The sequence below is a fragment of the Streptomyces sp. NBC_00414 genome, from assembly GCF_036038375.1.
Classification (GTDB): domain Bacteria; phylum Actinomycetota; class Actinomycetes; order Streptomycetales; family Streptomycetaceae; genus Streptomyces.
Genome location: NZ_CP107935.1, coordinates 10,149,609 through 10,206,917 on the forward strand (window position 1 = coordinate 10,149,609; position 57,309 = coordinate 10,206,917).

General features: G+C 68.7%; 49 protein-coding genes and 4 pseudogenes (2 of these 53 running past the window's edge). 32 read left to right on the top strand and 21 right to left on the bottom strand.

What is annotated here, in order from left to right; genetic code table 11:
• From OHS59_RS43440 to OHS59_RS43490, 11 genes are all read left to right on the top strand, one after another.
• Window positions 1–250 carry the end of a S9 family peptidase gene (locus OHS59_RS43440; protein WP_328498856.1) on the top strand. 1,826 nt of this gene lie to the left of the window's left edge, so only the last 250 of its 2,076 coding nucleotides appear in the window; its start codon lies off the left edge, out of view; the stop codon is at window positions 248–250.
• A gap of 176 nt (window positions 251–426) precedes the next feature.
• Window positions 427–1,980, top strand: a complete 1,554-nt coding sequence (locus OHS59_RS43445; RefSeq protein ID WP_328498857.1) for an ABC transporter substrate-binding protein — start codon at window positions 427–429, stop codon at window positions 1,978–1,980.
• A gap of 40 nt (window positions 1,981–2,020) precedes the next feature.
• Window positions 2,021–2,959, top strand: a complete 939-nt coding sequence (locus OHS59_RS43450) for an ABC transporter permease (protein ID WP_328498858.1) — start codon at window positions 2,021–2,023, stop codon at window positions 2,957–2,959.
• Complete coding sequence (locus OHS59_RS43455) at window positions 2,956–3,843, top strand: ABC transporter permease (protein WP_328498859.1); 888 nt, start codon at window positions 2,956–2,958, stop codon at window positions 3,841–3,843. Before OHS59_RS43450 ends, OHS59_RS43455 begins: the two co-directional genes overlap by 4 nt.
• A complete protein-coding gene (locus tag OHS59_RS43460; protein WP_328498860.1) occupies window positions 3,840–4,826 on the top strand; it encodes an ABC transporter ATP-binding protein in 987 nt (328 codons plus the stop codon). The genes OHS59_RS43455 and OHS59_RS43460 overlap by 4 nt, the downstream gene beginning before the upstream one ends.
• Entirely contained in the window at window positions 4,823–5,800 is a 978-nt protein-coding gene (locus tag OHS59_RS43465) for an ABC transporter ATP-binding protein (protein WP_328498861.1), read from the top strand. Before OHS59_RS43460 ends, OHS59_RS43465 begins: the two co-directional genes overlap by 4 nt.
• Before the next feature lie 56 nt (window positions 5,801–5,856).
• Window positions 5,857–7,008 carry an acyl-CoA dehydrogenase family protein gene (locus tag OHS59_RS43470; protein ID WP_328498862.1) on the top strand — a complete coding sequence of 384 codons (1,152 nt, stop codon included), beginning with the start codon at window positions 5,857–5,859 and terminating at the stop codon, window positions 7,006–7,008.
• A 109-nt stretch (window positions 7,009–7,117) separates the two neighbouring features.
• On the top strand, window positions 7,118–8,332 hold the full coding sequence (locus OHS59_RS43475) for a thiamine pyrophosphate-dependent dehydrogenase E1 component subunit alpha (protein WP_328498863.1): 1,215 nt from the start codon (window positions 7,118–7,120) through the stop codon (window positions 8,330–8,332).
• Complete coding sequence (locus OHS59_RS43480) at window positions 8,329–9,300, top strand: alpha-ketoacid dehydrogenase subunit beta (protein WP_328498864.1); 972 nt, start codon at window positions 8,329–8,331, stop codon at window positions 9,298–9,300. Before OHS59_RS43475 ends, OHS59_RS43480 begins: the two co-directional genes overlap by 4 nt.
• 39 nt (window positions 9,301–9,339) lie before the next feature.
• Window positions 9,340–10,680: a dihydrolipoamide acetyltransferase family protein gene (locus tag OHS59_RS43485; protein ID WP_328498865.1), complete on the top strand. Its 1,341-nt coding sequence runs from the start codon at window positions 9,340–9,342 to the stop codon at window positions 10,678–10,680.
• 472 nt (window positions 10,681–11,152) lie between these two features.
• Entirely contained in the window at window positions 11,153–12,589 is a 1,437-nt protein-coding gene (locus tag OHS59_RS43490; RefSeq protein ID WP_328498866.1) for a lamin tail domain-containing protein, read from the top strand.
• 96 nt (window positions 12,590–12,685) lie between these two features.
• On the opposite strand, the gene OHS59_RS43495 is transcribed toward OHS59_RS43490, so the two are convergent.
• The 3 genes from OHS59_RS43495 to OHS59_RS43505 all read right to left on the bottom strand — a co-directional run bounded on the left by OHS59_RS43495 (window position 12,686) and on the right by OHS59_RS43505 (window position 15,463).
• The gene (locus tag OHS59_RS43495) at window positions 12,686–13,768 is read right to left on the bottom strand and encodes an alkene reductase (RefSeq protein ID WP_328498867.1); all 1,083 of its coding nucleotides are present in this window, start codon (window positions 13,766–13,768) and stop codon (window positions 12,686–12,688) included.
• Between the two features lie 64 nt (window positions 13,769–13,832).
• The gene (locus OHS59_RS43500) at window positions 13,833–14,435 is read right to left on the bottom strand and encodes an NADPH-dependent F420 reductase (protein WP_328498868.1); all 603 of its coding nucleotides are present in this window, start codon (window positions 14,433–14,435) and stop codon (window positions 13,833–13,835) included.
• A 20-nt stretch (window positions 14,436–14,455) separates the two neighbouring features.
• Window positions 14,456–15,463: a zinc-binding dehydrogenase gene (locus tag OHS59_RS43505; protein WP_328498869.1), complete on the bottom strand. Its 1,008-nt coding sequence runs from the start codon at window positions 15,461–15,463 to the stop codon at window positions 14,456–14,458.
• 107 nt (window positions 15,464–15,570) lie between these two features.
• Here OHS59_RS43505 and OHS59_RS43510 point away from each other — a divergent pair, with 107 nt between their 5' ends.
• Window positions 15,571–16,179 carry a TetR/AcrR family transcriptional regulator gene (locus OHS59_RS43510; protein ID WP_328498870.1) on the top strand — a complete coding sequence of 203 codons (609 nt, stop codon included), beginning with the start codon at window positions 15,571–15,573 and terminating at the stop codon, window positions 16,177–16,179.
• 312 nt (window positions 16,180–16,491) lie between these two features.
• Here OHS59_RS43510 and OHS59_RS43515 read toward each other — a convergent pair whose 3' ends face one another.
• The 4 genes and pseudogenes from OHS59_RS43515 to OHS59_RS43530 all read right to left on the bottom strand — a co-directional run.
• A complete protein-coding gene (locus OHS59_RS43515; protein ID WP_328498871.1) occupies window positions 16,492–16,686 on the bottom strand; it encodes a hypothetical protein in 195 nt (64 codons plus the stop codon).
• Window positions 16,687–16,815: 129 nt separating this feature from the next.
• Window positions 16,816–17,442: a hypothetical protein gene (locus tag OHS59_RS43520; protein ID WP_328498872.1), complete on the bottom strand. Its 627-nt coding sequence runs from the start codon at window positions 17,440–17,442 to the stop codon at window positions 16,816–16,818.
• A gap of 262 nt (window positions 17,443–17,704) precedes the next feature.
• Window positions 17,705–17,860 carry a hypothetical protein gene (locus OHS59_RS43525; protein WP_328498873.1) on the bottom strand — a complete coding sequence of 52 codons (156 nt, stop codon included), beginning with the start codon at window positions 17,858–17,860 and terminating at the stop codon, window positions 17,705–17,707.
• A gap of 83 nt (window positions 17,861–17,943) precedes the next feature.
• Window positions 17,944–18,253, bottom strand: a pseudogene (locus OHS59_RS43530) (helix-turn-helix domain-containing protein); the annotation flags it as partial.
• Between the two features lie 247 nt (window positions 18,254–18,500).
• Here OHS59_RS43530 and OHS59_RS43535 point away from each other — a divergent pair.
• Window positions 18,501–19,112, top strand: coding sequence for a class I SAM-dependent methyltransferase (locus tag OHS59_RS43535; protein WP_328498874.1), 612 nt, complete (start codon window positions 18,501–18,503; stop codon window positions 19,110–19,112).
• 175 nt (window positions 19,113–19,287) lie between these two features.
• On the opposite strand, the gene OHS59_RS43540 is transcribed toward OHS59_RS43535, so the two are convergent.
• From OHS59_RS43540 to OHS59_RS43560, 5 genes are all read right to left on the bottom strand, one after another.
• Entirely contained in the window at window positions 19,288–20,253 is a 966-nt protein-coding gene (locus OHS59_RS43540; protein ID WP_328498875.1) for a DUF4331 family protein, read from the bottom strand.
• 356 nt (window positions 20,254–20,609) lie between these two features.
• The gene (locus tag OHS59_RS43545) at window positions 20,610–21,272 is read right to left on the bottom strand and encodes a hypothetical protein (RefSeq protein WP_328499578.1); all 663 of its coding nucleotides are present in this window, start codon (window positions 21,270–21,272) and stop codon (window positions 20,610–20,612) included.
• Window positions 21,273–21,447: 175 nt separating this feature from the next.
• Entirely contained in the window at window positions 21,448–22,410 is a 963-nt protein-coding gene (locus tag OHS59_RS43550) for an ADP-ribosylglycohydrolase family protein (protein ID WP_328498876.1), read from the bottom strand.
• A 333-nt stretch (window positions 22,411–22,743) separates the two neighbouring features.
• A complete protein-coding gene (locus OHS59_RS43555; protein ID WP_328498877.1) occupies window positions 22,744–23,862 on the bottom strand; it encodes a fatty acid desaturase family protein in 1,119 nt (372 codons plus the stop codon).
• Window positions 23,863–23,869: 7 nt separating this feature from the next.
• Window positions 23,870–24,925, bottom strand: coding sequence for a ferredoxin reductase (locus OHS59_RS43560; protein ID WP_328498878.1), 1,056 nt, complete (start codon window positions 24,923–24,925; stop codon window positions 23,870–23,872).
• Window positions 24,926–25,012: 87 nt separating this feature from the next.
• On the opposite strand from OHS59_RS43560, the gene OHS59_RS43565 reads away from it, so the two are divergent.
• Both OHS59_RS43565 and OHS59_RS43570 read left to right on the top strand, forming a co-directional pair.
• Entirely contained in the window at window positions 25,013–26,152 is a 1,140-nt protein-coding gene (locus OHS59_RS43565) for a PucR family transcriptional regulator (RefSeq protein WP_328498879.1), read from the top strand.
• Between the two features lie 200 nt (window positions 26,153–26,352).
• On the top strand, window positions 26,353–26,691 hold the full coding sequence (locus OHS59_RS43570) for a thioredoxin family protein (protein ID WP_328498880.1): 339 nt from the start codon (window positions 26,353–26,355) through the stop codon (window positions 26,689–26,691).
• A 125-nt stretch (window positions 26,692–26,816) separates the two neighbouring features.
• Here OHS59_RS43570 and OHS59_RS43575 read toward each other — a convergent pair whose 3' ends face one another.
• Window positions 26,817–27,137, bottom strand: coding sequence for a DUF6191 domain-containing protein (locus tag OHS59_RS43575; RefSeq protein WP_328498881.1), 321 nt, complete (start codon window positions 27,135–27,137; stop codon window positions 26,817–26,819).
• A gap of 247 nt (window positions 27,138–27,384) precedes the next feature.
• Between OHS59_RS43575 and OHS59_RS43580 the strand changes: the two are divergent.
• Window positions 27,385–27,696, top strand: a pseudogene (locus OHS59_RS43580) (TetR/AcrR family transcriptional regulator); the annotation flags it as partial.
• 360 nt (window positions 27,697–28,056) lie between these two features.
• On the opposite strand, the gene OHS59_RS43585 reads toward OHS59_RS43580, so the two are convergent.
• Together OHS59_RS43585 and OHS59_RS43590 are read right to left on the bottom strand one after the other, a co-directional pair.
• The gene (locus OHS59_RS43585; RefSeq protein WP_328498882.1) at window positions 28,057–31,206 is read right to left on the bottom strand and encodes a discoidin domain-containing protein; all 3,150 of its coding nucleotides are present in this window, start codon (window positions 31,204–31,206) and stop codon (window positions 28,057–28,059) included.
• A gap of 110 nt (window positions 31,207–31,316) precedes the next feature.
• A complete protein-coding gene (locus tag OHS59_RS43590) occupies window positions 31,317–32,279 on the bottom strand; it encodes a LysR family transcriptional regulator (protein ID WP_328498883.1) in 963 nt (320 codons plus the stop codon).
• A gap of 264 nt (window positions 32,280–32,543) precedes the next feature.
• Here OHS59_RS43590 and OHS59_RS43595 point away from each other — a divergent pair, with 264 nt between their 5' ends.
• The 3 genes from OHS59_RS43595 (at window position 32,544) to OHS59_RS43605 (ending at window position 34,922) form a co-directional block, all read left to right on the top strand.
• A complete protein-coding gene (locus OHS59_RS43595; protein WP_328498884.1) occupies window positions 32,544–33,185 on the top strand; it encodes an MSMEG_1061 family FMN-dependent PPOX-type flavoprotein in 642 nt (213 codons plus the stop codon).
• A 14-nt stretch (window positions 33,186–33,199) separates the two neighbouring features.
• Entirely contained in the window at window positions 33,200–34,108 is a 909-nt protein-coding gene (locus OHS59_RS43600) for a PDR/VanB family oxidoreductase (protein WP_328499579.1), read from the top strand.
• Window positions 34,109–34,319: 211 nt separating this feature from the next.
• Complete coding sequence (locus OHS59_RS43605) at window positions 34,320–34,922, top strand: DedA family protein (RefSeq protein ID WP_328498885.1); 603 nt, start codon at window positions 34,320–34,322, stop codon at window positions 34,920–34,922.
• A 224-nt stretch (window positions 34,923–35,146) separates the two neighbouring features.
• On the opposite strand, the gene OHS59_RS43610 is transcribed toward OHS59_RS43605, so the two are convergent.
• Both OHS59_RS43610 and OHS59_RS43615 read right to left on the bottom strand, forming a co-directional pair.
• Entirely contained in the window at window positions 35,147–37,510 is a 2,364-nt protein-coding gene (locus OHS59_RS43610) for a ricin-type beta-trefoil lectin domain protein (RefSeq protein WP_443061684.1), read from the bottom strand.
• Between the two features lie 243 nt (window positions 37,511–37,753).
• Window positions 37,754–38,035 carry a hypothetical protein gene (locus OHS59_RS43615; RefSeq protein WP_328498886.1) on the bottom strand — a complete coding sequence of 94 codons (282 nt, stop codon included), beginning with the start codon at window positions 38,033–38,035 and terminating at the stop codon, window positions 37,754–37,756.
• A gap of 370 nt (window positions 38,036–38,405) precedes the next feature.
• Here OHS59_RS43615 and OHS59_RS43620 point away from each other — a divergent pair, with 370 nt between their 5' ends.
• From OHS59_RS43620 to OHS59_RS44675, 4 genes and pseudogenes are all read left to right on the top strand, one after another.
• Entirely contained in the window at window positions 38,406–38,798 is a 393-nt protein-coding gene (locus tag OHS59_RS43620) for a contact-dependent growth inhibition system immunity protein (RefSeq protein ID WP_328498887.1), read from the top strand.
• An 824-nt stretch (window positions 38,799–39,622) separates the two neighbouring features.
• Window positions 39,623–40,165 carry an EF-Tu/IF-2/RF-3 family GTPase gene (locus OHS59_RS43625; RefSeq protein WP_328498888.1) on the top strand — a complete coding sequence of 181 codons (543 nt, stop codon included), beginning with the start codon at window positions 39,623–39,625 and terminating at the stop codon, window positions 40,163–40,165.
• Between the two features lie 159 nt (window positions 40,166–40,324).
• Window positions 40,325–40,593 (top strand): annotated as a pseudogene (locus OHS59_RS44670) (transposase); the annotation flags it as partial.
• Window positions 40,567–40,923 carry a zinc-binding dehydrogenase gene (locus tag OHS59_RS44675; RefSeq protein WP_443061685.1) on the top strand — a complete coding sequence of 119 codons (357 nt, stop codon included), beginning with the start codon at window positions 40,567–40,569 and terminating at the stop codon, window positions 40,921–40,923. The pseudogene OHS59_RS44670 and the gene OHS59_RS44675, both read left to right, overlap by 27 nt.
• Window positions 40,924–41,201: 278 nt before the next feature.
• Here OHS59_RS44675 and OHS59_RS43640 read toward each other — a convergent pair whose 3' ends face one another.
• Window positions 41,202–41,996 (bottom strand): SDR family oxidoreductase, encoded by a 795-nt coding sequence (locus tag OHS59_RS43640; protein WP_328499581.1) that lies wholly within the window; start codon window positions 41,994–41,996, stop codon window positions 41,202–41,204.
• A gap of 1,507 nt (window positions 41,997–43,503) precedes the next feature.
• Here OHS59_RS43640 and OHS59_RS43645 point away from each other — a divergent pair.
• From OHS59_RS43645 to OHS59_RS43660, 4 genes and pseudogenes are all read left to right on the top strand, one after another.
• On the top strand, window positions 43,504–45,981 hold the full coding sequence (locus OHS59_RS43645; protein ID WP_328498889.1) for a WD40 repeat domain-containing protein: 2,478 nt from the start codon (window positions 43,504–43,506) through the stop codon (window positions 45,979–45,981).
• Window positions 45,982–46,517: 536 nt separating this feature from the next.
• Window positions 46,518–46,703 (top strand): annotated as a pseudogene (locus OHS59_RS43650) (transposase); the annotation flags it as partial.
• A 313-nt stretch (window positions 46,704–47,016) separates the two neighbouring features.
• A complete protein-coding gene (locus OHS59_RS43655; RefSeq protein WP_328498890.1) occupies window positions 47,017–47,934 on the top strand; it encodes a MerR family transcriptional regulator in 918 nt (305 codons plus the stop codon).
• 221 nt (window positions 47,935–48,155) lie between these two features.
• Window positions 48,156–48,818 carry a formylglycine-generating enzyme family protein gene (locus tag OHS59_RS43660; protein WP_328498891.1) on the top strand — a complete coding sequence of 221 codons (663 nt, stop codon included), beginning with the start codon at window positions 48,156–48,158 and terminating at the stop codon, window positions 48,816–48,818.
• A 283-nt stretch (window positions 48,819–49,101) separates the two neighbouring features.
• Here OHS59_RS43660 and OHS59_RS43665 read toward each other — a convergent pair whose 3' ends face one another.
• Window positions 49,102–49,317 carry a hypothetical protein gene (locus tag OHS59_RS43665; protein WP_328498892.1) on the bottom strand — a complete coding sequence of 72 codons (216 nt, stop codon included), beginning with the start codon at window positions 49,315–49,317 and terminating at the stop codon, window positions 49,102–49,104.
• Window positions 49,318–50,276: 959 nt separating this feature from the next.
• On the opposite strand from OHS59_RS43665, the gene OHS59_RS43670 reads away from it, so the two are divergent.
• Window positions 50,277–50,666 (top strand): hypothetical protein, encoded by a 390-nt coding sequence (locus tag OHS59_RS43670; protein ID WP_328498893.1) that lies wholly within the window; start codon window positions 50,277–50,279, stop codon window positions 50,664–50,666.
• An 83-nt stretch (window positions 50,667–50,749) separates the two neighbouring features.
• Window positions 50,750–53,212 (top strand): FxSxx-COOH system tetratricopeptide repeat protein, encoded by a 2,463-nt coding sequence (gene fxsT, locus OHS59_RS43675; RefSeq protein WP_328498894.1) that lies wholly within the window; start codon window positions 50,750–50,752, stop codon window positions 53,210–53,212.
• 411 nt (window positions 53,213–53,623) lie between these two features.
• On the opposite strand, the gene OHS59_RS43680 is transcribed toward fxsT, so the two are convergent.
• Entirely contained in the window at window positions 53,624–54,775 is a 1,152-nt protein-coding gene (locus OHS59_RS43680) for a serine hydrolase domain-containing protein (protein ID WP_328498895.1), read from the bottom strand.
• Between the two features lie 55 nt (window positions 54,776–54,830).
• Here OHS59_RS43680 and OHS59_RS43685 point away from each other — a divergent pair, with 55 nt between their 5' ends.
• On the top strand, window positions 54,831–55,199 hold the full coding sequence (locus OHS59_RS43685) for a MerR family transcriptional regulator (RefSeq protein ID WP_328498896.1): 369 nt from the start codon (window positions 54,831–54,833) through the stop codon (window positions 55,197–55,199).
• Window positions 55,200–55,403: 204 nt separating this feature from the next.
• Here the strand turns inward: OHS59_RS43685 and OHS59_RS43690 are convergent, their stop codons facing one another.
• Window positions 55,404–56,354, bottom strand: a complete 951-nt coding sequence (locus tag OHS59_RS43690) for an NAD(P)-dependent alcohol dehydrogenase (protein WP_328498897.1) — start codon at window positions 56,352–56,354, stop codon at window positions 55,404–55,406.
• Window positions 56,355–56,483: 129 nt separating this feature from the next.
• Here OHS59_RS43690 and OHS59_RS43695 point away from each other — a divergent pair, with 129 nt between their 5' ends.
• Window positions 56,484–56,678 carry a hypothetical protein gene (locus OHS59_RS43695; RefSeq protein WP_328498898.1) on the top strand — a complete coding sequence of 65 codons (195 nt, stop codon included), beginning with the start codon at window positions 56,484–56,486 and terminating at the stop codon, window positions 56,676–56,678.
• Window positions 56,675–57,309: the 5' portion of a helix-turn-helix transcriptional regulator gene (locus OHS59_RS43700; RefSeq protein WP_328498899.1), read on the top strand. It continues 73 nt past the right edge of the window; only the first 635 of its 708 coding nucleotides appear in the window; it begins with the start codon at window positions 56,675–56,677; its stop codon lies off the right edge, out of view. Before OHS59_RS43695 ends, OHS59_RS43700 begins: the two co-directional genes overlap by 4 nt.

Here is a 57,309-nt window from a genome sequence, read left to right on the forward strand (position 1 = left end):
GACGCCGACCCTGTTGATCCAGGGGGAGGCCGACCACCGGTGCCCGCCCGAGCAGGGCAAGCAGTTCTACTCGGTGCTGCGCCGCGCCGGGTGCGTCGCCGAGATGCTGATGCTGCCGGACGCGTCCCACGAAGGGTCGGTCTCGGGGCCCGTGCCGTCACGCCGGGCGCAGAACGAGGCGCTGGTCGACTGGATGATGCGGCATGTGCAGGGGCGTGATCCGGCCCCGCAGGACGTCACGAGCCGATGACGTTCCGGTCCGGCAGCCTCGGCTGACCCGGCAAAGTCGCAGGTCGAGCGGTTCCCATCTGCCCGGAGGCCCCGTAGGCGGCAGCTGCTTTTTCCAGCCACCTAGACGGGTGACGGAACCCGGCGTAGATTGAGAATGTCACTTGGTAGATAACTTACGAAACTGCGAGGGAAGTTATGCGCAAGTCGACAGCCGGGACCACGGCGTGCGGAACGGCGCTGATGGCCACCGCGCTCCTCCTCAGCGGATGCAGCTCCGGCAGCACGAACTCGTCCGCGTCCGGAACCGCCTCTTCGCCGGCGAAACGCGGCGGCTCGCTCTCGATGTCGCTCAGCAGCGCGATCGACACCTGGAACCCCCAGAAAGCGCTGGCGACCCAGAGCTACCGGGTGTTCCCCCAGGTCTACGCCTCGCTCCTGCGTTCCACCCCCGACGGCAAGACCCTCCAGCCGGCCCTGGCCTCGTCCTACAAGGCGGACGCCAAGGCCAAGACGCTGAAGTTCACGCTGAACCCGGACGCGAAGTTCAGCGACGGCAGACCCGTCACGTCCGCGGACGTCAAGTTCTCGGAAGGCCTGTGGAGCAAGGGCGAGCTGTACGGCAGCTACTTCTCCTCCATCAAGTCCGTCGACACGCCGTCCCCGACAACCGTCGTCTTCCACCTCTCCGAGCCGGACGAGACGCTCCCCGCCGTCCTGTCGACCGCCAACGCCGCGATCTTCCCCGACAAGTACGGCGGCCGGAGCGCCGCCGCGTACTGGAAGAAGCCCGTCGGGGCAGGGCCGTTCGTGATCAGCAACGAGACCGTGGGGCGGTCCATCGCCCTGACCCGCAACCCGCACTACTACCGCTCCGGCCTGCCCTACCTCGACAAGGTCGACTACAAGGTCGTCGCCGACGGGGGCCAGCAACTCCTGCAGTTCCAGAGCGGTTCCCTCGACGTCGTCAACGGCGTGGAACTCGAAGCGGCAGCCCAGTACCCCAAGGACAACATCGTCGGCGCACCGTCCACCGGCGTCAGCGTCCTCACCATGAACACGAAGTCCGGGCCCCTCGCGGACGTCCGCCTCAGGAAGGCGATCTCACTCGCCATCGACTACCGCAAGCTCGTCAGCGGCGGATACGTCGGCGAGGCGAGCATGGCCACGTCACTGCTGCCGCAGCAGGTCCCCGGTGTCACCAAGTGCCCCAGGTGCACCTGGTCCACGACGGATCCGGCGGCCGCGAAGAAGCTCGTCGACGCATCCGACTACGACGGCCGGACCATAGAGCTGATCGTGCCCAGCGACGGAGGCCCCGGAAAACTCGCGGCACAGGCACTGGCCCCGATGCTCGCCAAGGCAGGCATCAAGGCCACCGTCAACCCGCTGCCGACCAGCTCCCTGATCGACGATCTGAGCAAGGGTTCCTTCCAGCTCGGCATGGTCACCTACAGCGCGCTCGCCCCCACCCCGATCGACCCCCTCGGCTTCCTCGGGGCGACCGGCGTCGTGTTCTCCCAGTCCGACCCCGGGCCGGCGAACAAGGCACTGGCAGCGGTCCACGCGGCGAGCAGCCGGTCCGAAGTGAGCGCCGCGGTCCAGGACTTCGAAGCGACAGCCAACGCGAGTCATGCCGTGCTTCCGCTGGCCGTGCCCAACGCGCTCGACGCGGTGGCCGACCGGGTGCAGGGCTTCGTCGCGGCGCCGTACCAGGCGTACTGCGCGGATGAGTTGAACATCAGGAGCTGACAAGCGTGTCCGGCACTCTCCAAGGAAGGGAGGGAGTTTCGTGGTAGCGGTGAGAACGGTCCTCGCCCGGCTGCTCCAGCTGGTCCTCGTCCTGCTCGCGGTCACGCTGGTCGTGTTCGTGCTGACCCAGATCGCGCCCGGCGACGCGGCCAGACTGCGCCTCGGACCACGAGCCTCGGCCCAAGCGGTGAGCGAACTGCGCCACCAACTGGGCCTCGACCGCAGCCTGCCGCACCAGTACCTGGCGTATGTCAACAGGGTGCTGCACGGCGACTTCGGGACGTCGATCGACGGACAGAGTGTCAGCGGCATCATCGGCCAGCGCATCGGCGACACACTGTGGCTCCTTCTCGGCACCCTGGTGCTCGCGGTCACGACCTCACTCGTGCTCGCCTGGACCGCCGCCTGGTTCCGGGACCGCCCCGTCGACCACGCGATCAGGCTGGGCGTGCTCCTGGCCCTGTTCCTGCCGGCGTTCTGGGTCGGCTTCCTGCTCATCAGACTGGTGGCCATCCCCACCGGGTGGTTCCCCGTCGCGGACCTGGGGGCGAGCCCGGCGGAACTCCTGAGGTCGCTGGTCCTGCCCTCCGTGACCGGCGCGATCATCCTCACGCCCGTCCTGGTGCGGAGCCTGCGGTCGAGCCTGATCGACGTGCTCGACTCCGAGTACATCGCGGTCGCCCGGTCGCTCGGTGTGGGCGGCAGCACCCTGATCGTCCGACACGTGCTGCGCAACGCCCTCGGCCCGGTCCTCACCCTTCTCGCCCTCAACGTCGGCTACCTCTTCTTCGGAGTCGTCATCCTGGAAGCCACCTTCAACATCGCCGGCCTGGGCAGCGCACTGGTCGAGGCGTCCGCCAAACGCGACGTCTACACCGTGCAGGGCATCACGCTGCTGTTCGCCACGGGGGTCGTGCTGGCCAACATCCTCGGCGAGACCGTCGTCTCGCTGCTCGATCCGAGGACGGTGCGCACATGATCGACGTGCCCAGCATCAAGGACACCGCGCCGCACACCGAACCGTCGCGACGGCAGCGTCGGCGCGGGGACGGCAAGATGGCCGTCGGGGCGGTCATCGTGGGCCTGTTCGTCCTCGCCGCCGTCTTCGCACCCCTGATCACCGGCGGACACCCCGCCGAACAGGACCTGCTGAACCGGCTCGCCCCACCCTCGCGGGCCCACATCCTCGGCACCGACCAGCTCGGCCGCGACGAATGGACACGGCTGGTCTACGCGATCCGGATCGACCTGCGCGTGGCGCTGCTCGGCTCCCTCATCCCCGCGGTCCTGGGCAGCCTGATCGGCATCGCCGCGGGCCTCGGCAGCAAGTGGCTGGACACGGCGATCATGCGGACCTCCGACATCGTCGTCTCACTCCCGCTGTTCATCTTCTTCATCGCGCTGGTCGGCCTGCTCGGCCCCGGCACCGGATTCCTGTTCCTCGGCCCCGGCGAGCTGCCGCTCATCATCGGCTTCACCGTCATCTCCTGGGTCGTGTACGCACGGCTGTTGCGCAGCGAAGTGCGCAGGGTGCGCTCCATGGACTACATCCGCGCCGCACGCCTGGGCGGCCTGCCCCGCCGACGGGTGATCGCCTGGCACATCGTGCCGAACGCCATCGGCCAGAGCATCGTGTACTTCTTCGTCGACGTCGGGCTGGCCGTCGTCGCGATCTCGACCCTGTCCTTCCTGGGCGTCGGCATCCCCATCGGAACCCCGGAGTGGGGCTCGATGATCCAGTCCGGCCGCAGCGTCATCCAGACCAACTGGTGGCTGATCGCGGCACCCGGAGCGGCGATCGCCCTGATCGGAATGGGCCTGGCCCTGATCGGGGACGGCCTGGACGATCGGATCAAGTCATGACGCGTACAGAACGCGTGATCGAGATCGACAACCTGTCGATCGCCGCGGCGCAGGGCGGAGTCACCCTGGTGGACGATGTGTCTCTGCACGTCGACACCGGGGAATGCCTCGGGATCGTGGGCGAGTCCGGATCAGGCAAGAGCCTCACGCTGCGTTCCGTGCTGGGCCTGCTGCCGCCCACGCTGAAGCAGACCCGTGGGACCACGCGGTTCCAACGGCGGGAGGGAGAGGGGCTGCGGTCCGTGCAGCCGCGTGAGCTGCGTGGGCACGGAGTCTCGATGATCTTCCAGGAGCCGATGAGTTCGCTGAACCCGACCATGCGCATCGGTGATCTGGTCGCCGCCGGCCCCCGGGCTCTCGGCATGTCCCGCCGGACCGCGGCGGAGCGGGCCCTGCGACTGCTGGCCGAGGTCGGCGTGCCGCATCCGGAGCAACGGGCCCGCGCATGGCCGCACCAGCTCTCCGGAGGCCTGCGCCAACGCGTGATGATCGCGATGGCGCTGTCGGTGGAACCCTCGCTCCTCCTCTGCGACGAACCGACGACCGCGCTGGACACCACGGTCCAGGACCAGATCCTGACCCTCGTCGAGCGGCTGCGGACCGAACGTGGACTGGCACTGGTCTTCGTCAGCCACGACCTCTCGGTCATCTCCCGCATCGCCGATCGCACCGCCGTGATGTACGCGGGCCGCATCGTCGAACAGGGGCCCACGCACGACCTGGTCGACGACCCGAGTCATCCCTACACACAAGCGCTGATCGACTCGATGCCCCAACTGCACGGCCCGCCGACCCGGTTGAGGACCATCAGCGGATCCCCGCCCACCGCCGGCCTGCTGCCTCCCGGCTGTCGCTTCGCTCCCCGCTGCCCCTTCGCCGCGGACGTGTGCCTGCACGGGGACCCACCGCTGCTGGCCATCGGTCCGCACCGGGCCACAGCGTGCGTACGGCAGCCGGTCCCGAACGCTGGAGAACAGTCATGAGCGCCCTCGTCGAACTGGACGACATCTCCGTCCACTTCAAGGTCAGGACCCGTCGGTCCGTGGCGCCCCTGACACTGAGGGCCGTCGACGGTGTGAGTCTCGCCGTCGAACGCTCCCAGTGTCTCGGCGTGGTCGGCGAGTCCGGATGCGGCAAGTCGACCCTGGCCGGCGTACTGGTCGGCCTGACGGCCCCGACCACCGGACGGGTCCGCTACGACGGCCAGGACGTCGGGATCCGCAGACCGAAGGAGCTGTGCCGACGGATCCAGATGGTCTTCCAGGATCCGGTCGCGTCACTCAATCCCCGCCGACGGGTCCGTTCCGTACTGGCCGAGCTCATCGACTGCCACGACCTCGTCCCGGACGCGGGGATGACCTCCGCGCTGAACTCGCTCATGGAGATGGTGAACCTGCCCACGCGCGTCCTGGACGCGCGACCGCGCGAACTGTCCGGGGGACAGCGTCAGCGCGTCGCCATCGCACGGGCCCTGGCGGTCCGGCCCGACGTGCTGGTCGCGGACGAGGCGGTGTCCGCCCTGGACGTGTCCGCCCAGGCCACCGTGGTCAACCTGCTGGCCGATCTGCGCGCCGAACTCGGGTTGACGATCGTCTTCATCTCCCACGACCTCGGCATCATCAGAACGCTCTGCGACCGGGTCGCGGTGATGTACGCGGGCCGGGTGGTGGAGGAGGGGACGGCGGAGGCGATCTTCTCCGGGGCCCAGCACCCCTACACGCGGGCTCTGTTGAGGGCCGCTCCCGACCTGCGGCGACGCGGCGACGCGTCGCGTCCGCCGGCACTGGAGGGCGAACCGTCCGGCGCCCCCGACATCATCACGGGCTGTCCCTTCCAGCCCAGGTGCCCGGAAGCCGAGGCCGCCTGCGCGAAGGCCCCGCCGCCCTACATCCACGACGGATCGCACCGCACCGCCTGCATCCACGCCTCGTCGGGACACCAGGCCGTCACCCCGTAACCGCTGCCCACCGGCCACCTGGCTCCGGCATGTGCAAGTCACCGAAAGGCATCACCGTGAGCGTCGAGCGTGAACTGCCGTCCGATGAGGCCCATGAGCTGATTCGGCTCACCGCCGAGATCGCCGACAAGGAACTCGCCCCACGCGTGGCCGAGTTCGAAGAGGCCGAGCGCTTCCCCCGTGAGGTCTTCACACTGCTGGGGTCGGCGGGGCTGCTCACCTTGCCGTTCCCCGAGGAGTTCGGCGGAGGAGCGCAGCCCTATTGCGTCTATCTCCAGGTCCTGGAAGAGATCGCCATCCGGTGGGCGGCCGTGGCTGTGGGCATGAGCGTGCACGCCCTGTCCTGTCATCCGGTGAACACGTTCGGCACCGAGCGGCAGAAGGCCGAACTCCTCCCCGACCTGCTCAGCGGTGCCCTGCTCGGTGCCTACGCCTTGTCCGAGGCGCATGCCGGGTCGGACCCGTCCGCGATGCGGGCCTCGGCCACCAGCACTCCGGACGGCTGGCGCGCCCGGGGGAGCAAGGCATGGATCACCCACGCGGGACAGGCCGATTACTACACCACCTTCCTGCGGACGGACGCCGACCGCAGACACGGTGTCTCCTGCTTCCACGTCCCCGCCCGCACCCCCGGCCTCTCGGCGGCCGCACCCGAACGCAAGATGGGCCTGTGCAGCTCGACGACGGCCACGATGAACTTCGATGACGCCCTGATCCCCACGGACCGTCTCATCGGGCGGCCCGGCCAGGGTCTGTCCATCGCACTGTCGGCACTCGACGCCGGGCGCCTCGGTATCGCCGCCGTCGCCACCGGCATCGCGCAGGCGAGCCTGGACCACGCGGTGGCCTACGCGAAGGAACGCGAGGCCTTCGGGCGGCAGATCATCGACCACCAAGGAGTCGGCTTCCTGCTGGCCGACATGGCCGCCGCGACCGCGTCGGCCCGCGCCACCTACCTGTCGGCTGCCCGCCGCAAGGACGCGGGACTGGGCTACAGCCAAGAGGCCAGCGTGGCGAAACTCATCGCCTCGGACACCGCCATGTCGGTGTCCACCGACGCCGTCCAGATCCTCGGCGGCGCCGGATACGTCCGCGACCACCCGGTCGAGCGGTACATGCGCGAGGCCAAGGTCACGCAGATCTTCGAAGGCACCAACCAGATCCAGCGCCTGCTCATCAGCCGCGAACTCGCCCGCTCCGGGCACTGACGCAGCGCCGGTCCACCGCAGGTCTGTCCTGCCGCCCATGGTTCGCCACTGGTCGGCTGGTCCGCCAAAGGTCCTTGGCCGTCCGGCCGACACCCCGAAGGAGTTCGGAATGCCCCGCACGTCCGCGAAGACGAAGGACCGACACGACCCGATCCAGTTGCTGACTCCGCAGGGCGAGGCCGTCACCGACGCCCGGCTGCCGTTCGACCCCTCCGGCGCCGACCTTCCCGCCCTGTACCGGGACATGGTGCTGGCCCGCCGCCTCGACACCGAGGCCATCGCCCTCCAACGACAGGGCGAACTGGGGCTGTGGCCCTCCCTCTTCGGGCAGGAGGCGGCACAGATCGGTGCCGCACGCGCACTGAGGCCCGCAGACATGGTCTTCCCCACCTATCGCGAGCACGGTGTGGCATGGTGCCGCGGACTCGACCCGGCGTCCCTCCTCGGCCTCTTCCGGGGCACCACCCTGGGCGGATGGGATCCGAGGGACGTCAACTTCAACCTGTACACGTTGGTGATCGGGGCCCAGACCCTGCACGCCGTCGGCTACGCGATGGGGATCGTCCGCGACACGGGCAGGATCACCGGCACTGACAGGGGCCGCGACACCGGCAGTGACTTCGCGGACCCGGCCGTCGAGCACCCTGTTGACCCAGCCGACCCCACCGACCCCACCGATCCCGCCGTCCTCGCTTTCCTCGGCGACGGTGCCTTGAGCGAGGGCGAGACCAATGAGGCGTTCATCTGGGCGACGACCCAGTCGCTGCCCGTGGTCTTCTTCTGCCAGAACAACCAGTGGGCGATCTCGGCCCCGTACAGCGTGCAGAGCACCGTGCCCGTCGCCCAGCGCGCCGCCGGCTTCGGACTGCCCGGCATCCGGGTCGACGGCAACGACGTCCTGGCCTGCCTAGCGGCCACCCGCAGCGCACTCCACACGGCCCGTACGGGCGGTGGCCCCACGCTGATCGAGGCGTTCACCTACCGCCGCAACGCCCACACCACCGCGGACGACGCCTCTCGCTACCGGGAGACGGCGGAGGAGAAGGAATGGGCGGCCAAGGACCCCATATCCCGGGTGCGCGACCACCTCGTGAACACCGGCGCCGCCGACCCCGCGTACTTCGCCGGGATCGAGGCCGAGGCGCAGACGTTCGCGGAGGGTCTGCGCTCCCGCTGCCGGGCGCTGCCCGAGCCCGATCCGGCCCTGCCGTTCGAGCACACCTACGCCGAGATGACCCCCGAACTCCGTCGCCAGCTGGCAGAACACCGTGCCTACCTCACCTCGCTGCGGGAGATGTCCGACCTGAGCGGAGAGCGCGCATGACCACGACGACCCTGGCCAAGGCGATCAACGACGGGCTCCGGCACGCTCTCTCGACCGATCCGTCGGTCCTGCTGCTCGGTGAGGACATCGGCCGCCTCGGCGGTGTCTTCCGCGTCACCGACGGACTCTGTGCCGACTTCGGCCCCGCACGGGTCGTGGACACCCCACTGGGCGAAGCCGGGATCGTCGGTACGGCAGTAGGTCTGGCGATGCGCGGTTACCGCCCGGTGTGCGAGATCCAGTTCGATGGATTCGTCTACCCGGCCGTCAACCAGATCATCAGCCAGCTGGCCAAGTACAGACACCGCTCGGGCGGACGGATCGCCATGCCGGTGGTCATCCGCATCCCCTACGGCGGCGGCATCGGTTCCATCGAGCACCACTCGGAGTCCCCGGAGGCCTACTTCGCGCACACTCCGGGTCTCAAGGTCGTCACCTGTGCCACACCCGGCGACGCCTTCACCATGATCGGTCAGGCCGTCTCCAGCGACGACCCGGTCATCTTCCTGGAACCCAAGCGGCGGTACTGGACCAAGGGCGAGCTGAACGGTGCACCACCGCTCGACCTGCACCGGGCCCGTACCGTCCGCACCGGCTCGGACCTCACCCTGGTCGCTTACGGGCCCCTGGTGGCACCGGCGTTGGAGGCGGCCCGGATCGCGGAGGAGGAGGGGCGCAGCGTCGAGGTCATCGACCTGAGGAGCCTTGCACCACTGGACACGGACACGGTCATGGCATCCGTGCTGCGCACCGGCCGGCTCGTCGTCACCCACGAGGCCTCACGTACGCACGGCATCGGTGCCGAGATCACCGCCCGGGTCCAGGAAGAGGCGTTCTACGCGCTGGAGGCCCCTGTCCTGCGGGTGACCGGATACGACACGCCGTACCCGCCGAGCCGTCTTGAGGAGGACTGGCTGCCGGGCGTGGACCGCATGTTGGACGCGGTGGACCGGAGCCTCGCCCACTGAAAAGCGCGCCGCGCATCACCATCGAAAGGCAGGACAGCCATGCCCACCACCGAAGACTTCTGCCTGCCCGACGTCGGGGAAGGCCTCACGGAGGCCGACATCCTGCAGTGGACCGTGGCCCCGGGCGACACGGTCGAGGTGAATCAGATCATCGTCGAGATCGAGACCGCCAAAGCCGCCGTCGAACTGCCTTCCCCGTATGCGGGCACGGTCGCCGCACTGCACGCCGCCGAGAGTGACACCGTGCCGGTCGGTGCTCCACTGATCACCATCGACGTCGGTACCCAGGACGAGCGTGATCCGGCGTCGACATCAGCCGCCTCGGACCCGGTGGAACAGCAAGGACGCACAGCGCTCCTCGTCGGATACGGTCCCCGGGTCACCGGCGCGGCCCGTCGGCGTACCGCTCGCCCTCCGGCGTCCACCGGGACTCCCGTAGCTGTGCGGAGCCGGCCGCGGGCCAGGTCCCTCACCACTCCGGCGGCACCTTCGGCCCGTCCGTCGGCCAAGCCTCCGGTACGCAAACTGGCCAAGGACCTCGGCGTCGACCTCAGTACGGTGGTGCCCACCGGCCCGCACGGCACTGTCAGACGGGAGGACGTTCATCTTGCCGCCGGGTCGCCGACGACACCTCCGGGTGCGACACGCTCCCTGAGCGCAGAGGTCAACTCGCGTGGGGAGACCCGGATTCCGATCCGCGGGGTACGCAAGCACATGGCCGCCGCGATGGTGGCTTCGGCCTTCACCGCCCCGCACGTCACCGAGTTCGTCACCGTGGACGTCACCGAGACGATGAGACTGCGCGAGACGCTCGGAGCCCGGCGTGAGTTCGCCGGTGTACGGATCTCGCCGATGCTCCTCGTGGCGAAGGCTCTTCTGCTGGCTCTGCGCAGAACCCCGGAACTGAACTCCCGCTGGGACGAGACCAGTCAGGAGATCGTGCTCAAGCAGTACATCAACCTCGGCGTAGCCGCCGCGACAGACCGGGGCCTGGTGGTACCCAACATCAAGGACGCCGATCTGCTCTCCCTGCACGAACTGGCCGGTGCCATCACACAGTTGGCGCAAACGGCGCGTGAGGGGCGTACGGAGCCACGCGACCTGACCGGCGGCACGGTCACGCTCACCAACGTCGGCGTGTTCGGCGTGGACACCGGTACGCCCATCCTCAACCCGGGAGAGGCCGCCATCCTCGCGATGGGCGCCGTGCGGCGCGCCCCGTGGGTTGTCCAGGACAAGGCGGGAGAACGAATCGAGCCGCGTTGGACGACCCAGCTCGCCCTGTCCTTCGACCACCGACTCGCCGACGGTCAGCAGGGTTCGCGCCTGCTCGCCGACATAGCGGACATGCTGCGCGAGCCAGGGCTTGCCATGCTGTGACTGCGGTGGTGTTCGCCCTCAGGACGAGCACCGCGTCCGGGCGATCCCGGCTTTGTCGGTGTGTGACGACTGGGCCGTGAATCGTGGACCACGACGTGTGCGCGCTGATCGAATCAGTAACCGGCAGTTGTTCCGCCGCCAGGTCGTGAGGTCCGGCTGCACGGGACTGATCGGACAGAGGCTGGTCACCTGTCGCCGCGAGTCACAGCCGCGTACCCGGTCGGAGAAGAGCGGCCCCGGCAGGAGGCCGCCTGTCCTGAGTGACCCTGCGCGCGGGTGCCGGGGCCGGGGGCGCCGGCCGTCAGATCGCGGTCCGGGTCGTCGGGAGGCGCGCTCGTGAAGCGCCGCCGAGGGGCACGGTGATCACGGTGTGTCTGCCGTTCACGCGTTGTCCTCCCGGTGTGAGGGAGCTGTTGGGGCTGGGCCGGGACGATCGGGCCGCCCTTCCCATGACCATGTCAGGACGGAATCCGTGAACAGATCGATCGCCCGCGGTGGGCGTCGCGTTCTTGCCCGTTTCCTTGTCGCCGGCCCGCTGCTGGCCGCCTGCGCGCTGGGCGGTGTGCCGGTGGCGCACGCCGCCGTCGCCGACGACATCCGTATCAACGAGGTGGCGACCACCGGCGACGTCGACGACTCCATCGAGCTGTTCAACAAGGGCACCGCCACGATCGACGTCTCGGGCTGGATCCTCAAGGACGACGACACGAGCCACTCCTACAAGATCGCCTCGGGGACCACTCTGGCGGCGGGCGGGTATCGGACGTTCGACGTCCACGGCAAGTTCGGCCTGGGCTCCGACGACGAGGCCCGCCTCTACCTCGCCGACGGCAAGACCCTGGTGGACAGCTTCTCCTGGAGCACGCACTCCGACCCGTCCTGGTCGCGCTGCCCGGACGGCACCGGTGACTTCGAGCAGGCGGCGACGGTGACCCTGGGCGGCCCGAACAGTTGCGGGACCTCCGGGGGCGGTGGCGGGGGTTCGACCGATCCGGTGGTGTGGCCGGGCGGCAGCAGCGTGGCGACCGCGGATGCCTCCAACGTGTTCGGCCAGGATCTGAGCGGCCTCTACCAGGAGGGCGACGTGCTGTGGGGCGCGCAGAACAGCGGAAAGCTGTGGCGCCTGGTGCGTGACGGCTCCGCCGGCTGGAAACCGGACACGAGCAGCGGTTGGTCCTCCGGCAAGTCCCTGCGCTTCACCGGTGGTTCGGGCGCTCCTGACAGCGAGGGCGTCACTCTGACCGGCTCCGGATCGGCCGGCGGGGCGTTCGTCGCCAGTGAGCGCGACGGCGACGCCTCCGGCACCAGCCGCCTGTCGGTATTGAAGTACGACGTCACCACGTCCGGCTCGTCACTGACCGCTTCCAAGGAGTGGAACCTCACCTCGGATCTGCCCACCACAGGTTCCAACCTGGGCCTCGAGGGGATCACCTGGGTCCCGGACACCTACCTCACCGGGGCCGCCTTCAAGGACGCCTCCACCGGGGCGGCCTACGACCCGGCCCGCTACAGCGCCCACAGCGGTGGCGTGTTCTTCGTCGGCGTCGAAGGAACCGGGATGATCTACGGATACGTCCTCACCGACTCAGGCGGCCACACCCGCGTCGCCTCCTTCAGCAGCGGCATGGCCGGGGTGATGGAACTGCAGTGGGAACCCCAGGCCACGCGCCTGTGGGCGGTGTGCGACGACACCTGCGACGGCCGGCACCGCACTCTGAAGATGGACACCACCGGCGTGTTCACCACCACCGCCGTCTACAACCGCCCCACCGGCATGTCCAACTACAACAACGAGGGCTTCTCCCTCGCCGGCTCCAGCGAGTGCGTGGCCGGCTCCAAGCCCGTCTACTGGGCCGACGACGCCAATGACGGCGGCCACGCCCTGCGCAAGGGCACCATCACCTGCTGACTTCTTGCCTGTCGCGTGTGGGCGGGGTCTGACCGGGAGCTCTGGACCCTACGGTCCGGAGCTCCCGCGTTCTGCGGCAACACCGCGCAGAGTCCGCTACTTCGTGAAGACGGGGTAGTCCGTGTAGCCCTCGGTGAGACCGGCGTAGTGGGTGTCCTGGTCGCTGTCGGCCAGCGGGTGGCCCTGTGCGAAGCGCTCGACCAGGTCGGGATTGGCTATGAAGGGGGCGCCGAATGAGACCGCGTCGACGACGCCGTGGTCGAGGATCTCGTTGCCGAGGGACTGGGTGAAGCCGAGGTTGGCGACGATGGTGCCCTGGTAGTGGGCGCGGTAGCGGGAGAAGAGAGCGATGCGCTCCTCGATGGTGCCAGGGGCGCCCAGGAGGTGCAGGTAGGCCAGGTCGCTGTCGTTGAGCTTCTTGAACAGCTGGTCGTAGTCGGCGAGTGTCTCCTCGTCCGCGGTGAACGCGGTTCCGCTGGTCCAGCCCGGGGACATTTTCACGCCGATGCGGTCGCTGCCCCACACGTCGCTGACGGCGTCGACGATGTCGAGGAGCAGCTTGGCCCGCTTCTCGCTGCTGCCGCCGTAGGCGTCGGTGCGCTGGTTGAGACGGGGGTTGAGGAACTGCGGGATCAAGTGGGACACCTGGGCGTGGAGTTCCACGCCGTCGAAGCCGGCGCGGCGGGCGTTCTCGGCCGCACGGCGGTAGTCGGCGATGGTGTCGGCGATCTCGGCGGTGGTGTAGGCGCGCGGGGTGAGGGTGTCCTTGGGGCCGGAGGGGGTGAAGGACTTCTCGCCGGGGTTGACGGCCGAGGGCCCGGCGGGCAGGCGGCCTCCGAGGTGGTCGGGGTGGGAGGCCGCGCCGACGTGGCCGAGCTGGGAGACGATCCGCCCGCCCGCCTCGTGGACGGCTTCGGTGACCTTCGCCCAGCCGGCGGTCTGCGTGTCGGTGTAGATGCCGGGGACGTTGATGAAGCCGATCGCGTCGGGGCTGACCCAGGTGCCCTCGGTGACGATCAGCCCGGCGCCGGCGCGCTGTGCGTAATAGGTCGCGTGCAGGTCGGTGGGGGCCAGCTCGGCGTTCTGGGCGCGGGCGCGGGTCATGGGGGCCATGACGACGCGGTTGCGCAGTTCCAGCGCGCCGAGGCGGACGGGCTGCAGCAGGGGCTGGATGGTCATGAGTGACTTCCTTGTACCGAGGCGCGGATGAGGGGGAGTAACGAGGAGCGGCCGAGGGCCTGGCTCAGTCCTGTTTGAGGACGTGGAGGGCCGAGAGCGGGCCGCCGAGTTGCATGAGGCGTCCGCCCTCGCGCAAGGAGCCGAGATCGACGGGGGCGAACCCGAAGTCCGCGGTGAGGTCCTTGACGGTCGTCTTCGCGTCGGCGTCGTCACCGGCCAGGAACAGCACCTGACGTCCGGCCCGGTGGCGCGGGTCGGCGGCGATGTACTGGCCGTAGAGGGTGTTGAACGCCTTGACGACGCGGGCTCCGGGCAGCAGTGAGGCGACGTGTTCGCTGCCGGTCAGTTCGCCCAGGTCGGCGATCTTCGGGTGCGGGGGAGGGGAGGTGAACTGGTTGGTGGCGTCGATGACGATGCGTCCGTCGAAGTGCGGCAGGCCGGCTGTCGCGTCCGGAATCTGGGGCCAGCCGACCGCGAGGAGTACGAGTTCCGCCGCGGCGGCCTCCTCCGGGGTGCCGGCGTGGGCGAGCGGTCCGAGCTCTTCGGCGAGCCCGGCCAGGGAGGCGGGACCGCGGCTGTTGCTGAGTACGACCTGGTGGCCGTGGGCCACGGCGTGGCGGGCGATGGCCTGGGCGACGGTTCCGGCGCCGAGGGTTCCGATCTTCATGGCGGTGTCCTTCGAGGGGTTCAGGATGCGGGGCTGGTGAGCAGGACGGTGCCGCTCTTGCCGGGGCGGCGGACATGGTCGACGGCCTTCGCGAAGTCGGCGAGGTCGTAGCAGGCTGCGACCTCGAAGAGTTCCGGGGCGGTCGCGGCCAGCCGGGCGGCGAAGGCGACGTCCTCGGCCCGTTCCTCGGGCGTGCGGGTCATCCACCGGCCGATGGACACGCCCCGCACGGTCAGGGCCCGCGGTGTCAGCGCCAGCGACTCCAACGGCGTACTGCCGGAACCGAGCTGCCCGTAGGTGATCAGCGTGCCGCCGTCGTCGAGCAGCCCGGCCAGCTCACCGGTCAGGGATCCGCCCACCGCGTCCAGTACGACCTGGGCACCCCGGCCGCCGGTCGCGTCCCGGACCTGGGTGCGCCAGTCCGCGTCGGCCGTCGAGATGGTCGGCAGTCCGGGGAAGCGCTGCCGCAATATCTGTGCTCCCGCGGCACTGCGTACCAGGTTGACCAGCGGGATGTCGTGCCGGAGCGCCGCGGCGCCGACCAGTCTTCCCACCGACGAACCGGCGGCCGTCTGCACCACCGGGCCTGCCTGGCCGTGCTGGGCGTCCTCGACCGCCCGCAGCAAAGTGAGCAGGGTGATCGGGTTGACCAGCATCAGGGCCGCGGTTTCGTCGCTGACGCCCTCGGGCACCGGCACCACCAGATCTGCCGGTGCCGTGACGAGTTCGCTCCACGCGGCCGGCACCGGGAAGAACGCCACCCGCTGACCGGGGCGCAGAGCTTGCACGCCCTCGCCGACGGACTCGACGACGCCCATGCCCTTCAGGCCGGGAATCCGCGGCATGGCGAACGGCTGTTGCGGCGCTCCCGGAAAGCCCTGCACTCCCGCCAGGTCGCCCGGGTGAACGGGCCGGGACAGCACCCGCACCCGCACCTGCCCGGTGGGTGGCGCGGTAGGGGGCGGCTGCTCGCTCAGGCGTAGTAGCTCCCCGGCTTCTCCGTGCTGGTCGTAGGTGATGGCGCGCATGACGCTCCCGTTCCCTGGGGTATTGATGATGCCCATCATTGAAACTCTTGTTATGATGAGAGGCGTCATCGAAAAGGTCAAGTCGAGCACGACGCGAGAGGACGGCAATGCCGCGGATCACCAAGGAGGACAAGGCCCGCAACCGGCAGAACATCCTTGACGCGGCGGGCCGCATGTTTCGCTCGCAGGGCATCGACGCGGTCGGTATCGCCGAGCTGATGAAGGAAGCCGGACTCACCCACGGCGGCTTCTACAACCACTTCGCCTCCAAGAACGACCTGGTCGTGGAGGTGTGCGGGGCCTCCTTCGCCGCCTCGCTCGGGAGCCTGGCCCAAACGGTGGAGGACGGTCCGGACCAGGGCGGCTCTCCGCTGGAGCGGGTCGTGGCCGGTTATCTGTCCACCGCACACCGTGACGCCCCGGACGGCGGCTGCCCTTCCGCCTCCCTGGTCACCGACGCCGGACGGCACGACGAAGCTGTGCAGAGCGCGTACGCCGAAGGGGTCGAGGGCTATCTCACCGGCTTCGCCGCCGAGTTCCTGCGCGAGGCCGAGGAGAAGGGGTACGAACTCGACCCGGGCGAGGCCCGTCACAGAGCCATGCGCCTGCTCAGCGAAATGGTCGGCGCGATGATGCTCGCCCGGGCCGTACGCCACGTCGAGCCCGAGCTCTCCGACGAGATCCTGCAGACCGGCCGCGGCCACGCCCTCGACTGACGCGACTCGGAAGCCGCCCTTGAACCCCAGGTGACATCAGGCTTGTGTCTTGTTGGTGAGGTCCGCGGCGGGCGTTCGAGTCCCGGTGACACCTGCGAGAGTCCGGGTGACACCTGCGAATGTCAGCCAGGCCCCGCACTGTCGCGCGAGGAACTGCCCGGTGTGCTTGCCCGCCCCGAGGAGTGGCAGTACTCGGACGATTTCGAGTGGCTGGGCAGGATCACTCTGGTCCTTGCCGAGGGCTTTCGGTAGGCCGGCTGAGTGTCTGTCTGGCCAGAGGGGCCGACCCCGTAGGCCAGGGGGAGAACCAGGTCACCACCTTGCGCGCAGCACGCCGTCACTGTCGGGGAGAGCAGCGTGGAACAGTGGGTGGCGGTCGTCGAGGGCCAAGGGCAGGGAGCAGGCCGCCCTCGCGCCTGCCACCACAGTGGTGAGTTGTTGGTGGTGGGTCCCGTCGACGGTCACGTGGCGGATCGTTCCGTTCGGCGCCTCCCAGACGAAGTCCACGGATTCGTCCTCGGGCAGCGCGGCAAGGACCGCGTCGACGTCAGGGGTGAGGTCGGGCCAGACGGTCAGGAGCGCGCGTGGGCCGAGCCCGGCGCGTACGGCATCGAGGTTGTTCTCGGTGAGGCGGTGTCAGCGGGTGGCGTTGCGGAGGTAGGTCTCCTCCAGGAGGAGCGTCCGCGGTGCTGCCAGTTCTGCGCGTGCTCGGTCCCAGAACTCCTCGTCCGCAGCCTCTGTCACCTCTGGTTCCTCAAGGTCCGCGGCGTACGGCGAGGCCGTGATCGGTTCCGCGAACAGGCCGAGCTCGCGGGTGCGGGCGACGGCTGCCTCACAGGGCTGGTCGCTGCCGACGTACACGTACTGATCCCACCCGACGTGCACGGTGAACGTGTCCCGCTGCTCCAGCCGGCACCAGGCGCCCTGGTCGCGGAGCATGGCCCGCACCAGTTCCAGCGCGACCGGGACCGAGACCTCGGCACCGTCGTGGTAGCCGGTGAGGCCGGGCGGGAACAGTCCGGCGAGGCCATGTCCGTCAACCGGCGCCTCCAGGCCGAAGTTGACGAAGCCGGTGACCGCGGGTTCGCGGATCTCCAGCCGGTCAATACCCGATGCCTGCGCGAAGGCGGCGATCGCCTCCAAATAGGCCGCCTCGACCGGCCCGTGGTCGCTCACCGTGTCCTCAGCGCCGTTGTAGTGCCCGCGCTCGTCGCGGTCGGCGGGGTCGTACTTGGTTATCCGGTGGGCGAAGGACGGTGGCACGCTGCTCCCTGGACTGTCGGAAGGAGACGTCAGCGTAGTTCGTGCCGACCGCCTGCCGGGTGCCGACCGCGACCTCCACAGTCAGCCCACTCGGCGGGAGCGCGTACTCCTGTCGGCCGCTGTCACCACGGCCCGGCGCCAGGGTCTTCGAGCTGGTCGTCGAGGGTGGCGCCCGTAGGAAGTCGGCCTCGGGGGCAGGTTGCTACGGGCGCCGCTCGGTGAGAGGGACCGGGCCTGGACCTGGTGCCGGGGTTTCGGGCTGTCACCCGGCCCGGAGCCGCACCTGCTCGTTGTCGTCCTGCGTTTCGATGACGTGGACGCAGCGGTCGGGGGCGGCCGTCATGTAGCGGCGCCAGAGAGGGGCGAAGGGACCGGCGAGGATCCAGCGGCGGCCGGGCAGCGGCTTGGGTGCTGTCACCTCGCGCGACCGCCAGATCTCCGCGAACTCGGGACTGGCGTCGAGCAGGGCCGCGACGATCTCACCGGCCTTCCCCGTGGGTTCGGCCTTGCGTGATCGTCTCGTGCGATCCGTTGGGGCGCGGGGACTCCGCCGAGGATGAAGAGGTGGTCGCGCTCGTTCAGGTTGAGCCGCATCGCGCGGGCGAGTGCGGCGAGCATTCGCTCCGACGGTGCCGGGCCACGCTGCTGCTCGATCCGGCTGTAGTAGTCGGCCGACATGCCGGCCAGTGACGCCACCTCCTCGCGCCGCAGGCCGCCGGTGCGGCGACGCTGCCCGCGAGGAAGTCCGACGTCCCGGCTGCAGCGCCTCACGACGCGCGCGAAGAAAATCTGCGAGTAACGCCCGGTCCATCGTCCGGCCTCCCCTGCCCTGTTCGACAAGCCAATCCTGGCGCGAACCGACGATCGGATGAAGGTCGACTTCAACCGGGGACAAGTTGTCCCTGGCATGGGCGTCGGCACGCCGCGGCCTCGTGGTGCGGCTCGGGGTGGGCCTCGTGGTCCAGGACGACCGGTGATTGGGCCGTGTGCCTGCCGCCCGTCGCGGGCCGCTCACGGCGTCGCGGGGTGGGGCGGTTCAGCCACCTATAGTCGATCTCATGAGTCGTTGGCGGGACATGGCCGGTGGAGTGTCCGGGAGCGAGTATGCGGCCCGGTTCGAGGCATTGGCTCGGAGCGGGAAGAACATGCACGGGGAGGCGGCGTTCTGCGCTGCTCTGGTGCCCGCGCCGGCCCGTGTGCTCGACGCGGGCTGCGGCACCGGGAGGGTCATGATCCGATTGGCCGAGCTCGGGTACGACTGCGTCGGGGTCGACCTGGATTCCTCGATGCTGGATGTGGCGCGGGCGCAGGCGCCTGGGCTGCCCTGGTTCGAGGCCGATCTCGCGGAGTTCGATCCGGCCCGGCTCGGTGTCGCTGCGGACTTCGACCTCGTGGTCGCCGCCGGTAACGTCCTGCCGCTGCTGGCTCCCGGGACGGAGGCCACGGTGGTCGACCGTTTGGCCGCGGCCCTGGGTCCGGGCGGACTGCTGGTCGCGGGCTTCGGGCTGGACGCGGCCCACCTGCCCGTGCCGCCCACCACGACGCTGCCGGAGTACGACGCCTGCTGTGCCGCAGCGGGCCTCGCGCTCGTCGACCGCTTCGCCACCTGGGACGGCTCACCCTACGACGGCGGCGGTTACGCGGTCAGCGTCCACCGCCTCGATGCGTGACCTCTGTTCGTTCAGTCAATCGCGTGAGGGCGGCTTCGGCGCCCGAGATCACCGCGCTGGACATCAGCTGGACATCAACGGCGCCTGCCTGTCCGCCCCCAGGGAGCATCTGCCGCTCGGGCGGCTGGAACCCTCTCACAGTGAAGCCCACCGCAGGGGCCCAGCCTTGTTGGTGTCAGTCACGTTCGTGCGGATCGCCCAGGAAGGGGAAGTCGGTGCGAAGGTCGGTGTGGGGTCCCAGCCCGTCGTGGGGTACAGCGCCGTTGCTCAGCTGGGCGATCCCCATGTTGATGACATCGTCGGTGAGATGGCGGCCGTTGGGGAATCCTTCGGCGCTGGTGTAGTCGTACGTCAGAAGGTCGGGGAGCAGGCTTGCCGCGAGTGCGGTCGCCCGATCCTTGGGGTGGCCCGCCTGTTCGAAGACGTGTGTGAACTTGTCGAGGAAGCCTTCGCGGTCATGTGACGGCTCCTGCTGGTGCCACACTCGCTTGTCGTCGTCGCTCTGGTTGAAGTTGGCGTCGACCCCGGGCCGCCCCGCCCGGTCACCCTGGACAAGTCGGCCCTCGTGCGGAACCAGGACCCTGGCCCAGACACCCACCAGCGGGTTCGGGCCGAGCGCGCTGTTGGGGACTTCCAGCACGATGCCGAACACGTTCTTGTCGGTGAAGAAGTCCTTGCCGGTCCACTGGAATTTGTCGCTCGCGCCGACTGGATCGGCGAAGAACGGGTCGCTGCGGAGCCCCGCGAAGAACCTGAAGTCCCCGGCCGCGGTGATCTGCGGCTCGGAGCCGAAGGTCACCGGCGCGTCGAGAAGGACCGTGTCCCCTGCGCCGAGGTCGGCCGCGGCTTCCCGGCCGGTCGCCAGTTGCAAGCTTGCGGTCTGCGCGTTGTCCCGCACCGGTGAGAAGCGTATGCGGAAGGCGATGTCGGTGACCGCGTCGGCGTCGGTGTCCACGCCGAGTTCGTAGACCGACTCGTGGTCGACGGCGTCGTCGGTGATCGGCGAGGCCGGATTGACGTTGAGCACCAGGATCGTCCTGCTCGCGTCACCTGCCTTCTGGAATACGTAGAGGTCGGTGATGTGGCTCCTGGGATCCAGGCTCGTGGGGCTGATGCCCAGGCCAGAGACGTGGTGCGCCATGTCGTGACTCCCATCGGGCGGCTGTGCGGACCAGGTTCCGTGCCGGGCAGCGGAGAATCGGCAGTTCGTCGCGGCAGGCGCTGGGCCCCGGAGCTGCCCTCCGACCCGGAACGAACACCCTTACTGGCTCACTCACTTGAAGGTCTTTGCGACTCTCATGGCTTGAGGACCGTCGAGAGCAACAATCTGCCCGTCGGCGGCGGCTGCATATCCGTCATCCGGCGTATTCGCGATGCCGGGCGGACGCCGCGAGGAGCGGATGTCTACGGCCTGACCGGGCCCACCGCTGCACGAGACGCCTTCCGCCACCGAACGTCACGGATCCCGAGGGGCGTCGTGCACGCGCGCCCGGTGAGTCAGGAAGCTGGTCGCTCTGTGAGCTCCAGGTCCAGTTCGAGCTCCAGGTCCAGGTCCAGTGCCCTGGCCAAGGCAGCCGTGACGGCGGCGGCGTGTGTCGGCAGGTGTTGTTCGGCCCAGGTTCCGGCGAGATCCAGGAAGTCCCGCAGATCCGCCTGGGCGCCGGTGACGAGCGTGCGCACCTCGTCCACCGGCAGTTCGATCACCGGGCTGCCGTCCTCGGCGTAGGCGTCGAGAGTCAGCCGGATGGTGTCGCCGACACGTTCGGCCGTTGATGACGGGTCGTGGCCGAAGCCGGCGTAGCCGGTGCCGTCGAGCACCTCCAGCCAGTCCCGCCAGGACTCCAGGCCGTTGCAGCAGCCCGGCTCGACGAAGACCGTGTCGGTGGCGTCGTCGGTCACCCGGAAGCCAGCGGCGGCGATCAGGTCGGGCATGGTGAGCAGCCCGTGCAGGAACGCGCCCAGCGGGTCGGCCGGGCACGGCCCGTGCTCCTCCTCCGGCTCGAAGTCGTTGCACTCGGCGATCCGCATGACCGCCGTGCCGACCTCCGCCGGAGTCAGCGTCCCGTCCAACACGAGGTAGCCGTACGGCTCGTGCTCGCCGACCGGCCATAGTGCGAAATCGTCGTCAGCGAAGATCTCCAGAACGGGCTGCATCACCATCACACAGGGATGATGTCGGACCCGCTGCCGCACCGCCACGGGCTTTGGCCGCGGCATCGGGCTCGGGGGCCCCTACCCGGGGAGACTCGCGGTCCGCTCCGGGCAGGTGGAGCCGACGTAGCGCATGGCGGTCTGTCCGGTGCTGCCGAGAGCCTCATGAACTTGAACGGGTCGACTACGAGACCCGCTCGCAGAATCCGGGAGGTGGCCCCTGTGCGAGGCGGTGAGCGAGGCGGACCAGGTCTGTCTGACGCAGGACCCGTCCGTCGAAGCCTGGGAGGGGGACGTGGAGTGGCTCGGTCCAGTGGGCGGGGATGGCGTCCAGCCCGTACAAGGCCCCCGCGAGGCCTCCGGTCACGGCGGCGACGGTGTCCGTGTCGCCGCCGAGGTCGATGGCCGCGCGTATCGCGTCTTCGAAGCTGGTGGTGGTGCGCAGGGCCCAGACGGCGGAGCCCAGGCAGGGCCAGACGGCACCGTTGAGCTCGGTCGCCTGACCGGGATGCCAGTCGGGCGCGAGGACGGTGGCGTAACGGCCGCGGTGGTCGGGGTGGACGAGAGCCAGGATGTCAGGGAACACGGTGAGGGGGTCGGTGTCCTCGAACGTGACGCGGATGAGTTCGTGGAAGATCGCGGTGCCTTCCCAGGCTGCCCGGTCCCCGTGGGTGAGGGCGGCGATGTGGCGGGCCGCGTCCATGGTGGCTTGTCGGCCGGCGGCCGCGAAGTGGACGGCGGAGGTCGATGCCCGCATCAGGGAGCCGTTTCCCGCTGCTCGCTGGTTGACCTGGAAATGGACCGCGGCGGCGAGGTCCCAGGGCATGCCGTTGGTCAGGACGTCCTCGGTCTGCAGGCCGATGTCCTTGGGCTCTGACGCCGCCCACCGCTGGAAGCGGGCGAAGACGTCCGGCAGATCCGGTCCGCCCCGCTCCAGCAGGGACTCCGCGACCAGGACGGCCATCTGCGTGTCGTCGGTCGCCTCGCCGGGGTCCCAGCCACCGCCGCCGCACATCTCACCCCCGGCACCCGGTGCGGGGAACCGTGCGGAGAACGCTCCTTGGGGACCGAACTCGAAGGGGCCGCCGAGGGCGTCACCCACCGCTGAGCCGACGATCACACCGGCGGCCCGCTGAATCCGCTTCATTCACGCAGGCTATCTGCGCCGCGCCGACGGCCGCGCGGGCCTATCTCCTCCACCAGTTCCCCGACCCGTCGGTGGTGAGCCATCAGTTCCCCGAACCGTCGGCGGTGAGCGCGGCTTGCTCACGGAGGTGCGCCGCCTGCCGCAGCGCGACAACCGTCCCGCTTCGGCTCCTCCGCCCGTCCCGGCAGCGGCGCAGCCGGACACCGGGCTGCCCGGATCCCGTGTCGTACGGTCTGATGCCGCGGCCGCCCACCGTCCGCAACGGATCTCACCGAACCCGCCGGTGCCGCTGGTACGGCCGAGACATCTGAAATCTGAAACCAGTACCGGGAATCAGGCCGCGACAAGCTCCTGCTCACGGTCCGGCGTCTTGACCTTGGGCTTCTTGTTCGGCAGCGAGAGCCGGAAGACCTTGTGCCACGCGGAGAACACCTGCTTGGGCAGCGGCCCGGTGACGTACTCCAGCTCGTACTTCTCGAACAGCGCGCGCACCTTCACCGCGACCTCGGCGTACCGGTTGCTCGGCAGGTCCGGGAACAGGTGGTGCTCGATCTGGTGCGAGAGATTGCCGGTCATGAAGTGCATGGCCTGGCTGCCGCTGATGTTCGCCGAGCCCATCATCTGGCGCAGGTACCACTGGCCGCGCGTCTCGTTCTTGATTGACCGGCGCTCGAAGACCTGCACTCCCTCGGGGAAGTGCCCGCACATGATCACCGAGTGGGTCCAGATGTTGCGGACCAGGTTCGCGGTGAACGTGGCGGCGAGCGTGGGCAGGAACGACGGGCCCGACAGCAGCGGGTGGATCACGTAGTCCTTGAGCACCTGCTTGCGGATCTTGCGGCCCACGGCCCTGGCCCGGGCGCGGAACTCCGGGTTCTTGCGGCGGCGCTTGTTCAGGTTCTTGCCGAGCTCCAGGTCGTACGCCGCGATGCCGTACTCGAAGAAGCAGGCGTTGATGAAGTTCCACAGCGGCTGGCCGAGGTGGAAGGGGTGCCACCTCTGGTCCTCGTCGACGCGCATGATGCCGTAGCCGAGGTCGTTGTCCTTGCCGATCACGTTGGTGTACGTGTGGTGCAGCTCGTTGTGCGAGTGCTTCCACTGCTCGGACGGCGAGACGTGATCCCACTCCCAGGTGGTGGAGTGGATCTTCGGGTCTCGCATCCAGTCCCACTGGCCGTGCAGGATGTTGTGGCCGATCTCCATGTTGTCCATGATCTTCGCCACGGACAGACCGGCGGTGCCGATCAGCCACGCGGGCGGGAAGATCGAGAACAACAGCACGCCCCTGCTGACCAGTTCGAGCTTGCGCTGCGCCGAGATGACCTTACGGATGTAGGCGGCGTCTTTCTCGCCGCGGCTCGCGATCACCTCGTCGCGGATCGCGTCCAGCTCGCGGCCGAGCTCCTCGATCTGCTCCGCGGTCAGATGGGCGGTGGGGTCGGTGGCGGTCAAGGTGCTCCTACCGTTCGATGTCGCAGGGGCCCGCCGCGGCGGACACGCAGGTCTGGATGAGGACGCCCGGCTCGGCCTCGGTGATCTCGCCGGTGCGCAGGTCGCGGACGGCGCCCGCCTTGAGGGGGGTGACGCAGCCGAAGCAGATGCCCATACGGCACCCGGAGGGCATGAGAACGCCGGCCTCCTCGCCGACGTCCAGCAACGGCGTGGCACCGTCCGCGTCGACGGATTTGCCGGTGGCGCTGAACGTGACCTCGCCGCCGTCGCCGGTGACGACGATGGAAGGGCGGAAGCGTTCGGTGTGCAGGCGCTCTTGTACGCCGTGCCCGGCCCAGTGCTCTTCGGCGGTGTCGAGCAGGCCCGCGGGCCCGCAGGCCCAGGTCTCGCGCTCGGCCCAGTCGGGCACGAGTTCGTCGAGACGGGCGATGTCGAGCATGCCGTCCGTGGCGGTGTGCACCTCGGTGAGCCGCAGCTTCTTGTCCGCGACCAGGTCGTGCAGTTCGTTGCGGAAGATCACGTCCTGCGGCTGTGGCGCGCAGTGGACCATGACGACGTCGTCGAACTCGGAGTCACGCAGCATGCCCATCACGGGCGTGATGCCGCTGCCGGCCGTCAGGTAGAGCACCTTGGCGGGCTTGGCCCGCGGCAGCACGAAGTCACCGGTCGGCTGGTCGAGCTGGATCAGCGTGCCCGGTTTCGCCCTGCGGACCAGGTGGTTGCTGACCTTGCCGTCCGGGATCGCCTTCACGGTGATCGTGACGCGCCCGTCCTGGCGGTCGGTCGGCGAGGTGAGGGAGTAGGCACGCCACAGGCGCACCCCGTCCACGTCGACCCCGATCCGCACGTACTGGCCGGCTGTGTGGCCGCGCCAGCCCCGTCCCGGTCTGATCACGATGGTCGCGGCGTCAGCCGTCTCGGGGTGCACGGCCTCGATGCGCCCACGCAGGTCGGCGCCCGCACGCAGCGGGCTGACCAGGTCGAGGTAGTCCGACGGCAGCAACGGCGTCGTGACCATCTCCAGCATTTTCCACGCCCTGGTGCGGAGGGCTGTACTCGTCATGACTCCAGCTTGCTGTGCCTCAAGGGGTAAAGTCCTGACCGCAGGACGTAAATCTGGTCGGCTGAATTGTTCGCAGGGAACAGAAACGTGAGTCATGCAATCCGGAGGGCCGGCGAACTGGCCCTGGACGAGACGACGGTCACCGCACTGCGGGCCGCGCTGAAGGGCACCGCCGACGAGGTCGTCCAGGCGATCATCGACGAGGTCCCTCCCTACGCCAACGCGCTTTCGGGCCGCATGGGCGCCACCATCCGCCGAGCCGTCCGCACCGCCCTGGGGCACTACCTGGACCTCGCGAGCGGGAACGCCACGGGCGGCGACGGTGGTGACGCAGCCTACGAGCTGGGCCGCGGCGAGGTGCGCGACGGCCGTTCGATGGACGCCCTGCTCAGCGCCTACCGCGTCGGCGCCCGAGTGGCCTGGCGTGGCCTGGCGGCGGGTGCCGTACCCGCAGGGCTGCCCGCCGCGGAGGTCGCCAAGTTCGCCGAGCTGACCTTCGCCTACATCGACGAGCTCTCCGCCGCGAGCGCCGCGGGCCACGCCGACGAACTGGCCGCCCGGGGCAGGGACCACGAGCGCCACCTGGAACACCTGGCCCGCGACCTCCTCGCCGGCGCGAGCCCGGACGTGCTGCTGGCCTCCGTTCAGCGGGCCGGGTGGCAGCCTCCGGTCGCACTGACCGCGGTCCTGCTGCCTGCCGACCAGGCCCGGCCCGCCTACCGCACGCTCGACCCGGGCACTCTCGTCCTCGATGATCTGCCGGATTCCACCGGTGTGCTGCTCGTCCCCGATGCCGACCGGTCACATCTCCTGCGGCTGCTGACCGACCGCACCGCCGTGGTCGGCCCGGCCCGGCCATGGACGCGTGCGTCCGCCTCGTACGCCCGAGCCGTACGCGCGCGCTCCCTCTCCTGCGACATTCGCGACACCGAGGACCACCTGCCCGAGCTGGTGCTGAGCGCCGACGTGGACGCGTTCGCAGACCTGCGTGCCCGGGCCCTCGCCCCGTTGCGGACCTTGCCTGTCGCGACCGCACGGCGGCTGGAGGAGACGTTGCGGGCGTGGCTGTTGCATCAGGGCAGGCGGGACGAGGTGGCGGCGGCGTTGTTCGTCCATCCCCAGACGGTCCGGTACCGGATGTCGCAGCTGCGGGAGCTGTTTCCGGATCTCGCATCGCCGGACCGGGTGCTTGAACTGACGCTGGCGGTCGGTCCGCGGGCCGGCTGACGCGTACTTCGACCGTCCACGACCGCGCACATGACGGCATACACGACCGCGTTCGCGAGCGGTCCGGGAATCGTGCCCCGTTCCCGGTGCCGTCAGTCGGCTCATGCGGCCCGGGGAAGAGCGGTACCGGCTGGCCGGCCTGGCCCACCGCGGGAGGGATGATGAGGACGGAACGACGGAGCGTGAGGTCAGGAGTTTGCATGGCGCAGCGGGTTCACCGACCCAACGAGGACGCGGAGTTCGATTTCATCCTCGGGATGAGTGGGGTCCCGGTCCTCGCGTACTTCATCGGGACATGGCCCAAGGCGATCGAGCCCTGCCGGGTGATGGACCTCGTCGTGGGTGGCATCGCCGACGACTACACGGGCCGCCTGACGGCCGTCCGCGCCGACATCACGCGTTGTCCGGCCGCGACCGGGCGATACGGGGTCACCGCGGCCCCGTCCTACGTCCTGCTGAAGGAGGGAGAGGCGGTGGCGCACGGCACGGGGCCTATGACCATCACCGAGGTACGGGAGTTCCTGGACGGGCACCTCTGAGCGGTCGCCGCGCCCACCGCCGCCGGGTTGAGCACGTCGCGGAGCCAGGGGGAATCCATCCGATCCGACGAGGTCGCGGAAGCCTGCCGCGAGCACGGGATCTCCGGCGGAGGTCGACGCTCGCTCTACCGGCCAGAGGGAGGCATACGGACGATCGCCGTTCCGCCCTCCAGATCGACCATGGTCCGGTTCGGCGGTGCTCCGTCTTCTTCGTCGTCGCTCAGAATGAGCGCTGACCGGCGCTCCTTCAGTTCGCTCTGCTTGCCCGGCGAGAAGCTCGCGTGAAGCTGCTCGAAGCCGGTTGCCGAGATCTGTCCCTGTCTGGCGCTGTTCCGCCAGGGCAGTAGCCCAGCTCGGCCTGCGCGCAGCAGCAGCTGGTCGAGGAAGGCCAGGGCGGTCAGCACGATGACCAGCCCGGGCAGGGTCATGAAGGCGACGAATCCCATGCCCCCACTATCCAGGGCAGGGCGCGGATTTACGCGCTGTCTTCGGAGCAGGAACCAGCTGTTCGCGCCTGTTCCGGGGCCCGGTCGGGCGAGGCCAGTGGCGCCCGTCAGCCGGAGCGCGGGGGATGGGAGCGCGGCCGATGAGGAGTTGGCGGCGTGGGCTGTGGGTGGGTGCGGCGCCGGCCACCGGTGCCCTGACGGTGGCGGCTGTGCGAGACGGGAGTCTGGCAGGCACGGGCCCCTTCTCCCGGAGATGATGCAGATCGTGCGCCAGCGCGGTCTCGGCTACCTGCACGCGGACAACGGCCTGACCACCCGCGGCCTGCGCGACCTCGAACAGGGCATCGCCTCCGGCCGCTTCACCGCACTTGACCCCGCAGTGGCCCTCTCCGCCGTGGGCGGCACACTCCTGTCACTGGTGGAGCTGCGCTTCGACCGTCCCGACCTCGACGGGGACGAAGCGGCCTCGAACCTGGCGGAAATGGTTCTGCGCATGCTGGGCCTGACGCCGGACGAAGCGCGCGAGGTGGCCCGGCGACCTCTGCCCGGTCGCTGCTGACACGACTGAGCGCTACCGGGAGGCCGTCGCCCGTCAGCTGGACGACCTCGCCGGCCACATCGCCCCCCCCGTCGCCGCCCGCCTCAACCGTCGGGGCCGTGGCACCCGGGTGGAGATCCACCCGGGTGCCAGTCCCAGATCGACCGGCCCCGCCGGCGCGCGGTGGAGTTCCGGACCGTGGACGTCCGCCGCCGGTGCCGCACAGGTCGGATGCCGCGCTGCCAGAACAGGCGGCCGTACTTCCCGTGGCCGTTGGCCACGGGAACGGATTCGTGCTCGGGATCCCCTACGGTCAGCGTGCGTGGATATTGCAGTCAAGAATCCAGATGGCGATCGTCAAGCACGGTGCCGGGAAAGCCTTCAACGCAGCGAGAGTTCAACGAGGCGCGCGCCCGCGCTCGCTCCGGATTCGGTGACTACGGCGACGTAGCGCGCGTCGGTGTCCGTGCTCAGATACCGGCTTCGCCCCGTCCCGGCCAGCCGCCCGACCGGCGTGTACGTCAGCCCGTCGGTGCTGACCTCTGCTCGGACCCCGGGTACCCGCCCTCTCGTCCACTGCGTGCGGACGCTGCGAATCCGTTGCGTTGCGCCGAGGTCGACGACCATCCGACCGTCAGGGCCGGGAGTCCATGCCGTGCCCGGATCACCGTCCACGGCCGCGGAGGGGTCCGACATGCCCGGCGGCAGAGGCGATGTCGGGAAGACGGTGCGCCCCAGAGCGAGATCGCTGAGCGGATAGGCGGGCGTGTCCCGCAGCGTGCAGGTGGTGACCCGTCCCGAGCGCACCACGACCACCGCGCCGGCGTTCAGGCCGACGACCTGTAGGCGGCAGGACGGCCCGCTGAGCCGGACCGTGGAGGCGTCGACGACCTCCGCGCGCAGACCCTCGGGCAGACGACCGCCGGACAGCGGGCGCAGCGACAGCCGCGGCGCGAGAACCGAGGCCGAGGCCGCGGCGAGTGCGGCCTCGTAGGTGCTGCCGGACGCGCTCACCGTCTGCCGACCTTCGAACAACGTCAGGCGCGACCGGGACTGCGGGATCGCGACGTGCGTGGTGATCGCCCGGCCGGAGAGGTTGAACAGGCTGAGGTGGCCGTCCGTGAGAGCGGCACGTACGGCACCGTCCGTGGCGTGCGGGGCGGCACGGCCGGCCAGTTCACGCAGGGCGGCGGGGGAGGCGTCGGGCAATCCCTCGACCAGCAGGGGTGCGGCCGGTCCGTCCGCCAGAACGACGGTGTCGCCGTACACGGCGAGTTGGTGTTTCGAGTCCCGGACCACGAGTCCCGCACGGCCGTCGACGTCGAGCCAGCCACCTCGGCTCGACACGTCGGGGACCGGCCAGGACACCAGGTCCGTCCACTCCATGCCGTCCATGGACCCTTGCAGAACGTAGGCGCGCCCCGCGGCGGCCTCCCAGCGCAGACTCACCCGGTCCACGGAGTGTGATCCGCCCAGGTCGACGGAGAGCCAACTGTCCGCGCGAGGACGCTCTGCCCGCGAGACGGCCCATCGGGTCGTCACGTTCCCGTCCACCGCCAGGGCCGGCTCCTTGCCGGGGTCGAACGACGACGCGGTGGCCGTCGCGCCCCGGGCGAGGTCGGTGCCCGCCGCCCCGTCGCGTGCCTCGAACGCGAACAGCGAGTACCCGTACGCCGGATCGGGCCGGACCCCGCTCATGCGCAGGTGTCGTACCTCGGTCCGTGTGAACGTGAGGTCGTCCACGCGCGGGGAGGGCACCGGCGGGCGGGCGTCCTGCGCCGTGACCTTGGCGCTGCCCTCCTCGAAGCGGTATGTGCGGGAGCCCGACAGCCCGGCGACGCCGGGCATGGTGAGGTTGTGCAACTCCAGGTGACCCTCGCCGGCGGCGACGCCCGTGGTCGCGTAGACGACGGCGCCGGAGGGCAGAGTGGTCCACCCGGCGTACTCCGCGCCCAACCGCAGCACGGTCGCGCTGCCGTCGAACCCGTCGCGGACCCGGCTGTACGTGTGCACTCGGCGGCTTTCGACCTTGCCCGATACGGCCGGGAGGAACATCGGGGTGGCTCCGCTGATCTTGAACAGCCAGTCGTCGTGTGCCGGTTGCCAGGCGAACTTCACGAAGCCCGGCTTGGAGACGGCGCCGGCCCAGGCTCCGGACGACTGGTGGGAGACCAGACCCGGCCCGGCTCCGAAGTCGGTGACCCCGGAAGCCTGCGCGAACAACTCGGCCTCGGACAGCGGGCGGACCATGCGCCCCTGCTTGGCCGCCCACACGTGCAGGAGGTAGCTGATGGCCAACTCGGCCCTGGCTTCCGGCTCGTACTTCGGTTCGCCCGAGAACTTCGCCAGCCGGTACTCCGGAGGGTAGGCCTGGTACGCCTCCAGTCGCGAGGCCAACGAGCGCTCCGCGCGGGCCGCGGCCCGGTCGCCCCCGACCTGGGCGAGAAAGGCGAGCGGGATGACGTCTCGCCCGTAGAGGTGCTCGCGGTCCGCCACCATGGGCATCAGCGGTTCTCCGGCGTCGCTCATCACGCCGAGGAGGGTGCGCCACAGGAGGTCGGCGTTCGGCTGCCGGGTGAGTACCTGCGGCATCGGGCGCTCGGCGGCGATGAAGTGCGCGGCGTTGCGTCCCGACGTACGCCACAGCTCCTGCTGGTAGTGCGGGCCGAAGGATCCGTGGTTCTCGACGATGAACGTGTCGTACAGGTTGCGGGCCGTGTTCTCGGTGACGGGCACACCGTCGACGCGGACCGGGTTGGCGAGGTCCGCCGGGGGCAGTCCCGCCTCGTTGCGCGACCAAGTGCCGTACGCGGCCAGCCAGTCGGCGTGCCGGGGGTCGTCCGCTGCCCAGGCCGCACCGGGGGCGAGGGCCTGGGCGTACACGCCCATCTCCTCCAGCTTGGTGTCCTTCTGGTATCCGCCGGAGAGGCCGTTGGGGGTCCAGTCCCCGGAGTCCGGGTCGTCGCCCGTGCCCAACGCGGCCGTGTAGGCCGCCTGTTCGCGCGCGATGGTGTCGACGTGTCTTCGGGTCACTGCGTCGAGCTCGTTCCACAGCAGTCGTGCGGCGAGGACGAAGTACGACTGGAAGGTCGTGTCGAAGAACAGCTTGCGGCCCCACTGGGTGCCGCCGGTCAGCCGGTTGGAGGCGGCGAAGTGCTTGATGGTCGCCAGGGTCCGGGTCCGCAGAGTCTGCTCGTCGACGCCGGCGCGGTCGCTGTCGTACGTGCCGTGCGTGAGGAGGACCGCATGGCCCAGGACCACGGCGAAACCGAAGTCCTTGTCGGTGTAGTACCCGCGTGCCTGGTCCCATTGCTGCTCGGACCAGCGGGTGTGGTTCAGCAGGACGCGATGGTAGACGGCCGCCACCTCGTCCGGTGCTTCGCCGGATCGGCCCGCGAGCCCGCCGGAACGGTCCTCGGCATGGGCGGCGATGGATCCCACCGTCAGAGGCAGCGCGGCCAAGCCCGCCGAGACGCCGAGGAGTTGGACGAACCGGCGTCGGGCGACCGGAGGAGGGGGTATGTGGGACACGAGAGGCGCCTCTCCGTATGGGCTAGACAACGTTGTCAAGCGGCGGGGGTAATTTTTCGTTCCGCAGGCGGGGTGCGTCAAGGGTTGTGACGTGTGCGGCGGTCTTCCGTTCATCGGCGTGCTGGGCGTTGTCGCGGACCCACAGGCCGGTTGGCAGAGGGCGGAGCCGGCTCCGCAGCGGTGGTCATGATGTGGCGGATCCGTTCGCGAAGAAGCTGGTGCGTGCGGTCGTGATGGTTGCGCGGATGCCATGCCATGCCGACGGTCAGGGGTGGCAGCACCAGGGGGATCGGGAATGTGCACAGCCCGAGGGCGGTGAGCATCGGCCGTCCGAGGTGGGCCGGGGCGAGGCTGACGACGTCGGTTTCGCGGGCCAGGAAGAGCGCGGTCGCGACGCCGGGGACCACGGCCACCACACGTCTGGACAGCCCGTGTTCGGCGAGCCGTTCGTCGATCGGGCCGTGGGCTCGGCCACGTCGCGACACGACGATGTGGTCGGCGGCCGCGAACTGCTGTGGCGTGACGGTTTTCGTCCTGGCGAGTGGGTGTTCCGAGCGCACCACGCCGATCAACGTCTCCGTGAGGAGCGTCTCCAGGCGGATCTCCGGATCCCCCGGACGCACGACTCCGATCTCCAGGTCCACCAGCCCTTCGCGCAGGGCCGGGGTGTCCTCCAGGTCCTCCGGCCGCAACCGCAGGGAGATGCCGGGAGCTTGCACCCGTAGGTCGTCGATGAGGGACGGGACGAAGGTCGTCGACAGCATGTCGTCGACCTGCAGGTCGAACGTACGCACCGTGGTGCGGGGGTCGGCGGTGGTCGACGGTGTGAACAGGGCGCGCGCCCGGGTGGCGACCGCGTGCACCTCTGGGCGCAGTTCCAGGGCCCGGGGGGTGGGTACCAGGTCGCGTCCCGCCCGCACCAGGAGCGGATCGCCGAAGGCGCGGCGCAACCGGGCCAGGGTGCGGCTCATCGCCGGCGCCGAGGTGTGCAGGCGCTCTGCGGCCTTCGTCACGCTGTTCTCCGTGAGCAGCGCGTCCAGGGCCTGGATGAGGTTCAGATCGACATGGTCCATCTGCGGATTATCACTGGCGCAATGACTTCATAACAAGCTTGCACTGGTGTTAATCAGCTGCTCTGCCTAACGTCGGACGCACACGACGTGCAGGCCAACGACACCTGAAAGCGCACGTGGTGCTGCCGTACGACGTCGTCCGCCGACCTCGAAGCCGGTGCGCAGCGAGTACGAGAAATCCCAAGCGAGTACGACAAATCCCAAGCGAGTACGAGAACACCGAAGCGAGTACGAGAACACCGAACGGAAGCTCACAACCAACTGATGACCCTCATGGATACGAACCCACAGGCCCGTCCGCGCCGCCTCTCCTACGCGGCGGTGCGCGCCCGGATCGGCGAACCCGATGACATGATCAAACGCAAGGTCCGTGACCGTCTGGACCGGCATGCGCGCCGGTTCATCGCCCATTCCCCCTTCCTCGCGATGGCCACGTCGGACGCCTCGGGACTGCCGGACAGCTCTCCGCGCGGGGACTACCCGGGATTCGTGAAGGTGCTCGACGAGCGCACGCTCGTCATCCCCGACCGGCCGGGCAACCAACTGGCCGACTCCTTCCGGAATCTCGCAGAAAACGACGGCATCGGTCTGATGTTCGTCATTCCAGGAATGCGCGAGGTGCTGCGTGCCAACGGTCGCGCCTATCCCACCGACGAACCGGACGTGCTGGCCCGGATGCGCATCGAGGGCAAGGACGCCGAGCTGGCGATCGTCGTGGAGTTGACGGAGGTCTTCTTCCACTGCGGCCGCGCGCTGATCCGTTCCCGGCTGTGGGATCCGGCGAGCCAGGCCCTGGCCGCGGAGATGCCGTCGATCGGGGAGATCGCCGCCGACCAGTTCAACCTCGACGCCGATCCGCTGATGCTGACGGACATGCTCGAAGACGACTACCGGCACCTGTACTGAGGGCGGTCATGGCCATACAACGAACCATTCTCCAAACGGTGGAGCCGGTGGCCGAGGACACCGTCTCGCTCCTCCTGCGCGGCGCGGAGGGCCCGCTGGCCCCCTGGGAACCGGGCGCGCACATCGATCTGACACTGCCCAACTGGCTGACCCGGCAATACTCGCTGTGCGGAGATCCGGCCGACCGGAACACCTACCGTGTCGCCGTCCGCCACGACCGGCTCAGCCGGGGCGGCTCGGAGTACGTCCACCGGTTCCTCGACGAGGGCCGCACTCTCGACGTGTCGCTACCGCGCAACCACTTCCCCCTGCGGTCCGCACCGGAGTACCTCTTCGTCGCCGGAGGGATCGGCATCACCCCCCTTGTGCCGATGCTGACGGCGGCCGTCGACGCGGGCGCCTCGGCGACGCTGGTGTACGTGGGCAGGTCCGTGACCGCGATGCCGTTCGCCGACGAACTGCGCGCCGCGCACGGCAGCCGGGTGCGCCTGCACATCACCGGCCGACACGGCAGACCCGACTTCACCGCGGAGGCGGCAGCTCTGGGCCCGCGGGCACGGGTGTACTGCTGCGGTCCCGCGTCGATGCTCGACGCGGCCGCGGCGGCGTTCCCCGCACAGCGGCTGCACACCGAGCGCTTCCGGCCGGCCGCCAAGGAGTTCGCGCCCAACAAGCCCTTCGACGTGCACTGCGCCCGGTCGGGACGGACCGTGCAGGTGAGCGCGCAGGAGTCCGTGCTGGACGCGTTGCTCCATGCGGGATTCCGCATACCGTCCGGCTGCCGCGAAGGGGTCTGCGGCAGTTGCGAGATCACGCTCGTCGGCGGAGAGCCCGAGCACCGCGACGACATCGGCGCCCCGCCCGGCCGGATGTATTGCTGCGTCTCACGAGCACGGTCCCGCGACCTCACCGTCGACCTCTGACCTGGCCCATCCGTCCGTCCGCACCATCCTGCGTGTGCGCCGGTCCGTCCGCACCATCCAGAGTGCCTGGTCCGTCTGCACCATCCTGCGTGCCGCGGTCCGTCCGCATCACCATCACCCTGCGTGCGCCGGTACGCGGTGATCACTGACCATCCCGGGAGAGATGACCCATGACCATTCACCTGTACCTGCCGACCGAGACCGACACCTTATGATCGGCTGGCTCGAACTGGCCGAATCGGTCATCACCTCACCGTGGTTGTACGCGGTGCTCATCGCGGTCTCCTTCCTCGACTCCTTCCTCCCGTTGATCCCGAGCGAACCCGTCGTGATCGTGGCGGGCGTCTACGCCGCCACCGGAGAAACCGACATCGTGCTCGTCGTGGCCGCCACGACGCTCGGCGCCCTCCTGGGCGACCTCGTTCCCTATGTGGTGGGACGGCTGTTGGGCGAACCCGTACTCAAGCGCCTGCCACCCGGCTCCAAGCGCCGCAAAGCCCACGACTGGTTCGCCCGCGAACTCGAAGCCCGCGGCGGCTTCGTGCTGGTGACCACACGGTTCATCCCGGTGGGACGCTACTTGGCCACCCTCTCCACCGGCCTCGTCGGCTACCCGGTGGGCAAGTATCTGATGTTCGTCGCCTTCGCCACCGCCACCTGGAGCGCCTACACCGCGCTCACCGGCTATTTCGGCGGCGTCGTGTTCCAGGAGAACACGCCACTGGCCATCGGCGTCGGTGTGGGACTGGCGCTTGTGGTGACCGGCGCCATCGAAGGCGTCCGCTGCCTTCGCCGCCGCAGGACCGCCGTCTGAGCGGACGAAACCGTCGCCGGCCGTCAAACCTGCGCGGACGTGGGTACGCAAGCGCTTCGTGGGGCCCAATGGTGCGCCGAAGGCCGTGTATTCGCGGCCCTCGGCGCTGTGGAACTGTCACCTTCCGGTGGGCCCTCTGGGGGGATTCCTAGGATCCGGTGCGACCCCTACGGTCCGGTGGGATCTCTACGGTCCGGTGGGATCTCTACGGTCCGGTGGGCCCTCTATGAAAGGACCCACTTCTGGCTCTGCTGGCTGCCACATGTCCACAAATGGACCGCAGTGCCGTCAGCCGACGCGCCGCCGGAGACGTCCAGGCATTTGCCGGACTGCGGGTTGCGCAGTGTGCCGTTGGTCTGTGGTTGCCAGATCTGGGCCGCGGTTCCGTTGCAGGTGTAGAGCTGCACCTTCGTGCCGTCGGCCGTGCCCGAGTTGTCGATGTCCAGGCACTTACCCAGCGCGCGAACAGCGCCGGTGCCGAGCAGGGACCACTCCTGGGCCACGGTGCTGTTGCAGGTCCACAGCTGGACCTTGGTCCCGTCGGCAGTGTTGGCGTTGTCCACGTCCAGGCATTTGCTGAGGCCCTTCACCTCTCCGGTGCGGGACGGTGTACCAGGGAGCTGGTTCATGGTGTACCAGGCCTCGGTGCTCCACAGCTGCTTGCCGTCGGCCGAGCTGAAGGGGCGGGCCGAGCGGACGTGGACCACGCGGTTGGGCTTGAGGCCGGGGATGGCCAGAGTGACCGTCTTGCGGTCGCTGGAGACGGTGGCCGACTGGACGGTCAGCGTCTCCTCGTCGACCTTGGGACCGCCGTAGTCCGACCGGGGCACGTAACGCCACTGCTTGACCTTGTAGCGCGCGGCCAGGCTTGCGGCGGTCTCGGTCGAGATGGGCTGGGTGTACTCAAGAGCGAAGCCGCCGTTGACGGCACGCATCTGACGGATGTCGAAGGCGCCGGTTCCGGACGGTGTCAGCTTCTGCAGGCCGAACTTTAGTTTGCCTTCCTGGCCCCAGTTGCCGTCCGCTCCGAGGCCGCCGATGTAGAGGGCGCCGTCGGGACCGACACTGATCCGGTTGACCCCGACCTCCAGGCCCTGGGTGAGGCGGAACACGGCGCCCTGGTACTCGCCGTTGACCTTCTCCAGGTATCCGCGCTGGATGCCGCCGTACGTCACGTCGCCGAACAGCATCTGGCCGGCGAACGGCCCGTCGCTCAACTGCAGTGGAGTGCTGGGGGAGTTGGCTATCTCGTTCTGGGGGAGCCACAGGACCGGCTTGGTCACGTTCTGCGAGTCGAACGGGCCCGCCGGGTTGGTGTAGTGGTTGAAGAAGCGGTCCTGTTTGACCTGGACCAGCTTCGACGAGGGCAGCCAGCCGCCCTGGTTGTCGGTGACGAAGATGTCACCGTCGGGGCCCCACCCGATGCCGTTCGGGGTGCGCAGCCCACCGGCCACGTAACTGACGGCCCCCGTGGCCTTGTTGACCTTGATCGTGGTGCCGCGGTTCGGAGCGGGCTGCGGATTCGTCGTCGCCCCGCCGTAGTTGATGGACACGGACAGGTTCAGGTAGAAGAACCCGTCCTTGTACAGGAGGCCGAACGCGAACTCGTGGAAATTGCCACCATAGGGCCAGGTGGCGACGCGCCGGTAGGTGTCGGTCACCTCGTCGCCGTTGGTGTCGTTGAGTTCGGTCAGTTCGTGCTTCTGCGACACGTACAGCTTGCCGTCCACGTACTTGATGCCCATGGGCTCCTTGAGCCCCGAGGCCACCTTCTTGTACGTCACCTTGTCCGGCCCGGTGTTGCCGGTGACGTTGCTCAGCAGGTAGACCTCGCCGGTCGTGTTCTCCGAGCCGCCCCAGGTGGTCACGGCGAGCCTGCCGTCGGGAAGCCAGTCCATGGCGGAGACCTGCGGTTCGAACCCGCTGGGCCGCAGGTTGGTCAGGGTGTAGTTCGGGTGCACGCCGGTCAGGGGCAGGCCGTCGCCCGGTGAGTCGCCGGCCAGTTCACATTCCTTGCGTCCCGGAGCCGTGACCCGGACGACGTCGGCGTCCGTGCTGAGCACCGAGTTGGGCACCACGGTGAAGGCGGTGGCGGAGGGCGGCTTCCAGGCGAGGGTGACCTGCTGCCCGCCGTCCTTCTCGAAGTGGTCGATGCGGACCGAGTGGTATCCGGCCGTCAGGACAACGTTGCCGTCCTTCGGATCGGCGCCGTGCAACCCGTCGTGGCTGATGACGAGTTGGTCGTCGATGAGGAGCCGGGAGCCGTCGTCGGTGGTGAGCCGGAAGGTGTACGTCCCGGCGGTGGGGACGTTCAGGTTGGCGATCGTCTGCGACACGAAGTTGGCGCTGAAGCCGAAGTCCGCGTCGGAGGACCAGTCGATCACCGGCATCAGCTTGTCGACGTTCGGTGTCTGGCCGGGCTTGAGTTCACAGAGCCTCTCAAGCGGCACCTGCATGTCGAAGACACGCAGGGTGACACCCGGCTCCTGTGGGGGAAGAGCGTTGGCGGAACGGTCGGTCGGGGCGGCCGAGCCCGTGGGGGCGGACAGCCCGAGTGCCAGAAGTGAGGTGATGATGGTCGTGGCCAGGCGTCTGCCGAGTCGCCCGGTTAACAGCCGTGGATACACGTGGCCTCCTGTTCGCTCCCCGGCATGGGGGAACGCAGATGGACGAGTGAGAAGATCCACCGCTGCCGGTGCGCGCCGTCGCACCGGATACGGAGAGTGGCGTACGGGACGTATGAGATCTCGTGCCGTCGCGACGGACACAGTAAGGACTTTTTCCGAACTCGTCCATACTCTGTCCACACCAAGGCCAAAGCTTTCCCGCTTTCACCGGCCCGGGGCACCCACGGGCTCCGGGCGCTTGGCCCTCGTCCATCCGGCGGCTGCCACCAACTCCATGAGTTCGGCCTCCGTCGTCCCTGCCTTGAGACGGACGTCGAAGGTGTAACTCTCGTCGCAGAACACCAGGTCAAGACCGGGGGGCGTCAGCCTGCGAAAAGTGATCGCCAACCAGATCGCGTCCTCCAGCCGGACATCCATGTAGAAGCACGTACCGTCTTCGTGCAGGAACGCCTCACCCGAGCCGTTCTCCGTCTCGAACTCCCACATGAGGTTGCGTACTGCGCTGCGATGCGTCGAGTCGATGTCAGCCTCGGTCCACCGAGCACAGATGGCCTGAGTCAGCCCATCCCGATCAACGCGCCACCCGCCCGCGTCACTCTCGACAACCACCAAGAACGTCATAGGAAGGATCTATCAGGCACCCACGACAGGCGGCGAATGCCGCGTACTTCGAATACCTACCGGCTACCGGTTACCGGCAGTCCGGGACGACCTCACTGTCGGCGACGTCCCTCTCCTCGACACGGGCGGCCCGTCCTCCTCCTGACGGCCCGTTCCTGCGTCACCTTGCCGTATCCCGGTGATTTGACCCCGATCATGCGGGCGTTCCAGATCCGCGGCATGGGACGATCGACCGGTGACTCAACGTGTAGGCCGGGCCCGCTCTCTGGAGGAGATCGAGCACGACCGTTGGCCGTCCCCGGTCGACGCAACTCGCCTTATTGCGACGGTGCATGCCCTACGGCGCCGGCCGATCGGCGAGCTGACGGCCGAGGACATGCGTCTGCTGATCGGGCAGGACGTGGGACTTGCCTGCCTTCTGCCGCTCGCGCTGGAGGTGCTGCGGGACGACCCGATGGCTGAAGGCGACATGTACGAGGGCGATCTGCTGTCCGCCGTTCTGACCAGAAGTCCGGCAGTCTGGAAGGAGTGGCCCGAACTCGGTCGGGATCTGGTCGTCATCGTCTCGGAACTGACCGACCTGCCGCCGCCCTTGATGCAGGAGGCCGCGAGGTTCCTGGCTCGGTAGGTCCTTCGGCGCGGCCCGGTGTGCCAACGCCCAGCGGTGCGCCAGAAGATGGCGGGCCACATCCACGGCGAGGACGGCTGTAGCGGGTGCGGCGACCGCGACCTTGCCGGGCACGACTGGCATGCCAGCTTCATCAGCGGGTTCCACAGGGCGATGCTCAATGGGCTAACTTCCCCAGAATGGATCTTGCCGAGGCTCAGCAGGTAGCCGTCAGCTTCTTCGCCGGTCGCACCGAGGGCCATGATCCCTGGAAGGTGCGAGCGCCCTCCAGATGGGCTCTGGCTCGACGCAAGGAGAAGCACGCCGTCATCTTCGAGTTCCGGCCTCCTCACGGGCACTCCTGTAAGCGTTCGTGGGGGCCGCTGAGGGTCTCTGTCGATCTGAGGACAGGGCGGGCCGACATGCTGCGGTGAGCGCGTAGCGACGGCAGTGGTGGCAATGAGCGTGGGGGCCTCGACGGAGCGGTGAGGCGGTGTGACGGAAACTCCGAGTGGAACTACACCTGTTCGGTCGCCCACGCAGTGCCCGCCTTCGCCTGCCCGATCAGATATCTGCTGCTCTGGTTGTCGTGGCGGGTCCGTCCCGAGACTGTTGCCGAAGGCGGCCGTCGCCTTCGTGGTTTCGCCCAGTCACCACCACGCTGGAGCGTGTCCGGTAGGTCGCCGTCTGGAATGCGTCGGAGCCTCTCGGCTGTACGGGGTGTACGCCTTGTTAGCCTCGGTCCGTGGTAGTTGCTGCGTGTGCAGTTACGTAGGAGCCACGGGGGAGCCGTGGGTGGATCTGTAGGTCAGTCAGTGGTGAATGCGGTGGAGAGGCCGTTCTTGATGTCTGTCGAGGATGTCTTCTGCCTGCGACAGGGCAGGATGGTCATGCTGACGGGCCGGATCGAGCGCGGGCGGGTACGCAAGGGTGACGAGGTGGAGATCGTCGGCCTGGGGAGCGGCGCGACCGCCCGTGTGGTGGCCATCGACGCGAGTCACGTACGTATTGACGAGGCCGGTGTGGACATGAACGTGGGGGTGCTGCTGCGTGGCGTAGCGGCGGATGGGGTGGAGCGGGGCCACGTGCTTGCGACTCCGGGCTCGATCAGCGCCCACGCCTGCTTCGCTGCGGACATGACGCTGCTGTCCGAGGAACAGGGCGGTGCGGATGTAGTGTCCGGCGATCACCTTCGCTTCTACACCCGCAGCGCGGCAGTGTGGGGCACTGTCACGCTTCATGGGGTGGATGTGGTGCGGCCCCTTCACAGGGCCGAAGTGACAGTCACCCTCGAAGAACCCGTTGCCCTGGAGGAAGCGCAGCCTTTCGCATTCCGTCAGCGCGGTAGTGCTGCTGGATCCGGCACCGTGACTCGACTCCTGCGCTGAGCTTTACGAGCGGAGCCATAGCCGGACTGCTGCAAGGGTGACCGTGCCTTTGAAAGACGAACGCCCGCTTATCGAGCGTGTCGCGACAGCCCTGTAGATCTTCAGCGTGCCGATCAGTCTCATTCCCTGAACCACAAGCAGAAATTATGTCTCCCGCCTTTGGTCCAACGGCTCCGGACCGCAGGGAAGTTGGACTGGTCGCGGGCGGTGATCGATTCTTCCCATGCCCGGGTGGCCTGGCGAGGCCCAAGAGTGGTCCCAGCCCGGTCGACCGTGCGCGGCCGGGCAGCAAGCGCCAGGTGCTGGCCGACGCCCTGGGCATCCCGCTCGCGGTGTCGCTGACCGGCGGCAACCGCCACGACGTCCCCCAACTACTGCCGCTGTTGGACAAGGTTCCGGCGGTGGCGGGCGTCGTCGGCCGACCCCGACCGGGGCAGAGTGTCCTCGTGCTCGGAGCGGCCGGTGGGGTCGGGTCGGCGCTGTGTCAGCTCGCCGCCCACGCCGGCGTCACCGTCCATGGCACGTCCAGCCCTTCGCGCCGGGCTCAGGTCGAAGCGCTCGGCGCGACATGGGCGCCGAACGCCGCCGCGGTCCCCGCACCGGTCGCGGCGACGTTCGACTCCGTCGGAGGACCGTCGCTGGCACAGTTCCGCAGAGCGACCGCCCGTACTGGCGTCGTCATCTCCTACGGATTCAGTTTTGCCTCCAGTTCGGGACATCCCCGTACCGTGGCCCTGCTGCGTACCGCCGTCTTCTGAGCCACCGTCTTCGACCACGGCGTCCCCGAGACCCGCGCCTGTGGATGCCGGGACTGTTGAAGCGTTGTACCCAGCGGTCCCCATCGTCACCAGTCGTTACCGTCGTCGACGGCGCCGGCTGCGATCGAGCAACGCGACCGGAGCGTTGCCGTGAGACGGTCGCCTGGCTCGATCGCAGCCGGCGCCGCACGCACACGACCAAACGCTGAACGCGTTCGGTGATTCTGGTGTCGGCTCGTTGACGTCGATTATGTCCTCGCCTGGGCGGCCTGGGCGGCCTACGCGGTGGTGGCGATGCCGCCGTCGACGGGGATCACGGTGCCCGTCAGGTATGCGCCTGCCCGGCTGGCGAGGAACACGGCGACACCCGCCATGTCGTCGTCGCGGCCGATCCGGCGTAGTGGGGCCGACGCCGCGATCGCCTCGCCGAACTCATCGAGGGTTGCAGCCATCATCGCCGACGGGAACGGTCCCGGGGCCACGGCGTTCACGGTGACGTGCTGCGGTCCCAGTTCCTTGGCGAGCACTCTGGTGAGTTGATGCAGAGCGGCCTTGCTGCTGGAGTACGAGTAGTTGGGCCGCTGTGGGATGTGGATGGCGGCGATGCTGCCGATGTTGATGATCCGCGCGGGATCGTCGGCGGTACCCGCCTTGCGAAGCGCGGGCAGCAGCGCCTGGACCAGCCAGAACGGCGACTTCAGGTTGAGGTCGACGACCGTGTCCCAGGCCTCGTCCGGAAACGTCTCCAGCGGCTCGTCCCACAGGGCGCCCGCGTTGTTGACGAGGATGTCGAGACGCTCCGAATCGGCGGTGACGAGGTCGGACAGTCGCCGGCACTCGTCGTGACGGGACAGGTCGGCGGGGATGGCCCGCACCTCACCGAATGTGGACAGCTGTTCCTGCGCCTGAGCGCACGCCTCTGCGTTACGTGAGCTGATGACCACGCGGACGCCCGCCTGGAGAAGGCCACGCGCGATCATCATCCCGATGCCTCTGGTGCCACCGGTGACGAGCGCGCGCTTTCCACGCAGATCGAAAAGTTCTGCATGCGTTGTGAATTGCTTGTCTACCACTTGCCGGCCTTCTGGTTGGTGGTGCGGGATGACGCGTCGGGTGTTCGGTTCAGCTGTCGGTGTTTCAGTCACGAGTTTGCCGGGGCCGTGGTGGCTGACCGTAGAGGAAACTCATGCCCGTGCAGCCGAACCCGAGAGCCGGGACTTCGAGGTCTTGTTCTGGTTTGCGTTGTCGCATTAGAGGTGCTCCTGGGCTATCGGGCGTCTGGCTCTTGCCTATTTCGTGTCAGCCGGGAGCCGGTACAGAAGTTGGGTAACCTTCTGGGACACCGGCGAGACCCTGGTGATACCGGCACGCCTTTAACGCTAGGGCCCTGGCGTGCACTCCAAGCAAGCAGAACAGGTAAGAAGTCGGCAGGGTGCTCCCGCGGGGTGGCGGCCGCACCCCTGGGTGCTGTCGAGCCGCGGGGCCTCGCGGACATGGCCTCGACTGCCTGGTCACCGTTGTGCGGCATGAGCGCCTTCGCGACCAGCAAAAGACCGTCCGTGACGCTGCCGGGATCATCGCGGAGTGCAACGCTCGGATGCAGGAAATCGGATGCAGGAGTCGAATGGAGGAGCAAGCGCGGGCGTAGGAAGAGGGCCATCACTGATCCGGACCAAGGGCTCATCCGGACACGGCCTGTTCCTGCTCCTCGTCAGCACCCTGACCGACAGGGTGCACGAGGGCTCACCTGTCCTGGCTTCCTGTCCCGGTTTTCTGTTCCGGTTTTCTTTTCCGGCGTCTGAGCGGTGCGAGTTGGCTTGTCAGAGGCATCCGCTACGTTGCGGCCGTGGGAAATTCAGGCGAATCACTGACGCCCCGGTACACGGGGGACCAGCACCAACTCATGCGCGCGGCCGGGTTCACGGGCATCGACGACACGAAGCTGTTGGCGGGCGGCTGGCAGGTCACCGACTTCGCCGACGCCGGTCCGCGCAGTCTGGTGAACCTCGTTGAGCGGACGGGGGGGCGCCAGCCGTGGTCGTGCCCTCGCCTGGTCGGCCGCCGCCGGACTGACACCCGACGAGGAAGTCGTCCGGCTGACGCTCACCGGGTCGGCCCTGTTCGCGGAAGAGCTCTCCTCAACCCTCATGGCCGCTCTGGGGCTCCCCTGCCCAACCTAGCCCGCGCATGCCAGGACCTGGAGTCCTACGTGAACCCTCCCCTGGGAGCAACGACGCGATCGGCCGCAGCTGCACCGTCTCTGACTCGTTGGGTGAGGGGACGAGATCCCCTGACTGATCGTTTCAAAATGAGGTTCGGAGCCGTCGCAAGGAGAGCGTGCTGCGGGCCAGTTGGAGCAGGCCGAGGGGGAGGTCGGCGCGTATTGCTTAGTGGGTCCGCAGGCGTTTGAACTGGTGGAGCCAGGCGAAGGTCCGGTGTGCGTACCCCCGAGCAGGGAGTGCGCGGCCGTGCAGGATCTGAACGCCCACGCCCACGCCAACGCGGGCGCGTTCTCGACGCCATGCCGAGCGGCCCGTATTCCGAGGGGCGTTGTCAGTCCGGCCCCGTAGTTTTGGGGCCATGACGGAAAGTTCTGATCACGTGTCCCGGGAAGTGACTTCCTCGCATGAGCCGGCCTCTTGGCGGGTGGACTGGACGTGCGGTTCCGCGTCCGACCTTCGGTTGCTCCGCTCCCTGGACGGTCATGACGCCCCTGTGGTCGCAGTGGCGACGGCCGTCGTCGAGAGGCGTCCGGTCGTCGTCTCGGCGAGCCGCGACGCGACGGTGTGCGTCTGGGACCTGGCGACGGGGCAACGACTGCATACGCTGACGGCAGCTCCTCCCGACCCCATGTCGTCGTTGTCGCCCGAGTTGGTGGCCCTGGCCACGGTCGTGGTCGACGGGCAACCCCTGGTCCTCACCTGCCACGTTGACGGAACCGGGCGACTGTGGGATCCGCAGACGGGACGTTCCGCGGGCGAACTGGCCCTGGGGCTCGGGCAGTTGGTGCTGGAGGGTCGGCACGTGGTGCTGGCCGTCCAGGCGGACCGCACGCTGGGTGTGTGGGATCAGGCAACCGGCAGTCGGCTCGGCGTGTTCCCCTGGATGGTGGACATAGGGGTGCTGGATGGACGCCAAGTCGTTGTGACGTGCCCACCGGACCACCCCGCGCAGGTGTGGGACCTGGCCACCGGCCGCGAGGTCGGCGAGTGCCTGCCGGCCGAGGGGCCGTGGAACCTCGAAGGTCGGGACATCGCCGTAACCGAGAAGGAGGGCCGGGCACGCCGTGTGTGGGACCTGGACCGCCACGTGCTTCTGGCAGCCGACCTGCGGGAGTTGCTGGCGAATGACGAGTACGAACACACAGTGTCAGCCCTGGCAGCTGCCGACACAGTGTCCACCCTGACGGTCGTCGACAGCCGGGTCGTGGTCCTCGACACTCACTACGAGGGCTCACCGGAACTCGTCGGCGACCTCGTCCCCGTCTTCTTTCCCCATGGCCCGTCCCCGACACTGACCCTTGAAGAGCGCAGTGTCGCGCTCGCCGTGGGCGTGGACCACACACTGCGCTTGTGGGACCTGCCGACGAGTCCCATGGACTCCACGGGTCCTGACGGTACGCGCAACATACGCAGCATCCCCTTGGAAGCAACCGCAGGCAAGGAACTGATCAAGGGCGGCCCGGGAGACCACGTCGACCTGGCGAGCCTGCTCTCCGCCCGAACGAACGGCCTGGTCGTCGCCGAGTCCAGCTGGGAAATCCAGGTGAGGGATGCTTCCCGGAGCCTGGTGCTGGGGGACACGCCCGTCACCCTCGTCCCTGATCCGGACGGTACCGTCACGCCTCGGTACGAGCTCGACCCTTCGCCCGCGGGCAGTCCGCTGAGCGGTCACACCGACCGAGTGTGGGCCATCGACAGCGCCCCTGTCGGGACGCGCACCCTGGCGGTCACGACATCCCGCGACCGCACTGTACGCGTTTGGGATCTCTCCACCGGCGAACAGGAGGGTGAACCCCTCACCGGGCACACCGGGCAGGTGTGGGGCGTCGCCGCCACGGTGGTGGACGGACGTTGCGTCGCCGTCACGGCAGGGGAGGACCGCACGGTGCGCACCTGGGACATCACCACTACTCAGGGGAACGGCGCCCGGCTGCGTGCCGGACACACCGAATCCGTACTGGCGGTCACCACAGGAGCCTTTGACGGTGTCCCCGTGGTCGTCACCGCGGGTGCGGACCACACCGTGCGCACCTGGGATCTGACCACCGGCTCGCAGACTTCCGACCCCCTGAGTACGGAGGTGTCCACCATGGCGACGGCGGTGGTCGGCGGACAGCCAGTCGTCGTCACGGCCACTCCCGACGCCACCCTGCACATTGTGGAGCTTGCCACCGGCCGATCCGTCCGCCGACCGTTCTCCAGCGGCCACGGCAGAGTCCTGGCCATCGCCACGGCGACCCTGGACGGCCTGCCCGTCGCCCTCACCGCAGGCAGCGATCGCGTCGTGGGTGTCTGGAACCTCACCACCGGACAGCCCTTGGTCGCACCTCTCACCGGTCACTCCAGCCGTATCACCGCCGTCGCCACCGCGGTTCTCGACGGACGGCCCGTGGGAGTGACGGGCAGTTGGGACAAGACGGTGCGAGTGTGGGACCTCACCACCGGCCGGCAGCTCGGTGAACCCCTGACCGGCCACACCGACTGGGTGACCGCCGTGGCCACCGCCACCCGGGGCGGAGTTCCCCTCGCGATCAGCAAGGGCCGGGACCGGACGATACGCCTGTGGAACCTGTCCACGGGACAGGAGATCCGCGACGCCCTGGCCCCGGAGTCAGGCTCCGGCAACACGCTGGCGGTCTCAGCGATGGCCGACGGACGGCTCATCGCGGCTTTCGGCGATGACCGCACCGTGCGGTTCCGCGATCTCACCGCGGGTTGCCCCGCCGGTACCGACCACCTGCTCCCGTTCCCCGTGCACTCACTGGCGGCGGCACCGGGCGGGCGCTTCGCGGTCGGATTCGGCTGCGAAGTAGGGGTGCTGTCGAGGGCCTCCTGACAAGCCAGGGGCCCGTCCAGGGTGGCGACGGTCCTCGCCGAGCGGCAGGTGTCGCTATCGTCGAACGTGGGTGAGGAACGGCTGCTCGGGACGCTCGCAGACCGCCTCGATGTTGTTGCCGTCAGGATCACGGACGAAGGCGGCGTAGTAGGTGCGTGGTAGCGCGGCCATACCTTCAGCGCGTGCGGGATCTCCGCGCCCGGGGTCTCGGGGAATCCGTGCGGCAGCACGAGCGGCCAAGGTCCGTCGCCGCCCACCACGTAGGGCATCTGCCGGGCGTCGACCGTGGTGAAACGGTGTTTGAAATGCTCGTTGAACGAAGGACCGTCGCGTGTCGCGGCGTCGTACCCCTGACTCAGCGGGGCTTCCGAGACGGGCAGTTCGGTGGAGATCACCGTGGTTCGTCCTGGGCCGGCTGAAGGGCCACGGCCTCGTGGCTGTAATCCATGGCAGGGGGCGGCTGGAACCTGACCCGCGACGCCGTTCGGCAGGAGGCCGCGCTCACCAGGTACCTCGGTCGGCAGCCCCTGGTAGTGGGCGAGTGCCATCTGCGGGGGCTGATGCTGGACGGCCGGCGCAAGTCGATCCAGTCGATGGCCGGGCGACTGCCGGACGGCGACATGCAGGCTGCGCAGCAGTTCGTCAGCCGGCCCCCGTGGGAGTGGAGGCCGGTCCGACGGCGGATCGCCGAGTATTCGGTCCAGACGGTGACGCCCGAGGTGTGAGTGGTCGACGACGTGTCGCTTCGGATCGGCCGTCTCAAGCAGTACGGGGCTGTGGCGACCCGGTCCGACAAAACCGCCGTTCGGTACGGTTCGAGGGGACGGTTCGGGTCGCGGCGATTCATCAGTGGCTGTGAACCCTCGGTCTGCCGTCGTGCGGATGCCCTGGCAAGAACGGACGGGCCTGCAGCCGTTACGGAGGGAGGGCGCGTTTCCTGACATTGGCGCGGAGCGGTGTAGGGGTTGCACCTTCCGTAGCGGCATGTGGTCCGGTGGACTTGCGTCCCGGTCCCTTGAGGAAAGGTCCTTGCTCATGCCTCCGTCTTTCGTGCCACCCCGCCAGGTCAAGATCGGTGACGCGGCGGCCTTCGCGGGTACCACGCCGCGGGCGATCCGCCACTACCACGAGATCGGCCTGCTCCCCGAGCCTGAGCGGGGCGGCGATGACCGCCGCCGCTACGGGTACGAGGACATGATCCGCCTGCTGTGGATCCGCAAGATGGCCGACGCCGGGATCGCCCTGGACGACATCCGTCACGCCTTGACCACCGGCACGGCCTCCACCGGTGCGGACACTGACAGCGGAGACGGTATCGCGGGCATCCTGGAGCGTTTGGAGGAAACCCTCGCCGAGCAGGAGGCGGAATTGCGGCGGCAGCGGACCGCTGTGCAGCGCATGCGCACCGAAGGCAGCCGGACGGGCCTGCTCTCCGACTTCGTCACCGACCGTCTCAAGAACCTGCCCGAGGGCTCCCTGCGCCAGGCGGACCTGGACAGTCTGCTGGTCACTGAGCGTATCTTCGGCCCGCTCGGCGCGGCCCTCCAGGCCAGCCGATTCGTCGTCCTGGCCACGCATCCCGCGCTGCGGGAGGATTCCGACCGCATCGATGACGCCGAGGAGGCACTCGACGACAGCGTCCCAGTCGATGATCCGCGGGTGGCTCAAGTGGCCGTCGAGCGACATGCCTTCGAAAACGCCCTGCAGGCCGTCATCGAGGAGTCCGGCCTGGGGAAGGACGACGATGCCCTCTTCGACGCCTGGGACACTTCGCACCCTGCTACCGCCGATGACGGCGAGGACGAGGCCGACCTCAGCCCTGGCAGGCAGGAGGCTGAGTCTATGAGCGCGTTCGAAGCCATCGGCAAGATGCCCTACGACTTCTCCCCAGCCCGCCTGCGCTGTATGGAACTGGCCGAAGAACTCTCCGCCCAAGAGTCACCCCCTACCTGAAACCCGGCCTAGGCGAGGCCTAGGCGAGGCCTAGGCGTTGAACAGTATTCAGTGCCCTTTGAAGACGATCTCGATATCCTCCCTTCCCGGGCATCGTCCGGGATGCGCAGCTGCTAGCGTCCGCCACCATGTGGTCTCAAGAGATCGTGACTGGCCGACCGGCTTGGCGGCATACACCTTCCGGAGTGGTTTTCCGGGCCGTCCCCGGTGGGACGTTCTGGATGGGCCTGTCCGACGCGGAACTGGACGCGGTTCGTGCCATAGAACGGTCCGACAGTGCCGATGACGACCTTGAAGCGTTCTTCGCCGGTGCGGTCCAGGCCCGGCCGATACGAGAAGTGCGGGTCGAACCGTTCCTGATCGCCCGGCATCCGCTCACAGTGGCGCAAGCACGGCACTGGCTGCCCGAGTATGAGGACAACTACACCGAATCGGATTCAAGCACGGCCCGCTTCGAGGACGACTTGGACGACCTGCTCGAAGTGTTGCCCTTCCGGCTGCCCAGCGAGGCGGAGTGGGAGTACGCGGCCCGGGCAGGGACAACCACTCTGACTTTCCGAGGGGACGGGAGGCCGGACGAGGACCAGGTGCTCGACGACTTTGCCGACGAGCAGCGCACTGCCGCAGTTGAGAATGCCTTCGGAGTGGCGGCGATGGGATCGGCGAACGAGATCTGCGCCGATGTGTGGATCCCACATTTCACGGACGCGCCGGTGGACGCACGACCCCGCACCGGCGACGGACCGAGGGTGGTGCGTGGAGGTGGCGGCGACCTCTCTCCCTGGCAGGGCTGCGACGAGTGGCTGCTGTTGCTCTCCGCCACCCGCTACGAGTCCCAGGACTTCACTGCGGTCCGGCCGGTCGCATCCGTACCTATCAGTTAGGGGCCAGATCGGGATGTCACAAAGGGGCCGCCTTCGAAGATCTGGAGGCGGCCCTTTGTGAACTGGCGCCCCGGCAGGATTCGGACCTGTGACACCCGCTTCAAGGGTTCGACCCGGGCCCGCCCTGGTTGGGGCTCATCTCGTGAACCAGCGCCGCGTATGGCCGCCGGTGGTCGCCGCAGTCCGTCCTTGCCGATGTCAGCGTTTGATGTCAGCAGAACAACCCGGGGGCGCACAGTTTGACCCCCTCTTTGGCTCCCGGCAGAGGGCTCGCGGTGACGGGCTACTCTTCGGAATCGGGGTCTCTCTGAGGGATGTCGTCGTACAACGTGATTCTCCATGACAGGTCTTGGCTGCCATGATCGCCGGCAGGATGGTACTCGCTGGAGATGTCAATGCCGAGTCCAAGTTCCGCCGCAGACTCCAAAGCACGCTTGACGTCGTCCAGTGAGTTCGTCCACATCAGCTTGATCGGGTTGGGCCGGACCTCGTCCGCCATGCGCCCTCCACACCTTGAGAGTATCTGTCTCCCTTGCCTCCATCATGCCAACCCGGCTCCCTCTAGGCGCCGTTCCGCCCATCGAAGCAGGACTGATGGGACGGGGCGGCGCCGTCATTGTGGGAGGAAGCCGGGCTACTCCTATCCGAGCGATTGGATCCGCGTGAGGTAGTCCTGTGTCCCCGGTTCTGAGCTGTACCGGCTCCTCATCGTGGCAGCAAGCTCGCGGCTTGTCATGACTATTGAGGTCAGAGACCCGGACACACCGTTCGGGTGTCTCTGCTTGCGGCCCGTCACGCTTGTACCGGCTCCGATGGCGAGAAGGGCGAACCATCCACCTCGCCATGGGCTCTGTGTCGTGAAACCGGCCCCCGACCAGCAGGAGGCAGTACGCAATGCGTGGTCTCGGAGATCGCCCCCAGCATCGGCGAGCGAGTCACGTCTTACCGGCCGACGCGGACTGCGACGATACAGCTTGGGCAGGCTGCCGGTCCGGCGTCCGGAGCCCCGGGTCAGGGACCCAGTCCCTGGTCAGGCTGTTGACCGATCATCAGGTCGCGGTCCTCATCACACGACCGCCCGATCAGCCATCGTTTCGGCTGACACAGACACGCTGTGTGTCCACATCCGCCCGGCGAGTGTCTCCGACCGGGCAGCAGACCGACGGCGTCACAGTGATGATGGCGTATTTGGTGACTGCGAAATACGCAGAATCCCTGGTGGAGGTGTTTCGTAAGGCCCGCAACGCCCTACCGGGCGCACCCGCTTGAGGTCTCTTTCTGCGCTCAGGCTGAGCGCTCGGGCCTTCTGTTCGGCGGAGTCCTCCGCGCGCTATCGTCGATGAAACGTGCCTACGGCAGGGGGCCGAATTGCTGACTGAGGCGTTAGAAGCGCTGGCAGCGGCCGGGGGTAGCGCGGTCGTGCAGGCTGCTGGCTCGGACGCGTGGACCGCAACACGGGTGGCCGTCGCGCGATGGTTCGGCCGAGGCGACCCTGAGCGCGAGCGGGCGGAACTGACTCGCTTGGACCGGACCGCAGCGGAACTGGAGAGGGCTGACGGCGCGGAGTTGGAAGGCGCACGCATCGGCCAGACGGCGGCCTGGCAGACGCGTTTCGCAGTACTCCTTGCAGGTCTCGACGAGGCCGAACGCGTCCGTGCCGAAGCCGAGTTGCGTTCCTTGGTCGCCGGCCGGCCGGGCCCCGGCACCTTTGTGACCGCCGAAGGAAACGGCGTGGGCGTCGGCAGGGACGGCAACAATCACGCGGAACACGGATCAGTGGCCGCGACCATGATCCACGGAGGTGCCCGCATCGAGCACCCTTCGCAGCCGGATCCGTCGCAGGGCTGATCGGACCGGCGTCCTTAGGCCCACCTTCTGATCGCCCACCAACGCGTCACGCCGATTCCGGTCCCTCCGGCAGGCTGAGTGCGATGGCCTCCCATCACAGTATTGCCGTAGGGACCGCCGGTCAGGTGGTCTATCAGACCGTCGCAGATCGCTCCCTGTCTTGGCCCGAGCAGATCGGGGTGATCCCTCGCCGGGCGGACTCCTTCCAGCACCGTGTCGCGGTGGTGGCGCTGGAGACCGCCGCAGTCGATGGCGGCACCATCGTGCTGGGTCAGGTAATCACAGGCATGGGAGGGGTCGGCAAAACCCAGCTGGCAGCCCACTACGCGCGCCAAGCGTGGCAGACGGGCCGGGTGGACCTGCTGGTCTGGGTCACTGCTTCGACCCGCTCAGCCATTGTCACTGGCTATGCGCAGGCCGGGAAGCAGGTCACCGGGAACAACGGCCAGGGAACGGAGGCCAGCGCAAGTGCGTTTTTGGCATGGTTGGAGCCCAAGACGCAACCCGGCTCCCCTATAACCGGCGCCGGGTTCCGGCCGTGCCGCTGGCTGGTTGTACTCGACGATGTCGCCGATCCGGCCGATCTCAACGGCCTGTGGCCTCCCGAAAGTCCCCATGGACGAGTGCTGGTGACGACCCGTCGGCGCGATGCAGCCTTGACAGATCACAAGCGATGTCTGATCAATGTCGGCCTCTTCACGCCGACCGAGTCCGTCGCCTATCTCACGACCCGGCTCTCGGCTCACGGCCGTGACCATCCGCCCGGCCAACTGCTCAAGCTGGCTTCGGATCTGGGCCATCTGCCGCTGGCGCTGTCGCAGGCGGTCGCCTATCTGATCGACGCCGACCTCGACTGCGAGCAATACCGGGAGCTGCTGACCAGTAATGTCATCTCCCTGGCCGACCTGACGCCTGAGACGCCGGCCCTGCCGGACGACCAGGCCGCAACCGTCGCCGCCGCCTGGTCGCTGTCGCTGAAACGGGCTGCCCAGATGCGTCCGGAGGGCCTGGCCCAGCCCATGCTTCAGCTGGCCTCAGCCTTGGACCCGAACGGCATACCTGCTGTCGTGCTGACCGGCAGAGTCGCCTGTGCGTATCTGACCCGGCATCGCGTGCGGCCTGATCCCGGCCTGGACGCGAGGCGAGGGGCGCAGGGGCAGGAGGAGCAGAGCCGGACGCTGGTGCAGGAAGCGGGGGCGGAGGGCTCGCTCCGATCCCTGCATCGTCTGAGCCTGATCGACCACACGCCCAATGCTCCCAGCCAGTCCGTCCGCGTCCACCAGCTTATTCAGCGGGCGATCCGTGATTCCCTGGAGCCCGGCCGGCTCGCGTCACTCTCGCGCACCGCTGCCGATGCGTTGATGGAGGTCTGGCCGGAGATCGAACGGGACACGGACCTCGCTCAGGCCCTGCGCGCCAACGTGGATGCGCTGGCACAGCACGCAGGCAAGGCTCTGTACGTTCCCACCGTCCACCCCGTGTTGTACCGCAGTGGACACAGCGTCGGAGAAGGCGGCCAGCCCTCCGCCGCGGTCCGGTACTTCGAGACTGTCTCGGAAACGGCACGCACGCATCTCGGGGCTGAACATGTCGACACCCTCGCTGCCCGCAGCAGTCTCGCCCGCTGGCGCGGCGAGGCTGGGGATCCTGCCGGTGCGGCAAAGGCGTTCGCAGCCCTCCAGGCCGACCGCACCCGTGCACTGGGTTCCGATGACCCACGCACGCTCGCTACCCGGATCGACTTGGTTCACTGGCAGGGGCGGGCCGGCGACTCCGCCGGTGCCGCCGCAGCCTGCGAGACCCTGCTCCTCGACGTGCTGCGCGTGCTGGGCCCGGAGCATCCGGACACTCTGCTCACCCGGCACAACGCGGCATGGTGGCAAGGCCGCACAGAGAATCCCACCGGGGCGGCCGACGCGTTCCAACACTTGCTCGCGGACGCCGAACGCATCCTCGGTCCCGATCACCACAAGACCATGAGCATTCGTAACGACCTGGCGCACTGGCTCAGCGAGGCGGGCGACTCAGCCGGGGCGCTCGCTGTCCTGGAACAGTCGGTGGAGCACACCCGGAGTCTCCTGGGCCCCGGGCACCTTGACGCGCTCACGGCCCGAAGCAACCTCGCTCGTTGCCGTGGCCAAGCCGGGGACCCTTCTGGTGCGGTCCAGAGCCTCACCGACTTGCTCGCCGACCGGACCCGCATCCTGGGCTCCAGTCATCCACATACCCTGGCCACGCGCAACGACCTCGCCTTCTGGCGCGGCCAGGACGGGAACCCGACCGGCGCGGTCCGGGACCTGACCGACCTCCTCGCCGACCGGACCCGCATCCTGGGCCGCAGCCATCCACACACCCTCACCACCCGCAGGGACCTCGCCCACTGGCAGCACCTGGCCGGGGATCCAATCGGAGCGATCCAGGTACTTTCCGAACTCCTCGTCGATCAGGAACGAGTCCTGGGCACCGACAACCCGTACACCGCCCAGACCCGCACCCACCTCGCACGCTGGCGCGCTGCTACAGGCACGGCGGACCGGGCACCCTGACGCCGGCCTGAGGAGCAAACTGATCGTGTGCATTACCCGGGTAACCGCGACGCCGTCGCCACCTGCGCCCCGCTACCTCACCGGTCACCTCGACCGACTCCACTACGACACCGCCCGCGCAGCCGGCCGGCCGATCGCCACCGGCGCCGTCGAAGACGCCCGCCGCCACCTGATCGCCCACCTCCGCCGACGCTATGCGGACCGGTCGACCACAGCACCGAGATGATCGCCGACTTCGAAAATGTTGCCAGAGCCACGTTCACGTTTATGACGCTCCGCCGATGCGACCGCTTGTGGGAACGCATCGGCGAAAGCGTCGAAAAGCTCTGCGCCACTCAGTGCTCTGGTGCGGCCATCGGTGTTTCTTCCCTTCCCCCGTGGTGTGTGCTCGTAACGCCGGCGACGGGTCGGTCAGTACGGGCTGTTGACGCCCAGGGCCCTGTAGACGGCAGTGGTGTAGGACGTGGCCCGTGGTGAGCCGAGGATGTCGGCTCCCATGTTGTTCATGACGTAGCTGATGGTCATGCGACGGTCGAGGTCCATGATCGCCATCGAGCCGCCCCAGCCGCCCCAGAATGCGATGCGGCCGTCAGGGATCCAGGGCAGGGTGCGCCGGTCGGGCAGTGCGTATCCGATGCCCCATCTCAGATGCAGTCCGTTGACGAGGTCCGCGCCGTTGGACTGCTCGTCGAAGATGAGTCCGATGGTGTCGGGCTTGAGGAACTGGCCGTGGGCGGAGGCCCCCGCGCGAGCGACGGGGGCAAGGATTTCGGCGACCGCCAGGGCGTTGCCGTGCCCGTTGGCCGCGCCCAGGTCGGCCGCGCGCCAGGCCGGGGTGTTGGCCACACCGGCGTCGAACGAGGGGCCGGTGAAGGTCTTGTACGCGGCGGTGTCGTGATCGAGTGTCGAGGGATCGAAGTCGAGTTGCGGTGCGATGACGTCGGCGACCCGTTCGGCGTCGGTGTCACGCAGCCCGATCTGGAAGTCGGCGCCGAGACGCTCGACGATGTGCTGGTGCACGAACTCGCGCAGCGGCAGGCCGGTCAGGCGGCGCACCAGCTCACCGACCAGGTGGCCGTAGTTCAGGACGTGGTAGCCGGAAGCCGTGCCGGGCTCCCACCAGGGTTTCTGAGAAGCCATGCGGGCGGCCGCGGCACGCACGTCGTACAGGTCCTCAAGCCGCGCGGGGTGATCCAGGCCGGGCACGCCCGAGGTGTGTGACAGCAGGTGTCGCACTTCGACACCCTGCTTGCCGTTTGCGGCGAACTCGGGCCAGTAACGGGCGACCGGGGAGTAGAGATCCAGTTCGTCTGCGTCGACGAGCAGCAGGGCGGCCAGGCTCGTCACGGTCTTCGTGATCGACCACACGTTGGTGAGCGTGTCGCGCTGCCAGGGCCGCGTGCGTGCCGCGTCGCGATGGCCGCCCCACAGGTCCACGACCTTGTGGCCGTCGACATCGACGGCAAGCGACAGGCCCACCTCGGTGCCGCTGCGCAGCTGGTCCTCCACGGCGTCGCGGACGGGTTCGAACTTTGGGCTGACGGTTCCGTTCACTTCGGTCATGCCAACAGGGTCAAACCCTGACGCTGGTGTCAAGGTCAAGCGATAGTGTGCTGACATGCGTATTGGCGAGCTGGCAGCCCAAGCGGGTGCCTCTCCGCGACAGGTGCGGTTCTACGAGACCAAGGGTTTGATCAGCTCAACCCGTGGGCCCAACAACTATCGCGACTACAGCGAAACAACCCTGGGCCGCGTCCGGCAGATCCGCGAACTGCTGAACGCCGGCCTGTCGACGCAGGCCATCCGCGGAATCCTGCCCTGCCTGGAATCACCGCGAGACCCGATCGTCTTCGAAGGCGTCACGTCCGAGACGGTGGCGGCGCTCGAACGAGAACGTGACAGGCTGACGGAACGCATCGACATCCTGGCCCGCAACCGTGACGCGATCGCCGAGTACCTCACAGAACTCCAAGGGCGCGCGAACTGACGACCCACGGTGCCCTGTTCGGTGATCAAGCCCGAATGGCTCCGTCGAACCAGCATCACGACCGAGTGTGGTCTGGCCCAGGGAGCGGTCCCGTCTGCCTGCTGGTTCGTCATCGCCGGCCCGAGATCGCTCACCGCACGCCGGACCGCCTCAACGTAAGCGGAGGACCGACAAATCAGCGGGCGCGACGGTGACCTCGCAGGGTTACGCCGCCACCGTCACCACCTGCTTGCCCGCCGCCCCGCCCCGCGCGAACGCCTCGTGCGCCGCTGTGATCTCCGCGAGCGGGTACACGCCGTCCACCACCGGGCGCAGCGCACCCGAGGTGACATGGGCGGCCACATCGCGGAGCACCGCCGTGCCGGGGTTCGCGCTGAAGGTACGGATGCGGCGCGAGCCGTACACCGTCGATGCCGCGATGGCGGCCAGGGCGGAGGCGGACAGACCGACCGTGACCATCCGGCCGCCCTTGGCCAACCGGCCGCGGTAGCGGTTCAGTTCCGTGCCGACCGTGTCGACTATGACATCGAAGGGACCGAGTTGGTCCGAGCTGGTGGTGCCGTAGTCGAAGACCTCGTCGGCCCCGAGTCCGGTGAGCACCTGGGCGTGGCGGTCGCGGGCCACCGCCGTCACGTGGCAGCCCAGCGCGTGGGCCAGTTGGACTGCGGCCGTGCCGACTCCGCCGGCCGCGCCCCGGACCAGTACACGTTCCCCCTTCGCGGCGTGCACGGAGTCCCGCAGCGCGATGAGCGCCGTCGCGCCCGTCACGGCCAGGGAGGCCGCCTCGACGGATGTCACACCCGCCGGGGCCGGTGAGATGCGGTCCGCGAGCACCGCGACGTACTCGGCCGCCCCCGCGGTGGTGTGCCGCTGCCGGGGATGCACCGTGCCCCAGACGCGATGCCCGACCCGGTAGTCCTCGACACCAGCACCGGTCCCGGCCACGACACCGGCGAAGTCCAGCCCCGTACCGATCGGGAAGGTGCGTCCCGACATCAGCTTGAGCTCCCCGGCGCGCACGATCGCGTCGTGTCCGTTCACGCTGGACGCCTCGACCGCCACCAGTACCTCGCCCGCGCCCGGCTCGGGGCGGGCCACCTCGTTGACCCGCAGAACGTCCGGGGCGCCGTAACTCGTGATCTGGGCGGCCTTCATGGGGTGTCCTTCCGGAGTGGGCTTGCGTGGCTCCGATTCTGGGCCTGGCGCGAGACGGCACGGTCGTTCGGCTTTTCCTGGGACCGGCAGACCCACCCTGGTGGAGCGGGGCCGGGTCATACTGACGCCGTGACCGACGACTCTCCCGCCTCGCCCCTCGCCATGACCCTCCCCATGGCGAAAGACCCCAGGCGTGAACTCGCCGAGTTCCTGCGGACCCGGCGAACTCGCGTCCGCCCTCAGGACGTCGGCCTCGAACCCGGCCCGAGGCGACGCGTCGCCTCGGGCTGCGGCGGGAGGAACTGGCTCTGCTGGCGGGGGTGAGCACGGACTATTACCAGCGAATGGAGCAAGGCCGGGACGTGCACCCTTCCGCACAGGTTCTGGACGCCCTCGCGCGCGCCCTCGACTTCACCGCCGAAGAGACCCGGCATCTGCACACTCTCGCCGCCGCGGCCCGCACCTCCGTCCACCCAGCGCGGGAACACGCGCCGGAGGAGGTGCCGCCCACCACGCTGCGGCTGCTGGCCTCCATGCCCGCACCCGCACTGGTCGTCGGCCGTTTCCTGGACGTGCTGGCCTGGAGCCCGCTGGCCGGCGCGCTGCTGGGCGACTTCACCCGGCTCCCGCGCACGCGACGCAACCTGCTGGCGCTGTTGCTGCACCCGGAGGCAGATCAGACCTGCCCGAACCGGGCGGCCACCGTCGCCGAGCTGACCGCGATGCTGCGCACCCAGGTCGCCGCCGACCCGGAACATCCACGCTCCGTGGGGCTGATCGGTGAACTCGCGGTACACAGCGACGAGTTCGCGGCGCTGTGGGCCCGGCACGATGTGCGGGGCACGACGCGCGGCCGGATGCGCGTGAACCACCCCCTGGTCGGGGACCTGAACCTCGACTGGGACGCCTATCCGCTGCCCGGTGCTCCCGGTCCGATGCTGATCGTCTACACCGC

Excerpts from the sequence above, each read along its gene's own strand:
- OHS59_RS43445 (WP_328498857.1), top strand. The coding sequence starts at position 427 with ATGCGCAAGTCGACAGCCGGGACCACGGCGTGCGGAACGGCGCTGATG.
- OHS59_RS43455 (WP_328498859.1), top strand. The coding sequence starts at position 2,956 with ATGATCGACGTGCCCAGCATCAAGGACACCGCGCCGCACACCGAACCG.
- OHS59_RS43460 (WP_328498860.1), top strand. The coding sequence starts at position 3,840 with ATGACGCGTACAGAACGCGTGATCGAGATCGACAACCTGTCGATCGCC.
- OHS59_RS43465 (WP_328498861.1), top strand. The coding sequence starts at position 4,823 with ATGAGCGCCCTCGTCGAACTGGACGACATCTCCGTCCACTTCAAGGTC.
- OHS59_RS43475 (WP_328498863.1), top strand. The coding sequence starts at position 7,118 with ATGCCCCGCACGTCCGCGAAGACGAAGGACCGACACGACCCGATCCAG.
- OHS59_RS43480 (WP_328498864.1), top strand. The coding sequence starts at position 8,329 with ATGACCACGACGACCCTGGCCAAGGCGATCAACGACGGGCTCCGGCAC.
- OHS59_RS43485 (WP_328498865.1), top strand. The coding sequence starts at position 9,340 with ATGCCCACCACCGAAGACTTCTGCCTGCCCGACGTCGGGGAAGGCCTC.
- OHS59_RS43495 (WP_328498867.1), bottom strand. The coding sequence starts at position 13,768 with ATGACCATCCAGCCCCTGCTGCAGCCCGTCCGCCTCGGCGCGCTGGAA.
- OHS59_RS43500 (WP_328498868.1), bottom strand. The coding sequence starts at position 14,435 with ATGAAGATCGGAACCCTCGGCGCCGGAACCGTCGCCCAGGCCATCGCC.
- OHS59_RS43505 (WP_328498869.1), bottom strand. The coding sequence starts at position 15,463 with ATGCGCGCCATCACCTACGACCAGCACGGAGAAGCCGGGGAGCTACTA.
- OHS59_RS43510 (WP_328498870.1), top strand. The coding sequence starts at position 15,571 with ATGCCGCGGATCACCAAGGAGGACAAGGCCCGCAACCGGCAGAACATC.
- OHS59_RS43535 (WP_328498874.1), top strand. The coding sequence starts at position 18,501 with ATGAGTCGTTGGCGGGACATGGCCGGTGGAGTGTCCGGGAGCGAGTAT.
- OHS59_RS43540 (WP_328498875.1), bottom strand. The coding sequence starts at position 20,253 with ATGGCGCACCACGTCTCTGGCCTGGGCATCAGCCCCACGAGCCTGGAT.
- OHS59_RS43545 (WP_328499578.1), bottom strand. The coding sequence starts at position 21,272 with ATGGTGATGCAGCCCGTTCTGGAGATCTTCGCTGACGACGATTTCGCA.
- OHS59_RS43550 (WP_328498876.1), bottom strand. The coding sequence starts at position 22,410 with ATGAAGCGGATTCAGCGGGCCGCCGGTGTGATCGTCGGCTCAGCGGTG.
- OHS59_RS43560 (WP_328498878.1), bottom strand. The coding sequence starts at position 24,925 with ATGACGAGTACAGCCCTCCGCACCAGGGCGTGGAAAATGCTGGAGATG.
- OHS59_RS43570 (WP_328498880.1), top strand. The coding sequence starts at position 26,353 with ATGGCGCAGCGGGTTCACCGACCCAACGAGGACGCGGAGTTCGATTTC.
- OHS59_RS43575 (WP_328498881.1), bottom strand. The coding sequence starts at position 27,137 with ATGGGATTCGTCGCCTTCATGACCCTGCCCGGGCTGGTCATCGTGCTG.
- OHS59_RS43590 (WP_328498883.1), bottom strand. The coding sequence starts at position 32,279 with ATGGACCATGTCGATCTGAACCTCATCCAGGCCCTGGACGCGCTGCTC.
- OHS59_RS43595 (WP_328498884.1), top strand. The coding sequence starts at position 32,544 with ATGACCCTCATGGATACGAACCCACAGGCCCGTCCGCGCCGCCTCTCC.
- OHS59_RS43605 (WP_328498885.1), top strand. The coding sequence starts at position 34,320 with ATGATCGGCTGGCTCGAACTGGCCGAATCGGTCATCACCTCACCGTGG.
- OHS59_RS43615 (WP_328498886.1), bottom strand. The coding sequence starts at position 38,035 with ATGTGGGAGTTCGAGACGGAGAACGGCTCGGGTGAGGCGTTCCTGCAC.
- OHS59_RS43625 (WP_328498888.1), top strand. The coding sequence starts at position 39,623 with ATGTCTGTCGAGGATGTCTTCTGCCTGCGACAGGGCAGGATGGTCATG.
- OHS59_RS43645 (WP_328498889.1), top strand. The coding sequence starts at position 43,504 with ATGACGGAAAGTTCTGATCACGTGTCCCGGGAAGTGACTTCCTCGCAT.
- OHS59_RS43655 (WP_328498890.1), top strand. The coding sequence starts at position 47,017 with ATGCCTCCGTCTTTCGTGCCACCCCGCCAGGTCAAGATCGGTGACGCG.
- OHS59_RS43660 (WP_328498891.1), top strand. The coding sequence starts at position 48,156 with ATGGGCCTGTCCGACGCGGAACTGGACGCGGTTCGTGCCATAGAACGG.
- OHS59_RS43665 (WP_328498892.1), bottom strand. The coding sequence starts at position 49,317 with ATGGCGGACGAGGTCCGGCCCAACCCGATCAAGCTGATGTGGACGAAC.
- fxsT (WP_328498894.1), top strand. The coding sequence starts at position 50,750 with ATGGCCTCCCATCACAGTATTGCCGTAGGGACCGCCGGTCAGGTGGTC.
- OHS59_RS43680 (WP_328498895.1), bottom strand. The coding sequence starts at position 54,775 with ATGACCGAAGTGAACGGAACCGTCAGCCCAAAGTTCGAACCCGTCCGC.
- OHS59_RS43685 (WP_328498896.1), top strand. The coding sequence starts at position 54,831 with ATGCGTATTGGCGAGCTGGCAGCCCAAGCGGGTGCCTCTCCGCGACAG.
- OHS59_RS43690 (WP_328498897.1), bottom strand. The coding sequence starts at position 56,354 with ATGAAGGCCGCCCAGATCACGAGTTACGGCGCCCCGGACGTTCTGCGG.